Here is a 55,903-nt window from a genome sequence, read left to right as displayed (position 1 = left end):
GGCAAGGCCGTCGTCTCGGTCGCCGGCACGACCAACATCAACCAGCTCACCAAGGCCAACGTGGCCCGCTCGCTCGGCATCACCGTCATGAGCGCCAAGGATGTCCCCGAGGCGTTCCTGATGGTCGAGACCGACCGCGCCGCGGCTTTCGTCATGGACGATATCCAGCTTGCGGCCATGATCGCCTCTTCGAAGGACCCATCGCTCTACGCCATCAGCAACGGCGCATTCTCCGATCCGGAGCCCTATGGCATCATGCTGCGCAAGGACGACGTGGCCTTCAAGGCCGTGGTCGATCGGGCGACCGCAAAACTCTACAAGAGCCCAGAGATAGAAAAGATCTACAACAGATGGTTCATGGAGCCCGTGCCGCCTCGCGGCCTGAACTTCCACGTCCCGATGCCGGCTTCGCTGAAGAAGTCATTCGAAAATCCGTCCGACAATCCGGATCCCGCGTCTTACGGAGGCTGAGGATAATTTACGCGGCCCGGATGGCGCGTAACGACATCCGGACCACGGTGGTCACTCCAGATACGTGGTCAGCTCGGCGCCCTCATCCGCCACGAACACGGCGATCAGTTCGGCAGGCTCCGTGATGCTGGCATTTGCGGAGACCAGATGCGTCGCGCCCGGCGGCTCGAAGAAGGACTGCCCGACGCCGAACGTCTCGACCGGACCGCCACCGAGCTGGGAGCGGATCGCGCCCTTGGTGATGTAAGCGGTCACTGAACCCGCATGCCGGTGCGGCCGCGAAAACCCGCCGGGACCGTAGAACACGCGCACGATGGTGACGCGTTTGCCCGGCACATTGGGCAGCGCGTAAGAGCCGATCGGCTCGACCTTGTCGAGCGGCGAGCTTTCTGCGGCGGTCGCACAGAGCGGCGAAAGCGCGCCTGAGACCGTATCCATCGTCACCGGCACCGCCTTTCCAATCGCGAATGCACAAGCAAGCCCGCCGACGATGGCCAAAACCATCGAGCGCGATTGACGCGGCGCGGCCGCCAAACTCAAAGCCGTCATGGTCATTTTCCTCGCTTGACTCAGGATGCTGCGGCATTGGCCGCAACCTGCCGCTTCGGCGGCGTCCAGCGAAAGGCCGCGCCAAAACGGTTCCAGACATTGATCGAGGCAATGGCCGACGTCAGGTACATCAGTTCGGCCTCGGAGAATTCGCGCTGCACCTCGTCGTAGACCTGGTCGTCGAAGCGATCGGGCAGCAGGGTCAGAGCCTCGGCCCAAGCCAGCGCGGCACGCTCGCGCGCGGAATAGATCGGTGCCTCGCGCCAGACGGCGACCAGGTGGAGCTTGTCCGCAGGTATCCCGAGCCGCTCCGAGAGAAGAACGTGATGCTGCACACAAAAAGCGCAACCATTGATTTGCGAGGCGCGCAACTTGACCAGCTCGAGCAGTTGCTTGTCGAGCCCGGCCTTCGCCGCGACCTGACCGAGTGCCAGCACCAGATCATACGCATCGGGCGCGACCCGCTTGAAATCCTCGTATTCGCTGCGCGCGTGTGACATTGCAGTTCGCCTCGTGATATTGTAAGACTACTTATATCTTATAAGAGCTCGTATATTATGCGCAAGCCGGCCAGCATCACGAAATCGAAACCGGAGCGGCGGGCATCCGGCGAGGAGGTCGCGGTGCGCGTTCCCGCGCCCGGCGAGGGCAAGCGCGGCGAGCAGGGCTATCTTGGCTACCTGCTGCGCCAGGCCCACGCTGCCGTCCGGCTGAAGATGGAGCGGACACTGGCTGATCTCGGTGTGACCTCGCCACAATTCGCCGTGCTGACCATGCTGAACGCCTATCCGGGCCTGTCTGGCGCGGATGTCGCCCGCCTCACCTTCCTGACACCGCAGACCGTCGGCGTGATCATCCGAAACCTCGAGCGCGACGGCGCGATTGTGATGACACCGCATCCCGTCCATGGCCGTATCCAGCAATGGACGCTGACATCGCGCGGATCGACACTCCTGAAGGCTTGCAGAGAGCGCGTGATTGGGTTGGAGAAGCGTCTGGCCAGTAGCCTCGATGCCAAGGCGGAGGCAAGCATTCGCCGCTGGCTCGCCAACGTCGCGACGGAGTTGCAGGAGGACTAAGGTAGGCTGGGATATCCGGCCACGCGCAGCTGTGGCCTATCCGCCCTTCAACACTTTCTTAACTTCACCGTCGGGCCAGTCTTCGCCGGCGGCGATCACGCGGACTCGGCTTTGATCCGTGCCATTGACCAGCACATGCGAGCTCACCCGGTCCCCGCTGGGCGCCAGGTGCAGCTCGGTTTCCGGTTTCCAGCTCAGCGTTGTCGCGAGATCACCAGGAAAAATCTGCCAGCAGGATCCATCGTCGAGCTCGACGACATGGCTTTCCGCATGCGCGCGTATCTTCATTCCACCCCAAAATCTCGTTGAGAAAGGCGGGCCCCGGCGGTCGGCCGGGGCCCTGCTGTGTCAATCGTTGTCGTGATGAATCACGGTCTTGCTGCGGTTGCCGAATTCATCTTCCTTCTTGATGACGGTGGTGCGGTCCGCGGGCTCACGCTCCTTGACGATGGTGGTCCGATCGCGATCGCGGTCGCGGTCGCGATACTCGTGGGACTCGCCGACCGTCACGCCGGCACCGACGGGGCCAACGTGAACGCCGACCTCATCCGCGAAAGCCGGGGCCGCAATAGCCGTGACCATGGCAGCTGCAAACAGATATTTCCTCATCTCGTTCTCCTCGGTGTTGTGCGAAGAGAATGCGAGCCTGCGACAGTTTGTTCCGGACGGAACATGGGCGCTGAGGAGGAGCCGTTCATGTTCCTGGAACCGCCCACAGCAGCGTGATTCCGGCTACAATGCACCTATGAAACAAGCTGATTCCTCAGACAATCGCGTCACCCGCCGCGCCCTGCTCCAATCCACGCTTAGCGCATCGACGCTGCTCTTCGTGCCGACCCAGCTGCTAGCGTCGCCGCCCGGCTTCGATGAATGGCGCGAAGGTTTTCGCGTACGCGCCATGGCAAAAGGCATCTCGGCCGCGACGTGGCAACGCGCGATGGCGCGGATCGAACCCGACATGAGCGTGTTCAGGCAAATGCGCAACCAGCCGGAGTTTCACGAGCAGGTCTGGCAATATATCAATCGTCGCGTCTCCGACTGGCGCATCATCAACGGCAAGATCGCGCTGAAGAACAACGAGGCGCTGTTCGCGCGCATCGAACGTGATTTCGGCGTCGAGCGCGGCACGCTGCTGGCGCTGTGGGGCGTCGAGTCCGCTTACGGCGATCCGCTGGTGCAGCAGAACCACATGACGCCGGTGTTTCCCTCGCTTGCTGCGCTTGCCTGGAATGAGCCGCGGCGCAAGGCCTATTGGGAGGCCGAGCTCATCAATGCGCTGCGCATCGTCGACAAGGGCTGGAGCACGCCCGAAGAGATGCGCGGCTCCTGGGCCGGCGCGATGGGGAATTCGCAATGGATGCCGGAGGTCTGGCTCAATGTCGGCATCGATTATGACGGCGACGGCAAGGTCTCGCCGTTCGGCAAGCCCGACGACGCGCTGGGATCGACGGCAAAATATCTCGTCAATCGCGGCAAATGGCGCCGTGGCGAGCATTGGGGTTATGAGGTCCGTCCGTCCGGCGAGATGAGCGGCAGCCGCACCTATGCGGCGTGGCAGGCGGCTGGCGTCACCCGCGCCGATGGCCAGCCGTTCCCGCAGCCAAATGCAACCGCCCAGATATGGACGCCGGTCGCGGGCGGGCCGACCTTCCTGCTGGGGCCGAACTTCTATGCGGTGAAGAGCTACAATCCCTCGATGAATTATGCGCTCGCGATCTGCCATCTCGGCGACCGCTGCCTCGGCGCGCCACCCTTCATCCAGCCTTTCCCCGGCTCCGAGCGCGTGCTGACGCTTGCCGAGGTGCAGGAGATGCAGACGCGGCTGACCAAGGCCGGTTTCGACACCGGCGGCACCGATGGTCGCGTCGGCAACGACACGATGAAGGCGATCAAGGATTTCCAGCTGCACGCCGGGATCACGCCCGCCGACGGCTACGGCGGGCTGAAGGTGCTGGCGAAGCTGCGGCAGGGATCGTAGTGGCGCTCGATCCGGGCTACGCGACTATCGCTAGTGCCTGTACTGCGGCTCTTCCGCGTCGAGCTGACGGCGGATCGCGGCGAGATGCGACCGGGCGGATTCGGAATCGCCCTCTCGCATTTGTTGGTAGGTCGCGGCCGCAATCGCGGGATCGACGGGCAACACCTTGCGTCCCGTCGACATCGCCAGCACCTGCACTTCGGCGGCGCGCTCGAGGTAGTAGAGATCGTCCCACGCTTCCGCGATGGTCGGCGCCAGCACCATCACGCCGTGATGCTTCATAAAGACGATGTCGGCATCGCCCACGGCCGACGCGATGCGCGCGCCCTCGCGGTTATCAAGCGCAAGGCCGTTGTAGTCGCGGTCGACGGCGGTGCGCCCGTAGAATTTCAGCGCGGTCTGACCCGCCCAGATCAAGGGATCGCCCTCGGTCATCGACAGCGCGGTCGCATAAGGCATGTGGGTGTGGAACGCGACCTTGGCGCGCGGCAGGCGCTTGTGCATCTCGGCATGAATGTAGAACGCGGTTGCCTCGGGCTCACCTTCGCCGTCGAGCACGTGGCCGTGGAAATCGCAGATCAGAAGCTTTGACGCCGTCAGCTCCCGAAAGGCGTAGCCGTAAGGATTGACGAGGAAGAGATCATCGTGCCCCGGCACCACGGCCGAGAAGTGATTGCAGATGCCTTCCTCAAAGCCGTTACGCGCAGCCATGCGGAAGCAAGCGGCGAGATCCTCGCGCGCGGTGCGGATCGCGTCGGTCGCAAGGTCTGGCCGGTTCGAGCGAACGGCTGCAGGTGAGGAGGCGTGAAGGCTGTGCGCCATGGCGAAGGAGACCTCTTTCGAGCGTGAGACGGCAGCGTTTTACAGCGCCGACGCCTGCGCGTCAGCCCCTGCGGCCGCCGCCCTGCCCTGCGCCTTTCACGCCCGCCGCGGCACTCCGCCGGCATTCATGCCGCCATCGATCACGAGCTCGCTGCCGGTGACGTAGCGCGAGGCATCTGACGCCAGATACAGCACACCGGAGGCGATCTCCGCGGCCTGGCCGGCGCGGCCGAGCGGTGTCGCCACCTTGGCGCGCTCCTCCGGATCGATAGGCGCATTCTGGCCGGCGCCGGTCGCTCCGGTCGGGATCTTGCCCCAGATCGGCGTGTCAATGATCCCGGGATGAACCGAATTGACGCGGATTCCGTCGCCGGCGGCCGCGCACTCCATCGCGATCGATTTGGCGAACAGCCGGACGCCGCCCTTGGTCGCCGAATAGGCCGACAATCCAGGCGCACCGCGCAGCCCCGCCAGCGAGGACATCATGACGATCGAACCGCCGCCATGCTTGCGCATCAGCGGCAGGCAATGCTTCACCGAGAGAAACACGCCGTCAAGATTGATCGCGTTCTGCTTGCGCCAGTCAGAGAGGGTCATGTCGACGATCGAGGATACGTGGATGCCGATGCCGGCATTGGGAACGAGCACATCGAGCCGGCCGTAGCGCCTGGCGATCTCGGCTGCGATTTCGATCCAGCGCTCTTCGCTGCTGACATCCTGCTCCAGGAAGATCGCTTGGCCGCCGGCCTTTGTCACACGCGTGGCGAGTTCGGGGCCGCGCAATTCGTCGATGTCGGTGATGACGACGGTCGCGCCTTCGCGCGCAAACAGCTCGACGATTGCCTCGCCAATGCCTGAGGCGCCGCCCGTCACCAGCGCTATCTTGCCCTCAACCTGCCCTGCCATGTTCACTCCCTTTTTTGTTGTTACGAGGTTTATTGTTTGAGGCGATTTATTTCTGCGCACGATCTTGCCGGAAAACGGCTTCGCACTTTCCGGACCATGCGCTACCTAATCACGGATGGCCCCTGGTCCGGAAGCGCGACGTCGATGACGCGGAATTGCACGCGCTCGGCGCCCTGGTAGCGATCGACTGACAATGATCCCGCGACATGCAATTGCTGGCCGCGATTGGCGAGAAGCGCATGGCCCAGCTTCTGCCCGACCGAACGGAACGCGATGCCATTGACGATCGCGCCGTCGCCGGACTTGAAGCGCAGCCTTAAGTGCGCCTGCCCGACCTCCTCGGCAAAGACGAGCTGATGCGCCGGCAGCGCCAGCACCGGCTCGGGATTGCCGCTCCCAAACGGTCCGGCACGATTAAGCGTGCTCGCAAGCTCCGTCGTCACCGCGCGCGCCGAGACCGCGCCATCGATATCGAGCTCGTTGACGTGGCGTGCTTCGGCGACGTCCTGCGCCAGTGCGTTTTCGAGATAGGCACGGAATTCGGCGAGCTTCTCCTTTCGAAGGGTCACGCCAGCGGCCATCGCGTGGCCGCCGCCCTTCAGCAGAAGGCCGTCAGCTACGGCCTGCCGCACCACCTTGCCAAGATCGACGCCGGCAATCGAGCGTCCCGAGCCGGTGCCGATGCCGCCGGGCTCGAGCGCGATCGCAAAGGCGGGCCGCGAGAACTTCTCCTTGAGCCGCGAGGCAACGAGGCCGACCACGCCGGGATGCCAACCCTCGGACGCAGTGACGATGACGGCGAGCTTGTCCTCCAGCCCGATCGAGGCGAGCGCCTCGGCTTCGGCCTGCGCTTCAGCGGCCTGTTCGATCAGCCGGCGTTCGCTGTTGAGGCGGTCGAGCTCGGCGGCGATCCGCGCGGCCTCAACGCTATCGCCCTCGAGCAGTAGCCGCACGCCGAGATCGGCGCGGCCGATACGGCCGCCGGCATTGACGCGCGGTCCCAGCATGAAGCCGAGATGCCAGGCTTCGGGCGGGCCGTTGAGCCGCGCCACATCCATCAGCGCCGTGTGGCCGACATGGTCCCGCCGCCGCATCGCGATCAGCCCCTTGGCGACGAAAGCGCGGTTCAGCCCGATCAACGGAGCCACATCCGCGACGGTGCCGAGCGCGACGTGGTGCAGCATGCCGAGCAAATCGGGCTCGGGCATCCCCGCGTTCCAGAAGCCGCGCTGGCGCAGCTCCCTGTTGACCGCGACCAGCGTGACCAGCACGAGGCCGACCGCAGCAAGATGCCCAAGCCCGGAGAGATCGTCGAGCCGGTTCGGATTGACCAGCGCATCGACCTCCGGCAGCTCCGTGCCGGCCTGATGATGATCGATCACCACCACGGACATGCCCAGCCGTTTTGCTTCAGCGAGCGGCTCGATGCTGGTGGTGCCGCAATCGACCGTGACGAGCAGCGTGGCGCCCTTGGCCGCGAGCCCGCGAACTGCTTCCACGTTAGGGCCATAGCCCTCAAAGATGCGGTCGGGAATGTGGATCAGCGGGTCGAGCCCGCAATGGCGCAGGTGCCAGGCCAGCAGCGCAGCAGAGGTCGCGCCGTCGACGTCGTAATCGCCGAAGATCGCGACGGTCTCGCCCTTCGCGGCGGCATCGGCGATGCGCTTTGCGGCCGCCTCCATCTCCGTCACCGTGAACGGGTCCGGCAGCAGCTTTCGGATGGTCGGATCGAGGAAATCAGGAACGGCATCGATGTCGACACCGCGGCCGGCCAGCACCCGCGCCAGCAGTTCCGGCAGCTGATGCTGCTGCACGATGGCAAGCGCCTTGGCCGCCCCTCTTGCGTCCAGCCGGTCGCGCCAGAGCTTGTCGGTGAGCGAACGCGCCACGCCCAGGAAGCCCTGAGGCATCTCGACGGGCAAGGCGGTGGTGGGCGGCGTCATGGCGAGTGCTGGCTGTTGGGAACTCGGGACCCCGGCTGATCGCGAAGGTCCGGTCACGTCTCGAGGGATTGGCCAGCAATCCCTGGGGATTTGCAACGGCCCGGCCGCACAAAGCGGTGGATGGCTGCCCAACCGGCCGGAGTGACTACCATTTAGGCATTCCACCGAACAGCAAATTAAGCAGGCGTTAGGCGGAATCCTCGAAAAAGAATTGTATTCGATCTGTAGTTGATTGTTCCGGGTTCATTGCAGATCAAGACCTCATTGCCAAGGGAAGTCCCCGATGTCTGCTGCGCTGGGTCTGAAAACCAAACCGGTTACCACCGAACCCGCCGACGACGATTCCGATATCTCTGCGTTGATCAACCGCCTGACCGCGGAGGTCAACCAGATCGCGGTCGACAAGACCAAGTCGATCCAGCAGATCACCAACCAGATGAAGATGCTGGCGCTGAACGCGCTGATCGAAAGCTCGCGGGCCGGCGCCCAAGGCGCGGGCTTTGCGGTGGTGGCGCAGGAGGTGCGCGGCGTCGGCCAGCAGGTCGAGACCATCGCGCGCGAGCTCGAGACCCAGCTGACCAAGCGCACCGGCGATCTCGTCGCCTCGATCGAGCGCATGAGCCAGCGCTCGCGCGGCGAGCGCATGATGGATCTGTCGCTGAACGCGATCGAGCTGATCGATCGCAACCTCTATGAGCGCACCTGCGACGTGCGCTGGTGGGCGACCGATTCCGCCGTGGTCGATTGTGCCGCCTCGCCCGCCCCTGCCGCGGTCACCCATGCCTCCCAGCGCCTCGGCGTCATCCTCGGCGCCTACACCGTTTACCTCGACCTCTGGCTCTGCGACCTCGACGGCAATGTCATCGCCAATGGCCGCGCGGATCGCTTTCGCGTCGTCGGCCAGAACGTCGCCCACACCAAATGGTTTCGCGAGGCGAAAGCCTTGCGCTCCGGTGACGATTATGTCGCCGGCGACATCGAGAACCAGCCGCTGCTCGGCAACGCCCAGGTCGCAACTTACTGCGCCAGCGTCCGCGCCGGCGGAGAGGCCCACGGCGCGCCGCTTGGCGTCCTCGCCATCCATTTCGACTGGGAGCCGCAGGCGCGCGCGATCGTGCAAGGCGTGCGCGTCGGCGACAGCGACAAGGCCCGCGTGCTGCTGGTCGACTCGCATTTCCGCGTCATCGCCGCCTCCGACGGTCAGGGCATCCTGAGCGAGCGTATCCCGCTCTCGCTCGACGGCCAGCGCTCCGGCTTCTACAATGACCGGACAGGCGCGATGATCGCCTTCCACGCGACGCCGGGCTACGAGACCTATCGGGGGCTCGGTTGGTACGGCGTCATCGTTTGCGGGGCGTGAGGGGCTGGGCCAGGTGTCCCGGCTGCTCCATCCAAATCGTGAAAACAACCCCATGCACAGTAGAGCGTGCCGGTTCCACGAAGGCTTGCGTTTGCCATTTGACACGTCGGGCAAAACACTGCCGCCCGGCGATCAACGCGAGGTCTGAGACCTCCTCTGCCTACGGATAAATACCTAGGTCGCCTCCAGTTTGCGCTCTATCAAGTCCGGCACGGCCGTCTCTGCCAATTATTCCCGAAAATAACGGGAGGTTGGCTCATGCTGGTCAGAATCAATACCGCGCAGCGCCGTCCGATCGATGGGCATTTGGCTGCCGTTGCCGGCGATCGCGCGTTCTGCAGCGAGTTCAGCTATCGCAGAGGCAGCGAGATTTTCGGCGAGGGCGAGGAAGCGGAATACGTCTATCAGATCAACTCCGGAGCGGTGCGCACCTACAAGCTGCTTCCGGACGGTCGGCGCCAAATCAATGCGTTTCATTTGCCCGGCGACATGTTCGGTTTCGAGAACAACGAAACCCATCGCTTTACCGCTGAAGCCATCGTCGAGACTGACGTGCGCATCATGACGCAAGGCAATCTCCTGGGCGCGATGCCCGATCGAGCCACCGGACCAAAGCACCTGATCGGATTCGTCACACAAAATCTTCAGCACGCCGAGAACCACATGCTGCTCCTGGGGCGGAAGACATCCCTGGAGAGGATCGCTGCATTCCTGCTCGAAATGGACGACCGGCTGGCACATCCGAGAGTCATGGACCTGCCGATGACGCGTCGCGACATTGCAGACTACCTCGGACTGACGCTCGAAACCGTCTCGCGCGCCCTGTCGATCTTGCGAGACGACGGGATCTTGCGATTTGACGGAACAACCCAACGACGCGTCGAGGTGCTTGATCGAAACCGGCTTTCGAGGCTTGACGCCTGATGTTGCAGCGGACGTCGCCTCGGCTCGACCGAGGCGAGAGCCGCTGAGATCTCTGCAAGGCCAATGGGAGGAATGGTCATGCTCATCAAGACGCTCACATTGCACTCCCTTACCTACCTGGTGGGGATTAGCAGCTCGGTTGCGGTCTATCAGAATGCCCTTTGGAACCCGGAATCAGACCAGGCGGACACGCGCCAGATTGTTCTTCGCGCAACCAAGAGCGACAGAATGCCCGTCAAGCCGAGCAGATCTCACGCGCACGACAGCGTGCCCGCGCAGGCGCCGACTGTCGTCAATCCCAGGATCGGGGACGCTTGCAAGCCGCCGATCGACGTCCGTGGGCGCTGCTTTGCTTCGGTCGGCTTGAGCAGCCAGGCTGCGTAATTCTGCCGGCGGAGCTACCCGTCCAGCTGGGCTGTGGCGACGTCGTCCCCGTCAGCCAGCAAGGTCACCCCGCCGAGCGTCTGCGACGGGCGCTCCCCGAACATCGCCTGGTAATATTGCGCGAACCGGCCGAGCTCATAAAAGCCCTGCTCCATCGCGACGGCTGATACGGTGACCGAGCCGGGCGCGCTATCGCGCAAGATCGAATGGACCGCGCAGAGCCGCTTGTGGCGGAGGAAGCTGACCGGGCCGAGGCCGAACACCTCCTGAAAGGCGCGGTGCAGAGTACGCCGCGAGACGCCGAGCGCTGCGCAGATTTCCGACACATGCACCGGGCGATTGCCGGCGGTGTCGAGATGCTCCTCGACCCGACGGATCAGCCGCCTTGCCGACCGCAGCCAACCCTCATCGTCGGGCGGCAGCGACGACATGACATTCGCCGCCATGCAATCGACGATCGATCGTTTCCAGAAATTGGCGGTGGCTGGCGTCAGCGCCCCGCTATGCGTTCGCAAATGCGACATGATGCGAACCAGGCGGCGCGATGCGATCGCGCCGATCTCGGTATCCGCACGGAAATGGCCGCGGCTGCGCCAGGTGTCGGGATCGCTCAACCGCGCTTCCCCGCCGAACAGCCGGGAGACCTCATTGAGATCGAACCGCATGGCGGCATAAGCGGATGCGCCGTGAAAAACCCCGTCATGCTCCACTAATGGCGGGATCACAAGCACGTCGTTGAGCTGCATGTCGAACGACCAGTGCGCGACGCGTTCCTCGGCCGACAGCAGCATTCCGATGATCAACTTGTCATCACTCGCGACACGCTGGGTCCGCATGCCGACGTTGAACGCGCCGATGCTCAGCGAGAAATCGCCGATGCCGACATGGGACAAGCTTCCGCGCAATCGCCCGCGACCGAGTTGCATCACGTCGACATGCGAGCCATGGACGGCCTGGTGAAGACCTTCGAAACCGTCCAGCCGCTTCGAATCAACCAGAAGGAATGGCTCCATGCCGTACCCTGTTACTGAAGCGCGACTATTCTGCGGCAGGCGACCAGGGAATACTACCACAACGCGAAGTAGGTGCGACAATCTGACTTCGTGTTGAGGCCAACGCTTTCGACATTCGTCTCGTCAAATCCGCCTCACTTGGCTGCACTTTCGCGGATTCACGAGAGGGGCGTTACGTCTTACCCGGTGTGCGTGTCGCGTCGTGGCACAAACTGCACATCACAGCCGGGCGATCTTCGGATACCTTTTTCAACCTTAGCGATATCGATCAAAAGCGCTTTGCGGATGGCTTAGCGCAGGCCGAGAGTATTTTCCGCCCGCTCGCGAGCGTCCGCGCGATGGGAAAGAGATCTTGACGCAATGAGGCGTCGTGCTCTCCCGAACGCCAAAAATAGGAGGGGACCAGACAATGCGTCCAACTTGCCGTCGTCGAAGCCTGCCAGCGTCTGCGCCGTAGCGTCAGATGGACTAAGCGTATCGGAATTTCCACCATGCTGCGGGCGGATCCAGATCACTGCGAATGGTTGCCGGATGATGCAAATACCGGCGAGATGGTCTTCATTCCCGGCGCAACCTTTCGCATGGGATCCGATCATCATTATCCCGAGGAGGCGCCGAGCCACCGCGTCTGCGTTGACGGCTTCTGGATCGACCGCACGCCTGTTACCGTCAGGCAGTTCAAGCAATTCGTCGATGCAACAGGCCATGTCACCGAAGCGGAGATCGTGCCCGATGCGAAGGACTATCCCGTCGCACTGAGAAAGACGCTCTACGCGGGATCGCTGGTGTTCTCGCCGCTGCCGCACGTCACCGATCTCACCGACTGCAGCCAGTGGTGGTCGTTCGTACGCGGCGCTAATTGGCGCCACCCCTATGGCCCCGGCAGCAACATCAAAGACCTCGACGATCATCCGGTCGTACACGTCTCCTATAGCGATGCATCGGCCTTTGCCCGGTGGGCCGGCAAGGACCTGCCGACCGAAGCCGAGTGGGAATTTGCTGCGCGCGGCGGCCTCGAGGGGGAAGAGTTTGCCTGGGGCGATGCGCTGATGCCCGGCGGCAAGCACATGGCCAACATCTGGCAGGGCAACTTCCCTGTCCAGAATCTCGGCGAGGATGGGTTCGAGCGTACCTCGCCGGTGCTGGCCTTCCCGCCGAACGGCTACGGTCTTCACGACATGATCGGCAACGTCTGGGAATGGACGTCGGACTGGTGGTCGGCGGCGCACGCGGCCGACCCGGCAAAGCCCTGCTGCATTCCTCAAAACCCCAGCGGCGGCCGCGAGGATTCAAGCTACGACCCTCACCTCCCCGACATCAGGATTCCGCGCAAGGTCCTGAAGGGCGGCTCGCATCTCTGTGCACCCAATTATTGCCGCCGCTACCGTCCCGCTGCCCGCCACGCCGAGCCGGTCGACACCTCGACCAGCCATATCGGCTTCCGCTGCGTGGTGCGGATGCCCCTGGTCGTTCACCACGAACGGGAAGGATCTGGTGCAACACAGGGAGGCAAGCAACTGCGGCGCCCCTGGGTGCAGAACACACATTGAGGCGACGCTGGAAATCACCTCGCATTGCCACTGTGAAGGCAAACGGCTGCCTCTTGGTTTTGATACAAATCAATACCGATAGGTCATCCGGACGACGATGCTGCGTCCAATCTGTCTTTCGGAACCAGCATCGTCATGGACGATCTCTCGAAATTCGGCGTTGATGCCAGCCGGCTGCCAGCCTGGCTTCGTGTCGTTCTGGTCATGGCGCTCATTGTGCTCGCCGGCGCTGTGGGCCTGCTCGCCTATCGCTGGTACGTACGGCCGGTGACGCTGTCGATCGCGGTCGGATCTCTCGATGGCGATGCGCCAAAAATCGTGTCGGCTCTCGCAAGCCGGCTTGCTGTGAACGACGCGCCGGTGCGGCTGAGGGTCGTCGAGACCGGCGGGCCGCTCGATTCCGCAACCGCGCTTGCGACGGACAAGACCGATCTTGCCGTGGTGCGTGGCGACGTCGGCGACCTCTCGCAGGCTCAAGCCATTGTGGTGCTTGCCGAGGCGGTGGCGATGCTCGTGGCACCCCCCTCCTCCAACGTTGCCGAGATCGCGGATCTGAAACGTGCGACCGTTGGCGTCGTTGCCGGCGACACCAACCAGAAGATCGTCAGCGTCCTGACCAGATCATACAACCTCGACCGCGCCAACGTGGTGTTCAAGAGCCTGGCCTTGAACGAGGTCCGCGCCGCATTCGAGAGCAAGCAGGTGCGTGCAGTGCTCTTCGTCATGCCACTCAGCGAGAAATATCTTGCACTGGTGCGCGGGCTGTTCCCACAGAATGCCAAGACTGCCCCTGTACTGATCCCGATCGAGAATGCGGGAGCGATTGCCGAGAAAGAGCGCGCCTATGAGAGTTTTGACATCCCCAAGGGAACGTTGCGCGGGGCTCCTCCCGTGCCCGACGACGACGTGACCACTCTGCGTGTGGCCTATTACGTGGCCGGCAAGAAGGGCCTCGATAACGACTTGATCGCCAACCTCACGAAAGCGCTGATCGCCGCGCGCCGGGATATCTTGCCGGATTGGCCGATCGTTGCGCAGTTCAAGGCCCCCGATACCGATGCGGGCGCCTATCTCCCGGTCCATGCCGGCGCCACGGAGTACTACAACGGCACCCAACTGAGCTTCCTGGACAAATGGAGCAATGCCATCTTCCTGGCGCCGATGGCGCTTGGCGCGCTGGCGTCGATCGGCGCCGCGCTGTGGCAATTTCTCCGGTCGGGCGAACACAAGCCGAGGGAGCCGGCCCTTGATGCGCTCTACGCGCTGGGACGCAGGATCAGGCAGGCGAGCAGTGAGGCAGAGCTTTTGGAAATCGAAGATCAGATCGATGACCTGCTACGCGCGCAGCGCGCCGGGGCTGATGAGGACCAAAACACGCTCGATGCGGCAACACTCAACGTGGCAGCACACCGGCTGGAAAACCTCATCCATGACCGCAGGATCGCGCTGGGTGCGGCCCATTCCTAAAGCGCGACGAGAATTAGGATGAATTGTCATCGCGCGTTGCCGCATCAACCCGAGCCATCCACGAAGGCAACTGGCGTTCCCTTGGTGACGCTGGCCGCGACCCGCTCGGCATCCCAATTGGTCAGACGCACGCAGCCATGCGACTGTCCCTTTGAGATATTTTGCGGCGAGGGCGTGCCGTGGATGCCGTAGCCGTCGGCGGACAGATTGATCCACATCGTGCCGACCGGATTGTTCGGGCCGGGCATAATCTTGAAGGGTTTGCGGGAATGAACGCCCTTGAAGTGATAGGCGGGATTGTAGCGATAGGTCGGATTTGGATCGATCTCGGTGACCTTCAGCGTGCCTGACGGCGACGGCTTTTCCTCGCTGCCGACGCTCGCGGGATAGAAGCCGATCAGCGCATTGGACTTGTCGAACAGTTTCACGGTTTGCCTGACCTTGTCGATCTCGACCCTGTCGGCCCTGGCAGGCGCAGTGCCCTCGCTGGTGTCGACCACGGCGATGGTCTCGCCGGCGCGGTCGAAGTGATGCCCTGGATTGAGCGCCGCAAGCAGCTGCTCGCTCATGTGAAACCTCTCGGCCAGCTCCTCGCGCGGGCTGGTGTAGCCGAGCTTCGGAATATCTTTCATGTCTTCCATCCTGGATGGAAGCTTGGGCAGGAACGGGCCTGCGACGTCCTTGTCGGTGATGGTGTAGGTTGTCATCGGCGATCGCGCGTCCGCCTGGAGCGCCTTCCAGAGGTCTTCCGTCACTTGATCCGAAGCAGGCAATTGCCGCGCTTCCGCATAGGCGCGAAGCGCCTTCCTGGCGTTCTCGCCGAACTTGCCGTCGATCTCGCCGGGCGAGAAATGGGCTCTGTCCAGCAAGACCTGCAGACGAACGCCCGCCGGGGTCGGCTTGTCGTTCGACAGGGTCTTCTTCGAAGGCTCGGCGGAAGCGATGGCGGCCGCATCCATCCCCGCGGCGAGCGCCGGTGTCACCGCCAGGGCGAAGCATGCGGCGGCGAGCGCCATCTTCATTGCAGGCATGTTCGAGCTCCGACATGGACGGGTTCGTCGGATTGCCAACTCGGCTCGGCGGTGGAAGTTTCCAGTTTTTCCTGAACCGCGAAGGCCGGTCGGCCGACACCCCGCCCCGCATCGCAGGCGGTGCCGTGCGCGATCGGGCCGCGCGCCGGCCGTTGCTGGCCAGCATGCTCCCAAACATAGGGGAATAGTTCCTTACCGATTTTGGATTGCGTTGTCCCGACGCATTTTTCCGCGAGGCAGGCGCAATCCCGGCAAGAACCTTGATCTAGCGCAACGTCTGCGTTGATACGGAGAGCACCGCTTCCATGGGCAGGAAACCGTGGAGCCAATCCATGAGCAAGCTGCACATCAGAAACGTTGCAATCGGGGCCTCGACCTTTGTGTGCGCGGCATTCCTTTCGTTTAGCTGGTCCGGGTCCGGCGGCCCGGCGCTGTCGATCGATAGCGCTCAAGCGCGCGTCGGCCGTCCGCTGACTCCGGTGAGTGTCGCCGGCGTCGCACGCCGTCAGTATCGGCGAGGCAACTACGGCTATGGCGCCGGTGCCGTTGGGGCCGGGCTCGCAGGCGCAGCCGTGGTCGGAACGGCAGCCGCCGCCGCCGCAGCGACGGGCTGGCCTTACAACAACGGCTATTACGGGCGCGGCGGTACACTGGCGGCCAACGCCTATTATACCGGGCCGGTGGAGACCAGCCCCTTCTACCTCCAGCGCGCCTATTACGGGAACGGCCCCTGGTATGGCTACAACGGCTGGGCCGACTACAAGGCGCGCTATGGCATCGTCTGCGATCCCGGCACGACCTTCAAAGGTAGTGACGGCCTAATGCACGTCTGCCAGTAGCGTCTCAGTCCAGTGACCGGGGGCGGCTCAGGCGCTGCCCCTGTCAACTCGCCGCGCCGTCATCTCCGCCGCAAGAAGCACAGCGGCGCGGCTGGCGCCTATCGATGCAACGCCCTGCCCAGCAATGTCGTAAGCAGTGCCGTGCGCGGGCGTGCAGATCGGAAACGGGAAGCCGCCGAGCAAGGTGACGCCGCGATCGAAGCCCATCAGCTTCATCGCGATCTGGCCCTGGTCGTGATACATCGTCAGCACCGCATCGAAGGCGCCGGCCTTGGCACGCAGGAACACGGTGTCGGCGGGAAACGGGCCCTCCACGGCGATGCCGGCGCGCTGGCCGGCTTCCACCACGGGTGCAATGACATCGATCTCCTCGCGACCAAAATTGCCGCCGTCGCCGGCGTGCGGATTGAGGCCGGCGACCGCAATGCGCGGCCGCGCGAAGCCGGCATCGCGCATGCAGGTATCGGTCAGCCTCAAGGCGCGCTGGATGCGCTCGCTCGACAGTTTTGCAGCAACATCCCTCAGCGGAATGTGCGAGGTCACGCGCGCATTCCAGAGCTCACCCAGCACGTTGAATTCGCTGGCCGGCGTCCGCAGGCCGACCACCTCCGCGGAGAAGGCAATCTCGTCGTCATAGTCCGAGTGCGCCAGTCGCATCGCCGCCTTGTTGAAGGGGGTGAAGCAGACGGCATCGACACGGCCGTCCCTGCCAAATTCGAGCGCCTGCTTGTAGTTGGCGAGCGCAAATTGCCCGCCCTCAAGGCTCGCCACGCCCCGCTCGACCCTGATGGGATCGAGGTGACCGAGATCGAGGAAGAGCGCATCGTCTTTCAACTCATCGAAATCGGCGCCCTGATGCACCGCGGTCATTTCAGGCGCAACGCCTGCGATCTTCGCCCCCTGGTCGAACACCCTGACGTCGCCGATGACCACGAGCCGGCACCGCGCGCGGATATCATCCTGCGCCACGAGTTTTGCCGTCAGCTCCGGGCTGATGCCGGCAGGATCTCCCATTGCCAGCGCAATCAGCGGCTTTCCGGTCATATGATCACCTTTTCCTGGTTCGTCGTTTCCAAACTGGCGGGCTTGCGGAAGATGCGTGCGAACAGCAGCAATACCAGCGGCAACAGCAGCAGTGCGACGCCAGATATGACGAGACACGTCACCAGCTTGTTGGCGAAAAAGATGCCGAGGGATCCCTTCGACATCAGCATCGACTGCCGGAACGCATCCTCGGCCTTGTCGCCGATGACGATGGCGAGCACCAGCGGCGCCAGCGGATAGAACAGCTTCTTGAAGAGATAGCCGACGACGCCGAAGCCCAGCATCATGACCACGTCGAGATAGGAATTCGAGACCGAATAGGCGCCGACGACGCAGATGATCACGATCAGCGGCGCAATGACCACGAAGGGAATCCGCATCAAGGCGGCGAACACAGGCACGGTCAGCAGCACCAGGGCGACCGCGACGATGTTGCCGACATACATCGAGGCAATCAGGCCCCAGACGAAGTCTTTCTGGTCCACGAACAGCATCGGACCTGGATTGAGACCCCAGATCATCAGCCCGCCCATCATGACGGCGGCGGTCGCCGAGCCGGGTATACCGAGCGAGAGCATTGGCAGCAGGGCGCTGGTGCCGGCGGCATGATCGGCGGTCTCCGGCGAGATGATGCCTTCGACCTCGCCGGTGCCGAAGTAGCGGCCACGGCGGGAGAAGCGGCGGGCGATGCCGTAGCTCATGAATGATGCCGCGGTCGGGCCGCCCGGCGTGATCCCCATCCAGCAGCCGATCGCCGCGCTACGCAGCAACGCAACACTGTGGCGTGGCAGGCGCCCAACCGCCCGAAACACCTCGCGCCAGTCGATCTTCGAGGAGACGGCACGGGCATGAAATTCTTCTTCGACCGCGACCAGCAGCTCGCCAATGCCGAACAGGCCCATCACCGCGACCACGAAATTCACGCCCTTGACGAGTTCGTCGATCCCCATGGTGAGGCGGACGCTGCCGGAGACGGTGTCGATGCCGATGGCGGCGATGGCAAAGCCGATCGCAAGCGCCACGACCGTCTTGATCGGCGCCGCGCCCCCCATGCCGACGAAGCTCGCGAAGGCGAGGAAATAGACGGCAAAATATTCCGGAGGCCCAAAGGCGAGCGCGACCTGCGCCACCCAGGATGCCAGGAAGGTGATCAGGATGACGCCAACAAGCGCGCCAAACGCCGCCGAACCGAACGCGGTGGCGAGCGCCGTGGTCGGCCTTCCGTCGCGCGCCATCGGATAGCCGTCGAACGTGGTGGCGACCGAGGACGGCTCGCCGGGGATGTTGAACAGGATCGAGGTGACGGAGCCGCCGAACAGCGCACCCCAATACATGCTGGAGAGCAGGATGATCGCCGAGACCGGCTGCATGCCGAAGGTCAGCGGCAGCAGCAGCGACACCCCGTTCGGCGCGCCGAGCCCCGGCAGCACGCCGACGAGAATGCCGAGCAGCACGCCTGTCGCCATCAAGGCCAGGTGCGGCACGGTGACCGCGATGGTGAAACCGTGCAGGAGCTCCGAGAGATTATCCATCGCCTGCTCCCTCAGAGCCCGAACGCGGCGGCGAGCGCGCCGTGCGGAAGGCTGACCTGGAACATGCGTTCGAATACGACGTAAAGCGCGAGCGCCGTTGCCGCTGCCGTGATCGCCGACCACAGCGCCTGTTGATGCCGGGGGATCGCGAGCACGGCGAAGACGTAAGCCGCCGATGCGATGTACATCCCGAGCAGCGGAATCGCGCCGACGAAGATCGCGGCCGGCACGAACAGGCCCGCCAGCCGCCGCAGCTCAATCGACGTGATGGCGATGGGAACGCTCGCCAGCGAAGCCGTCGGCATCACGCCGCGCGCCAGATTGTAGAGACTGCCGACGACGATGATGATGCCGGTCAGGAACGGAAACGTTCCGGATTCGACACCCTCGCTCGACCAGCCGATGCCGTTGTCCAGGCTCTGGACCACCACCGCAACGCCAAAACTGCCGGTAAGGATGGCGGTCGCAAGTTCGAGGGCGCGGCGTGAGATCATTGAAGACTCCAGATCCTCACTTGACCAGCCAGCCCTGCTCGCTCGCGACCTGCTTGACGTGCTCGAGGTCCTCCTTGATGAACTTGTCGAACTCGGCGCCGGTCAGGAACGTGTCCACCTGGGAGGTCTTCTCGATGTAGTCCTTCCACTCGGGCGTCGCCTGCACCTTCTTCATGAGATCGACATAGTAGGCCGCCTGCTCCGGCGTGACCTTGCCGGGCAGCCAGACCGTGCGCGGCTGCTCATATTGCTTGATGTCGAGGCCCTGCTCGGTGCAGGTCGGAACGTCGCTCCAGCCTTCAGTGGCCGTGATCTTCGGCGCTTCAGGCAGGCGCTTCGGGCTGAAGACGCAGAGCGGGCGCTGCGTGCCGCCGCGCCATTGGCCGAGACTCTCGCTGGGATTGTTGACGTGGGAATCGATGTGCCCGCCGGCGAGCTGAACGGCGGCCTCGGCGCCGCTCTTGAAGGGGATGTAGGTGAGTTTGACGTGTCCCGTCTTCTCGATCATGCGGGTCAGGACCTCGTCGGTGTCCTTGGACTGCGCGCCGCCCATCTTGAATTCGCCTGACGCGGCCGCCTTCAGATAGTCACCGGCGGTTTTGTACGGCGCGTCCTGCTTGACCCAGAGCAGAAACTCGTCCTGCGCCATCGCCGCGATCGGCGTGAGGTCGGAGTAATTGAAAGCGACCTTGGAGACGAGCGGCTGCTGCCAGGCGTTCGAGGTGCCGAAGATCACCTTGTAGGGATCGCCGGCAGAAGCCTTGCCGTAGACATAGCCCTCCGCGCCGCTGCCGCCACCCTTGTTGACGACGACGATCGGCTGCTCCGTCAGCTTGTACTTGGTGATGATGTTCTGCACCGCGCGGGCGAGATTGTCGGTGCCGCCGCCGGGACCTGCGGTCGCCACGAACTCGATCGGCTTTTGCGGCTGCCAGGCCGCGAATGCCGGCATCGGGCCTGCGAGCGCGGCCGCACTGACGGAGAGCAAAAAGAGGGACGTCCCACGCATGATTTCCTCCAACTGATTTTTCTGTTTTTTAGATCAGCCGTCCCGACGTCCGTTCAGGCGACGCGTTCTTCGCGCTCCCTGGATGCCGAGACGATTGCGCCTTCTTGCTCCAGCGCTTCGATTTGCCTCTGGTCGAACCCGTGCTGGGCCAGCACCTCGCGGGTATGTTCGCCATAGATGGGCGCGCCTGAGGCGACCTTGCCCGGCGTCTCCGAGAATTTGACCGGCAGCCCGATCGTCTTGACCGGGCCGAGCGTGGAATGCTCGACCTCGACGACCATCTGACGCGCCAGCGTCTGCGGATCGCTGAGCGCCTCCAGCATGTCGTGCACGGGCCCGCAAGGCACGCCCTTCTCGTCCAGCGCGGCGAGCCAATGCGCGCGCGTATTCGTGCAGAAGCGCTCGCTCAGGACGGCTTCCAGCTCCTTCAGATTGGCCATCCGGTCGGCGCCGGTGACGAAGCGCGGATCGGCGGCGAGCTCGCCGGCGCCGAGCGCTTCCAGCATCAAGAGCCAGTGTTTCTTGTTGGCGCCGCCGACCACGAGCCAGCCATCCGAGGCCTCGAACGCCTGGTACGGCGCGTTGAGCGGATGGGCCGAGCCCATGGCCCGCGGCGCCGTACCGGCCGCGAGCGCGATGGTCGACTGCCAATAGGTCTGCACCAGCGCCGCCTCAAAGAGCGAGGTCTCGACCCACTGGCCCTCACCGGTCTTGAGGCGGTGCGTGTAGGCGGCGAGGATGCCCATGCTCGCGAGCAGGCCGGCAGTGATGTCCGATAGCGGCGGGCCGCATTTCACCGGCGGACCATCCGGGCGCTCGCCGGTGAAGCTCATGATGCCGCTCATGGCCTGCGCGACCAGATCGAAACCGCGGCGGTGCTTGTAGGGGCCGGTGCGGCCAAAACCCGACAACGAGCAATAGATCAGCGACGGATACTGCTTGTGCAGCTCCTCGTAACCGAACCCCAGGCGCTCCATCGCGCCCGGCGCAAAGTTTTCGACCAGCACGTCGGCGTCCGCGATCAATCGGCGCAGCACCTGTTTGCCGCCGTCGGTCTTCAGGTCCAGCACGATGCCGCGCTTGTTGCGGTTCATCATCAGGAACGAGGCGGCTTCGTCGCCGATCTTCGGCGGCACCGAATGGCGGGTGTCGTCACCACCAGGCCATTTCTCGATCTTGATGACGTCGGCGCCCATGTCGGCGAGCATCAGGGTGCAGGTCGGCCCGGCCATGACATGGGTGAGGTCGATGACCTTGAGGCCGGCGAGCGGTCCCGAACGGCGTGAAATGGATTGCGATCGATCGCTATGCATCGGGGCGTCCTATTCGCCGCGCCACTGCGGGGCGCGTTTGCTGAGGAAAGCATCGAGCCCTTCACGAAAATCCTGGCTCGTGTAGCACATCAGGATGAGGTCTTCGCCCTCCTCCGGCATCAGCCGCCGTTGCAGCCGGGCGACCGCCTGCTTGGTCGCACTCAGCGTCAGCGGCGCGTGGCTGGCAACGAGGCGCGCGACTTCGTCCGTGCGCTTGTCGAGCGCGGTGAGATCGTCGACGACCTCGCCGAGCAAACCGATGCCTGCGGCCTCGGCGGCATCGACAAGCCGTGCGGTGAAGATCAGATCCTTCACCCGTGCCGCCCCGATCAGCGCAGTGAGACGGCTGACATTGGACATCGACAGGCAATTGCCGAGCGTCCTGGCGATGGGAAATCCGATTTTTGTGCTTGATGTGCCGATGCGCAGGTCACAGGCCGCGGCAATGCCCGCCCCGCCGCCGGTGCAGAAGCCGTTGATCGCCGCGATGGTCGGTACCCGGCATTGCTCCAGCGTGGTCAGCACCCGGTCGATCCGGTTCTCGTAGTCGATGGAGTCCTGCGGCGTCCGGAATGCGCGGAACTGGTTGATGTCCGTGCCGGAGGCAAAGGCCTTGTCGCCGGCGCCGCGCAACACCAGCACCTTGATGGACCTGTCATCGTTGGCCTGCTCGCAGATGGCGGCGAGCCGCTCGTACATGGTGAAAGTGAAGGCGTTGCGCGCCTGCGGGCGGTTGAAGGTGATCCGCCCGATCCCGTCCCTGCATTCAAAAACGAGGTCGTCCGCCGCTACGGCCTGGTCCATTTCCTCGATCTCCAACTGTTTTTGCATTTTTGAATGCAAAATTTTGGTTTTTCAAGATATAATTACCTAACTTTCGTCTATTGGATCGTTTTTGCATTCAAAATAGAGAGTGCCCATGCTGCATGAGGAGGTCGTCGGCCGCATCCGCGACATTCTGCTCGACGGCGAGATCCCGCCGGGCGCGCGGATTCCCGAGCGCGAGCTGTGCGAGCGGCTGGAAATTTCGCGAACGCCGCTGCGCGAAGCGCTCAAGGTGCTGGCCGCCGAGGGCCTCGTGCAGCTGCTGCCGCATCGCGGCTCGCGTGCAGCGAAGCTCACCGACAAGGACATGCGCGACCTGTTCGAGGTCTGTCAGGGGCTCGAAGCGCTGGCGGGCGAGCTCGCTTGCGAGCGCATCACCGATCACGAGATCGCCGAGATCGCCGCGGCCCATGCAGCCATGGTGCAGCACTATCGCGAGGGCGATCTGATCCAGTATTATCGCGGCAACCGCGCCATCCATGAGGGGATCGTCAACGCCGCCGGCAACCCAGTCCTCACCGGGCTCTACGCATCCGTGACCGCGCGCATTCGCCGTGCCCGCTATGTCACGCCGATGACGCCGCAGCGCTGGGCGCTCGCGGTGACGGAGCACGAGGCGATCCTGAACGCGCTCCAGCGCCGCGACGGCGTCGGCCTCTCCCACATCCTGCGCGCGCATCTGCGCCACAAGCGCGAGGAGGTCTTGCAGGCGGGATTTGCGGAGACGGAGACGAGCGAGCCCGCGCTGAAGATTGCGTGAGGCGGCGGCTCGCCTAGCAGCCGAGCTTGTCGGCGATGCCGCCGAAATCCTTGGCGACGATGTCCCAGACGCCGGTCGCCTCGAAATCGACCTTCTGGTGCGGCCCGTACTCGGTCGGCCGGGCCACGAACGCGGTCTTCAGGCCGTTCTTCTGCGCGGCGGCGAGATCCCCATTGTGGGCGGCGACCATCATCACCTCTTCCGGCTTGAGACACAGCAGCTTTGCGGCACCGAGATAGGTTTCCGGATCGGGCTTGTAATGCTCGAACAGCTCGGCCGACATGATGAGGTCCCAGGGCAGGCCTGCGAACTTCGCCATGTTGGTGAGCAGCGCGACGTTGCCGTTCGACAGCGGCGAGATCACGAACTTCGTCTTCAATCGGGTTAGGCCGGCGACGCTGTCGGGCCAGGGGTTGAGGCGGTGCCAGCCCTTGGTGAGATGATCGAGGTCGGCGTCCGTGAGCCCCTTGATGGCGAATTTCTCGACCAGCTTTTCCAGGGAACGGCGATGCAGATCGTCGAGCATCACATAGCCGCGTTCGGGATGCTCGCGCACGTCCTGCATGGAGGCGACATAGGTGCCGCGCCAGCCGTCGACGAGCGCGGTCCAGTCGGCGCTGATGCCGCGGCCCTTGCCCCACCACATGAAGTCGGTGATCAGGCTGGTGCGCCAGTCCACGACGGTGCCGAACACGTCGAAGATGAGGGCTTTGACGGCGGAGAGATCGGACATGGGCGCTTCCCCGGTTGTTTCTTGTCGTCATTCCGGGGCGCGCGAAGCGCGAGCCCGGAATCCATTTCACACCGAATTCTGCCGCCCGATGGATTCCGGGCTCTGCGCGGTCGCGTCGCCCCGGAATGACGGAGGCACTTAATCCAGATGGAACTTCGCGAGCTCGCGATGCTCTGCCTTGATGTAGCGCACGGTACCGGTGACGGAGCGCATCACCACCGTCTCGGTCTCGATCACGCCGTCCTTGCGGAATTTGACGCCCGACAGCAGTGAACCGGTGGTAACGCCGGTCGCGGCGAACAGGCAGTCGCCGCGCGCCATGTCCTCGATGCCGTAGATCATCTTGGGATCGTTGACGCCCATCTTGGCCGCGCGCTCGATCTTCTCGCCGGAATCGAGGATCAGGCGGCACTGCATCTGGCCGCCGATACAGCGCAGCGCCACGGCCGCGAGCACGCCTTCCGGCGCGCCGCCGGTGCCGAGATACATGTCGACGCCGGTGTTGTCGGGGTCGGCGGTGTGGATCACGCCGGCGACGTCGCCGTCGGTGATGAGGCGGACGGCAGCGCCGGTCGAGCGCACGCTCTCGATGATGCTGGCATGGCGGGGACGGTCGAGCACCAGAACGGTGATGCCCTCGGGCTTGACGCCCTTGGCCTTGGCGAGGCGGCGGACATTGTCGGCCGGCGATGCATCGAGCTCGACGACGCCCTTGTCGTAGCCGGGGCCGATCGCAAGCTTCTGCATGTAGACGTCGGGGGCGTGCAGCAACGTGCCGCCATCGGCCATTGCCATGGTGGCGATCGAGCCCGGCATGTTCTTGGCGCACAGCGTGGTGCCTTCGAGCGGGTCGACCGCGATATCGACTTCCGGGCCGGCGTTGACGCCAACCTTCTCGCCGATGAAGAGCATCGGCGCCTCGTCGCGCTCACCCTCGCCGATCACGATGGTGCCCTGGATCGGCAGCTTGTTGAGCTCGCGGCGCATGGCGTCGACGGCGGCCTGGTCGGCGGCCTTCTCCTGCCCGTGCCCGCGCAGCCGCGCCGACGACACCGCAGCCCGCTCCGTCACACGCACGATCTCCAGCGTGAGAATGCGCTCGAGCAATGCTTGCGGCGGCACTGAAATATGGGTCGACATCGGCTAACTCCTTCGAAGCGTTTGGGACGGAAATCTCCGTCCGCATCAACTCGTAACACCCACAGTTCGTTCGAACTGTCTTATCGTTTGAGCATGATCTTTCCGGAAAACCGCTGCACACTTTTCCGGATCATGCTCTAGTTCTTCTCAATCCTGATGACCTGCGGCCGCCCGCTGATCACCTTGTCCTTTTGCACGGCCGCGAGCGCGCGGCGCACCGCGTCCTCATGCGTGGCATAGGTGATCAGGATGACGGGCACGGGCACCGCCTTGCCGTCGCTCGGTGCAGCGCCGCCATTGGGATGACGCTGCACGATCGACTCGATCGAAATCTTCTGCTCGGCGAGCCGGGTCGCGATTGCAGCCGCGGTGCCCGGGAAATCGCGCGCCAGCAGGCGGATGTAATAGCCGCCTTCGTGGCGCTCCATCGGCGCCTTCTTGGTGTCGTGCAGCTGCGCGATCGGCCTTCCGAACGGATTGGCGCGAATGCCGCGCGCGACGTCGGCGATATCGGCAACGACGGCGGATGCGGTCGCAGCTCCACCCGCCCCCGGGCCGACCAGCGTGATCGGCGGAATGCCCTCGCCATCGATCGTAACCGCATTGGTGACACCCATCACCTGCGCGATCGAGGATGTCTTGGGAACCATGGTCGGATGCACGCGCTGCTCGATGCCCTTGGCGGTGCGAACGGCAACGCCGAGCAGTTTGACGCGGTAACCGAGATCGGCGGCCGCGCGAAGATCTTCCGGCGCGATGGAGGAGATGCCTTCGACATACACCGCGCTTTGAGCAACTTTCGTGCCGAAAGCAAGGCTGGCGAGGATCGCGAGCTTTTGCGCGGTGTCGTGGCCGTCGACGTCGAAGGACGGATCGGCCTCGGCATAGCCGAGCCGCTGCGCATCCTTGAGGCACTCGGCGAACGAAAGGCCCTCCTGCTCCATCCGCGTCAGGATGTAATTGCAGGTGCCGTTGAGGATGCCGTAGACGCGATCGATGCCGGTTCCGGCAAGACCTTCACGTAGCGTCTTGATGACGGGGATCGCAGCGCCGACCGCTGCCTCGAAATTCAGCGCACCGCCGTGCTTTTCGGCGGCTTTTGCCAGCTTGATTCCGTGCTTGGCCAGCAGTGCCTTGTTGGCTGTGACAACCGACTTGCCAGTGCTCAGCGCGGCTTCGACCGCCGAGAGCGCGGGATCGCCGGCGCCGCCCATCAGCTCGACGAAGCAGTCGACCTCGGGATGCGTGGCGAGGGCAAGCGGATCCTTGGCCCATTCGACGCCGCGCAGGTCGATGCCGCGCTTCTTGGCCTTCGAACGTGCGGTGACGGCGACGACGCGAATGCCGCGGCCGCTGCGGCCCGCAAGCACGCGCGCCTGAGTTTCGATCAAACGGACAACTTCGGCGCCCACGGTGCCGAGCCCCGCTATGCCCACTTTCAGGGGTGCAACCATGATGCTTGAGTGAACCTGCAGAAAAGAATTAGCGCCGGTTGGCGAGTGGAACGACGTTGTGCAACGTTTCGATGCCGCTTTCAAGGAAGCGGCGCACGCCGCGTGCGGCCTGCCTGATCCGTTGCTCATTTTCCACCATGGCGATGCGGACATATCCTTCACCATGTTCGCCGAAGCCGACGCCGGGCGAGACCGCAACGCCTGATTTCTCCACCATCAACGTCGCGAACTGCATGCTGCCGACACTGCGGAACGCCTCCGGCAGCGGCACCCAGGCGAACATCGAAGCCTCAGGCGGCGGAATCTCCCACCCCGCGCGACCGAAAGATTCCACCAGTGCGTCACGGCGCTTGCGATAGGTGTCGCGCATCTCCTTGATGCAGTCGTCAGGGCCGTTCAGCGCCGCGGTCGCGGCGACCTGCACCGGCGTGAAGGCGCCGTAATCGAGGTAGGATTTGACGCGGGCGAGCGCTGCGATGACGCGGTCATTGCCGACCGCAAAGCCCATGCGCCAACCGGCCATCGAATAGGTCTTCGACATCGAGGTGAACTCGACGGTGACGTCGATGGCGCCGGGTACCTGAAGCACCGAGGGCGGCGGATTGCTCTCGTCGAAATAGACCTCGGCATAGGCAAGATCCGACAGGATCAGGATCTCGTGCTTCTTCGCGAAGGCGACGAGGTCCTTGTAAAAATCGAGGCTCGCGACATAGGCGGTCGGGTTCGAGGGATAGCAGACCACGAGCGCGAGCGGCTTCGGAATCGAATGCACGATCGCCCGCTCCACCGCCTCGAAAAACTGTGGCGTCGGCTCCGAGGGCACCGAACGGATCACGCCGCCCGCCATCAAAAAGCCGAAGGCATGAATCGGATAGCTCGGGTTCGGACAGAGGATCACGTCGCCCGGCGCGGTGATGGCCTGCGCCACGTTGGCAAAGCCTTCCTTGGAGCCCAGCGTCGCCACCACTTGGGTGTCGGGGTTGAGCTTCACGCCGAAGCGGCGGTCGTAATAGGCAGCCTGAGCCCGGCGCAGGCCGGGAATGCCGCGCGAGGCCGAGTAGCGGTCGGTGCGCGGCTTGCCCAGCGTCTCCTTGAGCTTCTCCAGCACATGCGGCGGGGCCGGCAGGTCCGGATTGCCCATGCCGAGATCGATGATATCGGCGCCGGCGTTCCGCGCGGCCGCCTTGGCCCGGTTGACCTGTTCGAACACGTAAGGCGGAAGGCGGCGGATGCGGTAAAATTCTTCCATGGGTCTCTGGGCTCCGGGCAACCGGTCAGGATAGAATCGAGGAGCAATGACACTCCTTCCAGGAGACATCGCCCGGCACGCGAAAATCACTCAAAATCAAATACTTGGAGTAATTTTCGGCGGCAAGGACTGAACTCCTTCGCCCTGACTCTCGGCTGAATTGAAGTCTTTTTAGCACGGAGTGGCGGTCGCGCCAGCGATTACGCGGCCTTATTTGGCATCCTTGGCCGCGACGGCCTGACGGTCGCGCGCGGCCGCAAGCTCGGCCTCGATCTTGGCGCGTTGGTCCGGCGGGATGACGGCCTGATCACGGTCAGGCGGCAAATCGTGCACCGGCAAATAGCCGGCAGGCTCCTTGGGGTGAGCAGGCGTGTCGGCGGCAGACATATCCGCGAGCTGGCTCGAACAGCCGCCCAGCATGAAAGCTGCGATCAGCAGCCCACAGCACACGAGCCGCGACTTTTGCAGGTCCCACAACGCCAACACTTGGGAATTCCCCTACTCGTCCCAACGCAAGGCTGCCGGCAACTTAACCAACAACCCGCCCAAGCTCAAACCATTGCTGCCCACAATTGGAACGAGCGAGAAATCTTCCAAGGCCCACGGCACAAGACGTGCACCGCGATTGTGACAAAAGCAAGAAGCATTGTCGCAGTGCAGCACATCTTCGCGCCGGTTTCGCGCGAAACCGGCGAGCTTCGCGGTGACGAATACGGAATGAATCGTTACTGTTGTCCTCATGAGTACCGTCACGACCGACACGCCCAAGCCTGGCTCGACGTCAGGGTCAAAGTCCGAAACGAAGTTCGATGCGGAAGCCTTCGCGATGAATGTCGCGCGGGCGATGGAGAGCGGCGGCAAGGCGCTCGCCGCCTATCTGAAGCCGCGCGAAAGCGGTGAGGTGCAGGACCGCCCGCCGGCCGAGCTCACGGAGGTCGTCAAGACCTTCACGTCGGTCGCCGAATATTGGCTATCGGACCAGTCGCGTTCGTCCGACCTGCAGACCAAGCTCGCCAAGGATTATCTCGATCTCTGGGGCTCGGCGGCACGGCGAATGGCCGGCCAGGAGGCGCAGCCCGCGATCGCGCCCTCGCCGCGCGACAAGCGCTTTGCCGATCCGGAATGGAAGTCGAACCAGTTTTTCGATTTCGTGATGCAGCTCTATCTGCTCTCCAGCAAATGGGCGCAGGAGCTGGTCCGCGACGCCGAGCTTGATCCGGCGACGCGCCGCAAGGCCGAGTTCTACGTCCAGCAGGTCACCAACGCGATCTCGCCGTCGAACTTCGTGCTGACCAATCCGGAGGTGCTGCGCGAGACCGTTGCCAGCAGCGGCGAGAACCTGGCGCGCGGCCTGACCATGCTGGCGGAGGACATCGCCGCCGGCAAGGGCATGTTGAAGATCCGCCAGTCCAACCCGGACAACCTCGTCGTCGGCGTCAACATGGCGACGACGCCGGGCAAGGTGATCTACCAGAACGAGATGATGCAGCTGATCCAGTATTCTCCGACTACGGAGAAGGTGCTGCGCACCCCGCTGCTGATCGTGCCGCCCTGGATCAACAAATTCTACATCCTCGATCTCAAGCCGGAGAAATCCTACATCAAGTGGTGCGTCGACCAGGGCATTACGGTGTTCGTGATCTCATGGGTCAATCCCGACAAGAAGCTCGGTTCCAAGAGCTGGGAAGACTACATGAAGCAAGGCCCGCTCACGGCGATGGACGTAATCGAGAAGATCACCGGCGAGATGAAGGTGCACACGGCCGGCTATTGCGTCGGCGGCACCATGCTCGCGACCACGCTGGCCTGGCTCGCCGAGAAGCGGCGTCAGCGCGTGACCTCGGCGACGTTCTTTGCCGCGCAGGTCGACTTCACCCATGCCGGCGATCTCCTCGTCTTCGTGGACGAAGACCAGATCGCGGCGCTCGAGCAGGACATGAAGCACTCAGGCGTGCTCGAAGGCTCGAAGATGGCGATGGCCTTCAACATGCTGCGCTCCAACGACCTGATCTGGTCCTACGTCGTCAGCAATTACCTCAAGGGCCAGCAGCCGAGCGCATTCGACCTGCTGCACTGGAATTCCGACGCGACGCGGATGACCCAGGCCAACCATTCCTACTATCTGCGCAACTGCTATCTGGAGAACCGCTTGTCGACAGGCACCATGGTGCTCGACAACACGCTGCTCGATCTCTCCAAGGTCAAGGTGCCGGTCTACAACCTCGCCACGCGCGAGGACCACATCGCGCCGGCGGAATCGGTGCTGTACGGCTCGCAATTCTTCGGCGGGCCGGTGAAGTATGTGCTGTCAGGCTCCGGCCACATCGCCGGCGTCGTCAATCCGCCGGCCTCGGGCAAGTACCAATACTGGACCAACGACAACATCAAGGCCGCCAACGTCGCGGAGTGGATGAAGGCCGCGGTGGAGCACAAGGGCTCGTGGTGGCCGGACTGGCGCGAATGGCTGGGCGGGCTCGATCCGGAGGAAGTGCCGGCGCGCAGCGTCGGGAGCGAGGCGTTCCCGCCCATCGAGGACGCGCCCGGCAGCTATGTCAGGGTGCGCGCATAGCGCAGGGCTGCGCGTTTTCGTATAAGCTCACGACATCGAGTTGAGAGGGGACCGGGTTATGACGCGTGAATTGTTCTGGCTGACCTGTACGGTGATCCTGACCGGGATCCTCTGGATTCCCTACACCATCAACCGCTGCCAGGTTCGCGGGCTCAGCGGCGCCATGGCCAACCCCACGCGCGGCGACAAGCCGCAGGCCGAATGGGCGAACCGTTTGATGTTCGCGCATGACAATGCGGTCGAGAACCTCGTGCTGTTCGCACCGCTGGTGCTGATCCTCAATGCGATCGACTATTCCACGAAATGGACGGTGCTCGCCTGCGTCGTCTATTTCTGGGCGCGCGTTGCGCATCTGATCGTCTATGCGCTGGGCATTCCGGTGTTTCGCACCCTCGCCTTCACCGTCGGCTTCCTGGCACAGGCCGTGCTGGCGCTGGCGATCTTCAAGGTGTTTTGAGCGCGTGTCCCGGACGCGCGACGCGCGAGCCGGGACCAAGAAAGCCGCAAACGACGCAAAAAGCATGGGCCCCGGCTCTGCAGCGCATCACTGAAGAAGTGCTTGCGCTGCGTCCGGGGCACGAGACTGCCCTACTCCTCCTCCAAGCCCAGCATCAACCGCATGTTCTGCACGGCTGCGCCCGAGGCGCCCTTGCCGAGATTGTCCAGCCGCGCGACTAGCAACGCCTGGTGGTACTTGTCGCTGGCGAAGACGTAGAGCTCGAGCAGGTTGGTCTCGTTGAGCGCCTCCGGCTCGAGCCGGCCGCCCTTGCTCGCCTCGTTCTGGAGCGGCATCGCCTTGACGTACTTTGAACCGGCATAGCGTTTCGCCAGCGCGGACTGAAGGTCCGCGCCGCTGGGCTTGCCCGGCAGCGTGTCGAGCTGCAGCGGGATCGAGACCAGCATGCCCTGCCGGTAATTGCCGACCGAGGGAATGAAGATCGGCCGCCGCGTCAGGTTCGAATAGAGCTGCAGCTCCGGCAAATGCTTGTGCTCGAAGCCGAGGCCGTAGAGCTCGAAGGACGGCGCGCTGCCGTCTTCAAAACTTGCGATCATCGACTTGCCGCCGCCGGAATAGCCGCTCACCGCGTTGACGCAGATGGGATAGTCGGGCGGCAACAGGCCGGCATCGACGATCGGCCGCAGCAGCGCGATGCCGCCGGTCGGATAGCAGCCGGGATTGGAGACTTTCTTCGCCGCCTTGATCTTGCCGGCCTGGTCCGGCGCGAGCTCCGGAAAACCGTAGGCCCAATCGGGCGCGACCCGGTAGGCGGTCGAGGCGTCCAGCACCTTCGGCCCGGAGGGACCCATGCTATCGATCAGCGCCACCGTCTCCCTGGCAGCATCGTCAGGCAGGCAGAGGATGACGAGATCCACCTCCTCCATCAGCGCTTTCTTGGCCGCAGGATCCTTGCGCTTGTCGTCGGGAAGCGTCTTCACCGCGACATCGTTCTGGAGCTTCAGCCGCTCGTTGATGCCGAGCCCGGTGGTGCCGGAGCCGCCATCGACGAAGACGGTGGCGGGCTTCCTCGCTGCGCCCGAGGTCGGGGCTTTCGTGGTCTCGGTGAGGCTCATGGTGCGGTCCTTTCGAGCATTTTGGTTTCGTTCGCGAAAGCCTCGGGCCTTGCGTCCTGCATCAGTTGCGCGATCTCTCTTGCGTCGGCGTGGGCTTGCGCGCCAAGCGCATAGGCGATCGCCACATAGTCGGCGTCCGACTTCTGCTGGTTGAGCTTGAAGCTGCCTTCGACATCCTCAACCGTCATGACCAGACCCACGATCCCTTTCTTCAGTGCCGCAAGCCGGCCCGCCGTCATCTTGCCCGACGTCCACGGCTTCTTGGGCAAGAGCCGGTTCTCGAACTTTTCGCTGAGAGTGTCGACCTGCACCGACAGTTCGTCGTCGGACAATACCCGTACCGGCCCGCTCAGATGCACGGACTGATAGAGCCAGGTCGGCACCTGATCCTGGGACACGTACCAGTCCGCCGAGACATAGGCATCAGGGCCGGTCACCGCGAGCAGCCAGGACGCAGTGCCGTCTGCCAGCTTGAGCAGCGGATTGTGACGGGCGACGTGAAAGGCCGCCTGCGGCGTGCCGTCGACGGCATAGGTCAGGTAGAACGGCAGCGGGGAGGCGACCGGCTTCCCGCCGTCGAAAGCACACATGATGCCGAAGCCGCGCTCGTCGGCGAATTTCAGGCTCGCGGCGCGATCCGGCTTGAAATGGGGTGGCGTGTACATCGTAGTCTCCTGCTGGGCCTCCTCGGGGGCCGCCGGATCAGATCGCGCTGACAGGAGAGAGAATGCCGCGGATCGGGTCCAGCGGCAAAGACGATGATCTCAAACGCGATCGACCGCCCAAACCGCAAGAGTGCGGCGGCGGCGACGGGCGAACAGGATGGTCGCGGCGTTGATCATGGCGCGCGGCTATAAGGCCAGATGCGGTTCCCGTCAAGGTGACGGTTGTCATTCCGGGGCGATGCGAAAGCATCGAACCCGGAATCTCGCGAGACAATTTCGGGATTCCGGGTTGGCTCGCTTTGCGAGCGCCCCGGAATGACTGGAGTCAGATCAGCCGCCAGATCCATTCCATGATCCTGGCGATGACATCGCCGAACAGCAGCAGCGCCGCGGCCCAGACCAGCGCCGAGACGAAATTGGCAGCCTGGAAGCTCCAGTACGGCATCTCGAAAATTCCGGCCGCGAGCGGCACGGAGGCGCGCAAGGGACCGAAGAAGCGGCCGATGAAGATGCTGGGCACGCCCCAGCTGCGCACGAACGCCTCGCCCCTCGGCAGGATTTCCGGATAGCGCGAGAGCGGCCACATCTGCGCAACGTGTTCCTTGTAGCGGTAGCCGAACCAGTAGGAGACCCAGTCGCCGAGCGCGGCGCCGATCGCACCGGCAATCCAGATCGGATAGAAGCTGATGCCGCTCACCCCGATCAACGCGCCGATGGCGACCAGCGCTCCCCAGGCCGGGATCAGCAGCGAGATGAAAGCGAGCGATTCCCCGAACGCCAGCAGGAACACGATCGGGGCAGCCCAGGCCTGATGAAGGCGCACGAAATCGGCCAGTGCATGCGCAAACTGCTCCATTCCAAAAATAGCCTTCCCGCCCCGAGGTCCTGCCAGATGGAAAAGACTGGTAAGCCAAGGACTTGTGTGACATCAAGTCACAAAGGGCAGGCTGGAACCGACGGAGGCCTCAAATTGCCGGGACTTGGCGAGCTTGCGGCGTAAAATTGCCGGCATTAACTCCCACCCACAGCGCCGGGCCTGCCCAACGGTGACCTTTGGGAGCCAGAAGTGGCATAGTCAGGCCAACCGATTCGCCGCCTCCGCGGCCCTCAAAACACATCAAGATATATGTCCAAACAGTTGAAAACGAAAGCCAAAGACGATTTGTTCGAGGGCAATGAGCCAAAGGGGCGCGCAAACGCCGCGAAGGCCCCGCCGCGCGCCAGTGGCGGCGAGGCCGATTACACGGCCGCCGACATCGAGGTGCTCGAGGGCCTGGAACCGGTGCGGCGCCGGCCTGGCATGTATATCGGCGGCACCGACGAAAAGGCGCTGCATCATTTATTCGCCGAAGTCATCGACAACTCGATGGACGAGGCGCTGGCGGGGCACGCAACCTTCATTGGCGTGGAACTCTCCGCTGACGGGTTCCTCACCGTCACCGACAACGGCCGCGGCATCCCTGTCGATCCGCATCCGAAGTTCCCGAAGAAGTCGGCACTGGAAGTCATCATGTGCACGCTGCATTCGGGCGGCAAGTTCGACAGCAAGGTCTACGAGACCTCCGGCGGCCTGCACGGCGTCGGCATCTCCGTGGTGAACGCCCTCTCCTCGCGTCTCGAGGTGGAGGTCGCGCGCAGCCAGAAGCTCTACCGCATGAGCTTCGAGCGCGGCCATCCCAAGGGCAAGCTCGAGGATCTCGGCAAGATCAACAACCGCCGCGGCACGCGCGTTCGCTTCAAGCCGGATACGGACATCTTCGGGCCTAAGGCCACGTTCAAGCCGCAGCGCCTGTTCAAGATGACGCGCTCTAAGGCCTATCTGTTCGGCGGCGTCGAGATCCGCTGGAATTGCGCGCCCGAGCTGCTCAAGGGCGTCGAGGACGTGCCGGCGGAAGCAACCTTCCATTTCCCCGGCGGCCTCAAGGATTATCTGGCCGCGGCGATCCACGCCGACACGCTGGTGCATCCCGATATCTTCTCCGGCAAGTCAGGCCGCAACGGCGCGCACGGCGCCTGCGAATGGGCCGTGGCCTGGACCGCTGATGCCGACGGCTTCCTGTCGTCCTACACCAACACCGTGCCGACGCCCGATGGCGGCACGCATGAATCGGGTCTGCGCAGCGCGCTGCTGCGCGGCCTGAAGGATCACGCCGAGCGCGTCGGCCAGGGCAAGCGCGCCTCGTCCATCACCTCGGAAGACGTGATGGTGGGCGCCGCTGTGATGCTCTCGGTGTTCGTGCGCGAGCCTGAATTCCAGGGCCAGACCAAGGATCGCCTCGCCACTGCCGAAGCGCAGCGGATCGTCGAACAGGCGATGAAGGATCCGTTCGACCATTGGCTGTCGGCCAATCCGAACATGGCCAACCGCCTGCTCGACTTCGTCATCGACCGCGCCGAGGAGCGGCTGCGTCGCCGTCAGGAAAAGGAGACGGCGCGCAAGACGGCGGGCAAGAAGCTGCGCCTGCCCGGCAAGCTCGCCGACTGCACCGATGCCGGCACCGAAGGCTCCGAGCTCTTCATCGTCGAGGGCGACTCGGCCGGTGGGAGCGCCAAGCAGGCGCGCGACCGCAAGACGCAAGCCGTACTGCCCTTGCGCGGAAAAATCCTCAACGTGGCATCCGCCGGCAAGGACAAGCTCACCGCGAACGCCCAGCTCTCCGATCTCGTGCAAGCGATCGGCTGCGGACAGCTTCTGCACTATCGGGAAGAGGATCTGCGCTATCAGCGCATCATCATCATGACCGACGCCGACGTCGACGGCGCGCATATCGCCTCGCTCCTGATCACTTTCTTCTACCGGCAGATGCCGAAGCTGATCGACGAAGGCCACCTCTTCCTCGCGGTGCCGCCGCTCTACAAGTTGACCCACGGCAACAAGTCGGTTTACGCGCGCGACGACAAGCACAAGGACGAGCTGATCAAGACCGCCTTCAACGCCAACGCCAAGGTCGAGGTGAACCGCTTCAAAGGTCTCGGAGAGATGATGCCGGCTCAGCTGAAGGAGACCACCATGGATCCGAACAAGCGGACACTCCTCAAAGTGGTCCTGCTGCCTGATGACCGCGACACCACGGCGGATTCGGTCGAGCGCCTGATGGGCACCAAGGCCGAAGCGCGCTTTGCCTTCATCTCCGACAAGGCCGAGTTCGCCAGCGACGAGCTGCTCGACGTCTGACCCTGCGATTCCCTTTCAAAAGCCCCGGCTTCAGGCCGGGGCTTTTTCATTTTGGGGGCGGTGCAGCGGCCTTTCCCGGTCGTTCAACCCTGGCGATCCGTCTCCCAAGAGTGCGACTCAGCCGCCGACTCATAGGGGCCAGGCAGCCCCACGGTTGAGGCAGGATTGCCTGCATCTCAGACAAAGGCGAACTCCTAACTAAAACTTACCCCGGGCCACGAACCCCATAACACATACAACTATTTGAATTTTTTTATGTTTTTTAGATATCGACGACGACGTCATGCAACCGGGACGACGGGCGTTTTCCGGCGACTGTGCCTGCCCTGCAACAGCATTTCGGCGAGAACCGTCTATAGTCCGGGCATCAGATCACACGGACTCCAGTGCGCTCGCGCCTGCCAAGGTTGGGGATTTAATCATGAAGAAGATTGCACTCGCTCTGACGGCGGTTGCGGCGATGACCGGTTCGGCTTCTGCTGCCGACCTGGCTGCACGTCCCTACGTGAAGGCCCCGGTCGTTGCTCCGGTTGCCAACTGGACCGGCTTCTACGTCTTCGGCGGCGCTGGCGGCGGTCTCTCGAACTCCGACCAGAGCGTCGTCTCGACGACGACCGGCACGCCCCTAACCATCACCCAGCGTCAGGGTGGCTCGGGCTGGTTCGGCACCGTCGGTCTCGGCTACGACTGGCAGTTCAACAGCACCTGGGTCGCCGGCGTGTTCGCTGACGGTCAGTTCGGCAGCATCCGCGGCACCGTGCAGGATCCGATCCTCGGCCTCACCGGCCGCCAGAAGCTGGAAGACTCCTGGGCCGCCGGCGTTCGCCTCGGCTGGCTGGTCGCTCCGAACGTTCTGTCCTACGTCAACGGCGGTTACTCGGGCGCCCACTTCGGCAGCACCAGCTTCACCAACCTGGCTGGCGGTCCGACCGGCCTCCACCTCAACGGCTACAACCGCAACGGCTGGTTCGTCGGCGGTGGTGTCGAGAACAGCCTGAACATCTTCGGCATCTCCTCGCCCGGCTGGTTCATGAAGACCGAATACCGCTCGGCCTTCTACGACGCGAAGACCCGGGATGAAATCGTCGACGCAACCAACCTGCCGACCGGCGTGAACAGCATCCGCGCCAACAGCTGGAACCAGACGATCTCGACCTCGCTGGTCTACCGCTTCAACTGGACCGGTCCGGTCGTCGCCAAGTACTGAGCTTGAAAGTACTGAGCTGATCTCAAATTCAAACGCCAAAGCCCCGGCTTCGCCGGGGCTTTTTCGTTATGAGACGTTGCTAGTGCGCAACGCTCGCCTTCAGCGATCGGTAGGCGTCCACGAGCTTGGCTTCGATCGCGACCCAATCGGCTTCGGTGATAGCTTCGCCCTTTGCATCGCGGAACGCCATGGCGTCTGCCCGCGTGACCCCAAAGTGCCTAATCCCCGCGTCGTCGACGCTCTTGCCATAGGTCAGCGCCGCCACGTGTGCGATGGTGAGGCCATAGTCCTGCGGACGGACCGCCTCGCGCCGCGCCTGCCACCAATCGAGCTCGAGACGGGCAGCCTGCTCCACGTCGAACGCCCCGGGCGCGGCCGCTACGTAATCGCGATAGTAGGTCACGAGAGCCGGTAGCGCCGCATTGGCTTCCTGTCGTGATTGCGTCGGCTGGAACGTCTTGGCCGCCTCGGCGGCACTGAACGCGATATGCAGGCTCCTGAACGGAGAAAAGCCGAACTGCGTCCGCGTCGAGGCGTAGAGATGGTAGAACAGCGCGGCATAGCGCTTGTCGTAATAGTCGCGCCACATCGCGGTCTCGAGCCGGGCCATTTCGCCGGGATCGAATGCCCGCAGATCCGCCTGGCGCGGAATACCGGCATAAGCCGCGACAAGGACGGCCGCAGCAGCCGTGCCCAAAATCACCCTGCGCCTCGAGATCAGCTTGCGCACGGACATCCTCCCCGCGGTCTCGCGTCTGCAGCCATTGTATCCGAACTGAAGCTACGGCTAGTCTGGCGGGAAGTTTTCGTGACCGACGGCGATCGTTCCTGCCGCGGGTCGCGACAGAATCAGACCGACAGGGAGGAATCCATGCGCAGAATTCTGCTAGTGGCAGGCCTGTTTGCCCTCGCCGTCGGGCTGCTCTGGATCGGACAGGGTACGGGCACCCTCGCCTGGCCGCGATCGAGCTTCATGATCAACCAGCTGCAATGGGCTGGCTACGGCGCGGCCATGGCCGGCCTCGGGCTGGTCCTGATCTGGCAGAGCAACCAATAAGAGAAACCAGGAAGCAAAGCATGACATCCAACCGGTTCGATCTCCGCGGCAAGGTCGCGATCGTCACAGGAGGTAATGGCGGCATCGGGCTCGGCCTTGCGCATGGGCTCGCCGACGCCGGCGCCGACATCGCCGTGGTCGGGCGCAACGAAGCCAAATCGGCCGCGGCGGTCGCCGATCTCAAGGCGCGCGGCGTGACGGCGATATCAGTCACCACCGACGTGACCGACCACGCCGCGGTCGCGGCGATGATCGACCGCGTCGTCAGAGATCTCGGCCGCATCGACATCCTGATCAACAATGCCGGCATGAGCATCCGCAAGCCGCCGCACGAGCTCGAGCTCGACGAGTGGCACAAGGTGATCGACACCAACCTCACCAGCGCTTTCGTCTGCTCGAAGCTGGCCTATCCGGCCCTGAAGGCATCGGGCAACGGCAAGGTCATCAATATCGGCTCGATGATGTCGATCTTCGGCGCGAGCTTCGCGACCGCCTATGCGGCAAGCAAGGGCGGCATCGTGCAGTACACGCGCGCGTGCGCCAACGCCTGGGCGCCCGACAACATCCAGGTCAACGCGATCCTGCCGGGCTGGATCGACACCGATCTCACGCGCGGCGCGCGGCAGCAGGTCTCAGGGCTGCACGAGCGCGTGCTCGCGCGCACCCCCGCCGGACGCTGGGGCGACATCGACGACTTCGCGGGCATCGCCGTGTTCCTCGCCTCAGCCGCATCCAACTTCGTCACCGGCACCGCGATCCCCGTCGACGGCGGTTTCTCGATCATGGCCTGAGGCGCGGTTGCGGCCACATCCCAAAAAGAAGCCCCGGCAAAGCCGGGGCTTCTAGTTTGATCGTGATCTTTTCTTTGCTTGGTCGTTTGTTGCTCAGTAGCGCGCGATCACAGGCGCGTCGAACTTGTAGCTGGCTCGGACGACCGCCCACTGGATGTCGCGGGGCTTGGCGTCGAAGGTGTAGTTTCCGGACAGGCCGCCGAGCTGATAGGTCTGGCTGCCGAAGGCCGCGTAATTGTACTCGAGGCCGACGATCCAGTTGCGGGTGATGCCGTATTCCCAGCCGGCGCCGACAGTCCAGCCGTTGGCCCAGTGAGTCTGGCCGCCCGAGCCCTGAGCCAGGCCGACGGTGTCGCTGACGTTGAGACGGTTGTTCACGCCGGCATAGCCGCCCTTGACGTAGAACAGGTTGTTCTGAACGGCGAAGCCGGCGCGGCCGACGACGGTCGCGAGAACGTTCGTACGCCAGGTGAAGACGTCATCGCCCGCACCGAACGCGGTGTTCACGACGGTGCCCTTGTTGTCGAGGCCGGAGATCGTACCCTCCATGCCGAACACGTAGTTATTGGCCTGCCAGTTGTAGCCGATCTGGGCGCCGCCCATGATGCCGGAGCCGCGCTGGCGATAGCCCTGCCCGGGAACGAGATCACCGAACGGCGCGCCGGTCCCGTTGTTGATGAACTGCTCGTTGGTCCAGGCGCCACCGATGTGGCCACCGACATAGAAGCCGGTCCAGTTGAACAACGGCTCGATGTAAGCAGGCGCCTTGGTGTAAGGACGCGCGGCGAGATCGGCGGCGGAAGCAGCGCCGGTCGAAACCAGAGCGGTCGTGCAGGCGAAGGCGGCAATCAATTTGTTACGCATGGTACACCCCGTGTCCTTTGATGGGCGCACGCTCACACGCAAGTTCTTACTCAAATTTGAATCAACAAAGTTAAGGCGCCGGATTGGCATTTGGCGGTCTTTGAATCCCGGACCGCTGTTGCGGGCGCGCAACGCGGACGCCGCAATTTAACGCGGCGTTATCCCTACCAGATCGCTGCGTCAGGATTCCGGCGAATGCACATGCTCGGGCCGCACGCCGATGGCGATGAAGCGCGCGGGAATGCCCTGGAGCCACGGCCAAGCGGAGATCAGGCGCAGGATCAGCGGCACCTTGAACGGTTGACCTGTGCCTTTCAGCGCGCTGCTGACGATGTTGTTCTGCACGACCACCTGCATGGCCTGGGTCATCTTCACCGGGAATTCGCGGCGGCGCCTGACGGCGTCGAGCTCAGTCTCGGATGGACAGCCCCGCATCAGCTTCTCTGCGAGCAGGTTCGCGGTCGCGACCGCATCCTGCACGGCCAGATTGACGCCGACGCCGCCGACCGGCGACATCGCATGCGCGGCGTCACCGATACAAAGCAGCCCGGGTCGCGTCCAGTGGCTCAGACGGTTGATCGCGACCGTCAGCAGCTTCACGTCATCGAAGCTCTTGACGTCGGCGATGCCGTGCCTGAGGACCGGCGCCATGCGCACGACATCGTCGAGCAGCGCCCGTAGTCCCCTCGCCTTCACCGCATCATACTGTCCCTTGGCGATGACATAGGCGCATTGCCAATAATCGCCGCGGTCGAAGGTGACCATCATCTTGCCGGGCTCGATGCGCGCAAACAGGTTCTCGGTCTCGTCGGGCCTGCGGCCCGCGCGGAACCAGAGCACGTCCATCGGTGCCCCGATCTCCTCGACGGCAAGGCCTGCGCGCTCGCGCACCGTCGAGTGCCGGCCGTCGCAGGCGATGGTGAGATCGGCCTCGATCTCGACGTCACCGTCGGGCGTCGTTGCGCGGACGCCGGCGATGGTCTCGCCCCGCCGGATCAGGCCGACAGCCTCCGTGCTCATCAGCACTTCGAGCGAGGAGAAACGCTTGCCGGCCTCGCGCAGGAAATTGAGAAAGTCCCATTGCGGCATGAAGGCGATGAAAGGGTATTTCGTGTTCAGCCGGCTGAGATCGGCGATCCGCACCTTGGTGCCACCAAACAGGCCGTCCATCTTCTGCAGGCGCTGATGCGGCAGCTTGAGGAAGCCGTCGATGAGGCCGAGTTCGTCCATCACCTGAAGTGTCGAGGGATGCACGGTGTCGCCGCGAAAGTCGCGGAAGAAATCAGCGTGTTTCTCCAGCACCACGACGCGGATGCCGGCGCGTCCCAACAGATAGCCGAGCATCATGCCCGCAGGTCCGCCGCCGACGATGCAGCAACGGACTTTTATGGAACGTGTTGCGGGTTGATCCGATGTCCCTGTCGTCATGATCCTGACCTCACTGGCAGGTGGATCCGTAAACAGGATAACAGCACCAATTTACATCGCTATCCGCATTCATTGGCTCACCGTGCCGGAACCAAGATGACGGGTCACCAGATCGAGGAACTCGCTGGCCATCGGTGAAATGCTCAAGGACCGGTGCCGAACGACGCCCACGGTCCGCTTGATCTCGGGCGCAGAGATCGGAATGGCCCGGATGTTGGAGCCGGAGTTTGTCGGCAGCGCCGTCGCCGGCAGGATCGCGCAGCCGACACCTGCTTCCAGCAATCCGAGGATGCAGGAGACGTGTTCGACTTCGTAAAACCATCGCAGCTTCAGGGCGGCATTTCCGAGCAACACCTCCAGCAGGAGCCGGTTGCCGCTGTCGCGCCCACCGATGACGAGCCGAACCTTTGCCGTTGCCTGCAGCTCGTGCAGCGTGATCTCCTGGCGAGCGGCGAGCGCGTCATCCTTGTGCATGGCCAGAACGAAGCGATCAGCCAGCAACGGCGTGAACGTGAGATCCGGATCTTCCCCCGGGTCGACGCCGATCCCGAATTCGGCCAAGCCCGACAATACGTGGCGAACGACAAAGTCCTGATTGCCGTCGAAGACCTGCACACCGACGTTTGGATGACGCCCGCTGAACGTCTTCAGCAAGGACGGAAAGGCTTGGCAGACCACAGTGGGAATGCTGGCCACCCGTATCTTGCCAAAACGCTTCTCAGCGACCTCGCGGATCGAATCCAGCATTCCGTTCAGGTTGTTGATCTGCTGGCGCGCCATTGGAAGGAAGTGGCGTCCGGCCCCGGTGAGGACCACCGACCTCGTGGTGCGGCTGAACAGTTCGACGCCCAGCGTCTGCTCCAGCTTCTGGATCCGGCGCGACAGACCGGGCTGGGTGAGATGAAGCTTCTCGGCGGCGCGCTGGAAATTCAGCAGCTCTGCCGCGATCACGAAGGCCTCGAGTTCAGCGTTCTCGACTTTCATGCGGCGCTCTCATCAGTCGCAAGCGAACCCGCATTGGACCTCAATGATGACGGTTCCTACGATCCCCGGGATAGCCGAACCAAAGGGAACAGGTAGCACCGATGCCCACCCAGCAGCAACTTGCCTCGTCAATGCCGATTGTGGCGGCCGCATCATCCGATGTGACCGAGGCCGATGCCACATATCGGAAAATCGTGCTTCGCATCGTTCCGTTCATTCTGGTCTGTTATTTCTTTGGCTATCTGGACCGGGTGAACGTCGGATTTGCCAAGCTCGGCATGGTCCACGACCTCAGTCTGAGCGAGGCCGCCTATGGCCTCGGTGCAGGCTTGTTCTTCATCGGATATCTCCTGCTCCAGGTGCCCGCGGGCTATCTGGTTCAGCTCCGCGGCCCCAGGAAGTGCATCGCGGGATCGATGATCGCATGGGGGCTCGTCTCCGTGGCGACGCTGCTGACCCGAGACGAGGCCAGCTTCTACGCGCTTCGATTCCTGCTCGGTGTCACGGAGGCCGCCTTCTTCCCGGCCGTGATCGCCTGCTTCAGCCTCTGGTTTCCCTCCTACAGGCTGAGCAAGGTGATGTCCCTGCTGTTCCTCGCCCTGCCGCTCGGGGTGATCGTCGGCGGCCCGATGTCGGGTTGGATCATGGATGCGACCCACGGCGGCTACGGCCTGAAGGGTTGGCAATGGATGTTCCTGCTCGAAGGGCTGCCGGCGATATTGCTCGGGCTGTTCGCGACCAAAGCGATTGTCGAACGACCGGACGGTGTCGATTGGTTGACACCCGGCGAGAAGGCTTTGGTGCTGCGGGAGCTCACCCAGGAATCCCGGGACAAACAAACGAGCTTGTTACCTGCATTGTGTGAGCCGACGCTCTGGATTCTGTTCGCGACAACGTTTCTCTACAACCTCGGCAATTACGGCCTCGTGTTCTGGATGCCGAGCATGATCAAGTCCATCGGCGGGCTGACGAACTTCCAGATCGGCGTCGTAACCGCCCTACCCTATTTCGTCGCCGCCTGCGCGATGCTGATCAATTCGTTCCACTCGGTCAAAACCGGCGAGAGGCTCTGGCATACCGCGCTGCCGCTGATCGCCGGCGGAGTCGCCCTGGTCGCAAGCGTGACAATGCGAGACGTGCCGGCGCTCTCCCTCTTGTGCCTGACCGTCGGCATCTCCGGCATCCAGTGCACGCTCGCCATGTTCTGGAGCCTGCCATCGCGCGTGCTTGCCGGGACCGCTGCGGCCAGCGGTGCCGGGCTGGTGAATATCGGGGCGGCCATTGCCGGATTTGCCGGTCCGACGATCCTGGGCCTTCTCGGTCAACTGACCGGCAGCAATACGGCCGGCGTGTCGCTGCTGGCGATCGGGCTATTCGCCGCGGCCGGACTGATCTTTGCGATTCCGCGGCGCCTGATGGCCCGGCCTGTCGTCTCGGCCTAGGAGGTGTCGTAGTGCTCTACAAGGCTCCAATTCCCCGTCTTCCCGACCCTCGCCCGCGCAAGCGGTTTCGGATCGCTGTCGCCGGATTTCATATCGAGTCCGTGAGTTTTCTGCCGGTCGCCTCGACCTGGGACGATTTCGAGCAGGTGGCCTTGCGCGGGGATCGCATCGTCGAAGAGCTCCGAGGCACGAACACGGTGATGGGCGGCTTCATCGACGTCTGCGAACAGGACAGCGTGGAGCTGGTCCCCCTCGTCCACACGGCTCTCGGCGCCGTCGGGCCGGCCACCGACGAGGCGGTCAGACGCTATACGGACGAGATGGCAGTCAGTGTCCGCGCGCTCCCGGACCTGGATGGCGTGCTGCTCTTCCTCCACGGCGCGTGCTGGACGGCATCCTATCCCGACCCTGAGCGCTTCATCATCGACACGGTGCGTGGCGTATTGGGGAAAGACAAGCCCTTGATCGTCGCCCTCGACTACCATGGCAACATCGACGCGGACACGTTGAAGAATGCGACCGCGGCGTTCGCCTATCGGAAATCGCCGCACACGGACACGGGTGACACGGGACGCCGGGCCGCCCTCTGCATGCTGCGCACGCTGCGGGGAGAGATTTCGCCGGCATGGGCAATCGCTAAGCCGGGCGTGCTCGTTCCGTCGATCTTCAGTGCGACCGCCCTGCGCCCCCTGGCGGATATTATCGAGGAAGGGCGGCAAATCGAACGCGACAGCCAGCACTACACCGACGTTTCGCTGATGGCGGGCTTTTCCTATGCGGACGCGCACAATGCAGGCTTCTCGGCGCTGTGCGTCACGGACGGCGACCCCGCGCGCGCTCAGCGGATCGCGGACCATCTGTCAGACCGGGTCTGGCGCGAACGGCACGCACTTTACAGGCCCTTCGACGTCTACACCGCGGAGTCAGCGGTCTCCCGGGCGTGCGCAGGCCTCACACGGCGCGAGGCAAAGGGACGTCCATACGTCCTGGTCGAGCACGCGGACCGAATGAACGATTCCACGTACTTGCTGGCGGAGCTGCTGAAGCGCCGCGTCGCAAGGGCTGCCGTGCCATTCCTCTGGGATGCGGCCGCGGCGCAGAAGGCGTTCGAAGCGGGCGTTGGCGCGACGGTGAATCTTCAGCTGGGCGGCCACAGCTCGGAGAAGGCGGGACCGACCCTGGACGTGATCGCACGCGTGCTGTGGGCAGGCCCCAAGTCATACCGCGTGTCGGGGTCCTACATGCACGGCATGCCCGTCGACCTGGGAATGACGGCCTTGCTCGACGTCGATGGCGTATCGGTGAGCGTCGTCAGCGCCTTTGCGTTCGCGGTCGACGGTGATGCATTCGGCGTGTTCGGACTGCGTCCTGAAGACTTCGACATCATCGTGCTTCGTTCCAAGACCCATTTCCGCGCCTTCTACGAGGATCTGGCGGAGGAAATCCTGATCGTGGATACGCCCGACCACGGCGTCGCCGACCTGCGGCTCCTGCCCTACGAGCGGTTGGATACGCATCGCGTATTTCCTCTCGCTCCCGAAACTTCAACGCACCGTGCGACAGAGGATCGGCAGAAGTCAAAGCCGCCTCACCGGGCAAACCGAACCGCTTAATTGTTGCTGCGGTTCGCGGTGCGGAAACTCTTGACCTCCGACACGCTGCCGTCACGGTAGGTCAATTCGACCGACATGAACTGGGTCGCGGGCGGCAGTTTCTCATAGAGCAGCATGCCGGCGCTGATGGCCGAGGGATCGCGGAGATCGCAAGGCGGCAGATTCAGCACCCTGTCCGGCACCGCCGTGTCGACGCCGATGCGCGCCTCGCGGATCGCGCAGCGGTACGACACCAGGTGGGAATAATAAACCAGGAGCCCATTGAACTGGCGGAACGACAGCCAGCTCGTCGCGGTCATGTCGAGGATCTTGCGCTGGTCGCGGATCAGCGCCGCCTCGGGATCGAACTTGATCGGGAATGGCCCCTGCATCTCGCCGGAAGCATCGACGTAGCGGACCTCGATGGTGCCGGCCTGCGCATCCGGCGGCAGCTCGATCGACGGGTTCGGCATCCGCTTGCGGGTCCGCGGGTCGAGCGTATCGATAAAACCGGTCTCGCGGAAATCGCCGTTGCCGGCCATGCGCCATGAAATTCCGATGGTGGGATCGGCGAAGGAGAAGGTCACGCTCCAGCCGCCATTGTGCCGGGAGAAGCTCGCGATCGGCGCATTGGTGCTCTCCTCCTTCGGCACGCGCGGCACCGACACCGGAGGCAGCGCGGCGAGTTTTTGCGGCGGCGGATCGGCGGGCCGCGCCGCGGCCGCCGCATCCTTCGCCGCGCCGCTGAGGAAGACGTCGTCGACCATCTGGTCGAAATAGACGGGCACCTGCTTGTGCCTGACGGTGTCGGCCATCTCGCTGACCAGACGGCGCGTGTGCTGCGCGACCTGCACGAGGTTCTCGCCGGGCTGGAGCAGCTCCTTGGCGAAGGTGCGCGTGAACACCGAGTTGGGATTGGCATCGTCGTTGGAGAGACGATCGAGCGCGGTCTGGCGCGGGCCGGCCGAGAACACCGAGAACACGCCTTCAGGCAGCTGCGTCATCGGCGCGAGGCCGCCGCCACCGGCGACCGCGCGCGTGCCTGCGCGCTCGAACGGATTGTTGCGGCAGGCGTCGAACACCAGGATCGAGGTGCGCGCCTTCTTGTTCTGGAGACGCTCGACGACGCGGTCGGCGAGAATGGAGGCGTCGCGCACCAGCTCTTCCTGGCCTTCGGTCGCCGCCGGCACGTCGGTCGGCAGCAGATAGTTCTGGCCCGCGATCTCGAATCCGTGGCCGGCATAGAAGAAGAACGCGGTGTCGCCCGGCTCGATCGCCCGGTCGAAGGCAAGCAGCGTCTCGGTGAATTGCTGACGGTTCTGGTTCTCGGCGACCATCACCTGGAAGCCGAGCTGCTTCAGCGTGTCGCCCATGGTGCGGGCGTCGTTGACGGCCTTCACGAGCTTCGGCACGTTCTTGTAGTCGTTGTTGCCGATCACGAGCGCGACGCGCTTTTCGGCATGGGCGGCGCTTGCCACCCCTGCGAGGCTCGCCGCCACACCAAGGGCCGCCAGAATTCTCAGAAGCCGACGCGTCATGGTAACATTCCCCTTGCAGCATGGCTCCGGGCGGGCCCCTTGCGCCTTTGCTCTGATAGTCGGTCCAGCCACGGCCGCGGTTCAACCCGGTCCATCGGCGCGGTTCCGTCATCTGGCCTATGGCAGATTCCGCTGGAATCTGCTTTTTCTTGGGCAATTGCGCGCGAGTGAGGGCTGCCGTGTATCGCTGGTGTACCGACGAGGTCGAACCTCAGGACCGCTTCGACTATTGGCGCGAGGTGCGCGCAAAAGGTCTGTTCGGAGTCACCGCTGAGCTCGAGCCCGAGCAGCGTACAGGGTTTTATGGCGAATTCTCGCTGAGTCAGGTCGGCCCTGGCGGCCTCGTCGAACTGAAGGCCTCGTCCTATGCGGTCGAACGCAGCCCGTCCGACATCAACAACGCGCCGGGCGACAGCATCTGCGTCTACCAGCAGCTTGGCGGCGGCGGCTGGTTCGGCGGCATGCGCTCGAGCGATTTCGCCATTGCCAATGGCAGCTTTGCCACCAGCCATACCGACCTGCCCTACCGCACCCGGCCGCTGGGCGAAGCCGGCTTTCATCTGCGCATCCTGAAGATCCCCGTCAGCGGCCTTGCGACACAGGACAGGCGCATGCGCGAGCTTGCGCCCAAGACCTTCAACGATGCCACGCTGGCGCCCCTGCTCGATGCTTGCTTCGCTGATCTCGGCGAGGCGGCCGCGATTGAGGGCTCGGCCGACGCCGCCCCGCTGGTGCAGGCGCTCGGACATCTGGCGCTGATCGAGCGCGGCATCGTCAGGCCGGGCAGCCGGCGTGGACAGGCGGCGCTCCGGACCGCCCGCCTGTCGCTGGCGCGGCGCCTGATCGCGCGCCATTTGCAGGACCCGGATCTGGCGCCTTCACGGGTGGCCGACCTGCTCGGCGTCTCGGTGCGCCATCTGCATATGCTGTTCGAGGTTGCCGAGCGCAGCTTCTGGCAGACCGTGACGGAGGAACGGCTGAAAAGAAGCCGCCAGCTGATGCGCGAAGCGCCGGACCGGCTGATCGCCGACATCGCCGCCGCCTGCGGTTTCGAGAGCCTGGCAACCTATTACCGCGTCTTCAACGCCGCCTATGGCATGGCGCCCGGTGATTTCCGCGCCCGCGCCGCAGGAGGCCGTTAACCACCCCCGTCGGCCGCCGCAGCGAAAAAGCCGAGCCGCGCCCGCTATTTGGGCAAAAACCTTAGGGTTTTTAGGACCTTCCCGCGCCTGCTCCATTGACTTTGGTCGATTCCGCCCTATGTTCCGAGGCGACGCGGCTCAGATCGAAGAGCGATTCCTGAGCCTGGCGCTTTGTTCGCGTGAGTCAGCACCCCCAGCTTCTTTGAGAGCGCGCCGTTTCGGGGTGGAACGCGACAGCCTTTTTACCCTCGATTCCGAACGGCGGTTTCGACCAGAGGCTCAATGTCCTTTTCCAATCTCGGACTGTCCGAAAAAGTCCTCGCCGCAGTGGCGGCCACCGGTTACACCACCCCTACCCCCATTCAGGAACAGGCGATCCCCCACGTCCTCGCACGCAAGGACGTGCTGGGCATCGCCCAGACCGGCACCGGCAAGACCGCAGCTTTCGTGCTGCCGATGCTCACCATCCTCGAAAAGGGCAGAGCCCGTGCCCGCATGCCGCGCACGCTGATCCTGGAGCCGACCCGCGAGCTCGCGGCGCAGGTGAAGGAAAACTTCGACCGCTACGGTGCCGGCCAGAAACTCAACGTCGCCCTGCTGATCGGCGGCGTCTCGTTCGGCGACCAGGATGCCAAGCTGACGCGCGGCGTCGACGTTCTGATCGCCACACCGGGCCGGCTGCTCGACCATACCGAGCGCGGCGGCCTGTTGCTCACCGGCGTCGAGCTGCTCGTGATCGACGAAGCCGACCGCATGCTGGACATGGGCTTCATTCCCGATATCGAGCGCATCTGCAAGCTGGTCCCCTTCACGCGGCAGACCCTGTTCTTCACCGCGACCATGCCGCCGGAAATCCGGCGCATCACCGAGGCCTTCCTGCACAATCCGCAGAAGGTCGAAGTCTCCAAGCCCGCGACCACCGCCGTCACCGTCACGCAATCCCAGGTCCCGGCCGGGCGCGAGGCGCATGAGAAGCGCGAGCTGCTCCGTCGCCTCTTGCGCGAGGCCAAGGATCTCAAGAACGCGATCATCTTCTGCAATCGCAAGCGCGAGGTCGCGATCGTCCACAAGTCGCTTCAGAAGCACGGCTTCAGCGTCGGCGCCCTACATGGCGACATGGACCAGCCGGCCCGCATGGCCGCGCTCGACCAGTTCCGCAAGGGCGAGCTTCCCCTCCTCGTCGCCTCCGACGTCGCCGCCCGTGGCCTCGACATTCCCGAGGTCAGCCACGTCTTCAATTTCGACGTTCCCCACCACGCCGACGACTACGTCCACCGCATCGGCCGCACCGGACGCGCCGGCCGCACCGGCACCGCGATCTCGATCGTCACGCCGCTCGACCAGAAGTCGATGGTCGCGATCGAGAAGCTGATCGGCCAGAGCATTCCGCGCGCCGAAGGCGACTACGAGGTGCACGCTACCAGCGGCGAAAGTGATCGCCCGCGCGAGGAGCGTGGACGCGAGCGTTCCCGCGGCGGACGCGGCAAGCCGCAGCGCGGCGGTCGCGATCGTGAGCGCAGCCACGAGCCGCGCGGGGAGGCCAGACATCAGGCAGAAGCACGGCCCGCCGGCGAGCGGCCGGCACGCGAGGCACGGCCGCAGCGCGAAGCAAGGCCATCGTCCGAGGGGCGCCATGGCTCGCGCCAACAGGCCAACAATTCCCACGTACCGTCGATCGGCCGCCCCGAGCCGCGGCGGCAGCGGGAAGTCGACACCGAGCCAGGCGATCACTCGCATCTCCCAGCGTTTCTGTTGCGTCCGGTCCGCTCCCCCGCCGGCGCCTGACGCCGCGATACACGCGTGAGTTGATCGGTCGAACGTTTACCGACCGTTCATCATCGTCCGTTAGCCTACGAACATAATTTAAGGATTGCTGCGGTCGATGGGCGCACCGACCGCTGTGGGGTATGTTCCGTGGTCAAGATGCTCGACGAACACGAACGCACGATGGCGTTCGCCGAGGTGGCGCTCGGCCAGATCCGATCGCTGAAGCAAACCGCAATTCCCCGCAATTACGAGATCTGGTACGTCTACGCGACCGGCTACAACGCGCCGCTCAACAAGATCATCAACGAGACGCTGGCCCGCAACGGCAAGCTGTCCGAAGCCGATCTCGAGCAGATCTACGACACCTACCTCTCCCACATCAAAACGACCGATCGTATCGACAAGGTTGGCGCGCGCGTCATCGGTGAGATCGACGACGTGGTGAAGGTGTTGGGCGATGCGCTCGGCATGACCGGCTCTTATGACGCCAGCCTGTCGGACGCCACGGCGCAGCTATCCTCGGCCAAGAGCCGCGAGGAGATCAAGACCATCGTCGAAAAGCTGCTGCACTCGACCACCGAGATGCGCGAGACCAACAAGGCGCTGGAAGACCGGTTGACGCTCTCGAAGAATGAGATCAGCAATCTCCAGCAGAGCCTGGAGGCAATCCGCGCCGAAAGCCTCACCGATCCGCTGACGGGCCTCGGCAACCGCAAATATTTCGACCGCATGATCGGCATGGCGGTGCAGAGCGCGCTTGCGAGCGGCGAGCCGCTGTCGCTGCTGCTGTTCGACATCGATCATTTCAAGTCGTTCAACGATTCCTACGGCCATCTCACCGGCGATCAGGTGCTCCGGCTGGTCGGCCTGTCGTTGAAGCAGACCATCAAGGGCCAGGACATCACCGCGCGCTATGGCGGCGAGGAATTCGCGGTGGTGCTGCCCAACACGGCGCTGCGCCAGGCTCTCACCGTCGCCGATCACATCCGCCGCGCCGTGATGGCGAAGGAATTGAAGAAGAAGTCCACGGGCGAAATTCTCGGTCGCGTGACCATTTCGGTCGGCGTCTCCCTGCTGAAGCAGGGCGACGACACCGACGCACTGATCGAGCGCGCGGACGCCTGTCTCTACGCGGCCAAACGCAACGGCCGCAATCGCGTGATCTGCGAAGTCGATCCGGAGTTTGCGACCGAGTCGCACAGCCGGGTGGCCTGATGTTCACCCTCGGATCTGTAGGGTGGGTTAGCTCCGCAGATGCGCGAAGCGCATCTGCTCGGCGTAACCCACCTCTTGTCTATCAACATGGATGAAGTGGTGGGTTACGCTGCGCTAACCCACCCTACGCACCGCCTTCTTGGCGACCTTGTTGGCCGATCTCTTCTTCGTCGTGGCCTTCTTCGCCGCCTTCTTCCCCTTCTTGACCTTGGCGCGCTGGGCGGCGGCGAGCGCGGCCCTCGCCCATTGCGCCAGCTCCTCGGAATCGTCGAACAGCCGTGCCGGCAGCTCCCAGTAGGAGGTCACCAGCACGGTCTTGGCGCGGGTCGAATACTGAAACGGCTTCGAGCCCTCGGCTTCAAAATCCGGGATGGTCACCTCGTCGGCGCGGAAGAACAGGCCGGCTCGCAAGGCGAGCGCGAAATTGATGCCGTCGGCGGAGATGCCGTAGCCGGAGAACATTTTTCGGATGGCGACGGGGCCGAAATCGGCAAACAGGTCGATCAGAAATTCGCGGTCCATGGCTCTCTCCGCCGTCGTCCTGGCGAACGCCAGGACCCATAGCTCCAGGGAGAAGTTTAGCGAAGACTGGCGGTCGCGCCACCACTGTACTGGCACCGCGCATGATCGAGAGATCACGCGGTATGGATCCCGGCCTTCGCCGGGACGACAGCGGAGTGCTTGGCGAAAGCGGGGTTACCCGTCGATCTTGGCCGGACGCAGCTCGACGGACTCGCCGCAGCCGCAGGCGGAGATCTGGTTGGGGTTGTTGAAGACGAACTGGGCCTGCATCTTGTCGGCCTTGTAGTCCATCTCGGTGCCGAGCAGGAACAGCACGGCCTTGGGATCGACCAGGATCTTGACGCCCTTGTCCTCGACGACCTCGTCGGTCGGGCGGATCTCGTGGGCGTATTCGACCGTGTAGGACTGGCCGGCGCAGCCCCCGTTCTTCACGCCAACGCGCAGACCCACGATCTCGGAATCGGCGCGCTGGGTCAGCTCGGTGATGCGCTGGGCAGCAGCGTCCGTCAGCCGCATCACCTGCGGGCGCGGGCGCCGGGGCTTGGGTGTCGAAGCTGGAGTTGCCTGGGTCATGTTGTTTATGTGGTCCGTTGCAGAACGAAATTCAATGCGCGTTGAGACCGTCACCACATGTTGAGCACGAGGCGGGCCTCGTCGCTCATGCGTTCCGGCGTCCAGGCCGGCTCCCAGACCACCTTGACGTTGACCACGCCGACGCCGGGCACGCTGGCGACCGCGTTCTCAACCATGGTCGGCAGCTCGCCTGCAGCCGGGCAGTTCGGCGTCGTCAGCGTCATCTGCACGTCGACGGAACGGTCGTCCTTGATCTCGACCTTGTAGATCAGGCCGAGCTCATAGATGTCGGCGGGAATTTCCGGGTCGAACACGGTCTTGAGCCCGGCAATGATCTCGCGGGTCAGACGCTCGGTCTCCTCCGGCGGCAACGCCGAATGCGTCTCCATCGGACTAGCTTTGATTTCGGCCGTGTCACTCATGCGAACAAATCCCGCGCCTTGAGCAGCGCCTGTGCCAGATGATCGACTTCTTCCCGCGTATTATACATGCCGAACGAGGCCCGGCAGGTGGCCGTGACGTTGAACCGCTCTAAAAGCGGCATGACGCAATGGGTGCCGGCGCGCACCGCGATGCCCTGGCGATCGATCACGGTGGCGACGTCATGGGCATGCGCGCCCTTGAGCTCGAAGGAGATCACCGGGCCCTTGCCCTTCGCCGTGCCGATCAGCCGCAGCGAGTTGATCTCGCGCAGGCGTTCCTGGGCGTAGGCGGTGAGGTCGGCCTCGTACGCAGCGATGCGCTCCTTGCCGATCGAATTGACGTAGTCGATCGCAGCGCCAAGGCCGACGGCCTCGATGATCGCCGGCGTTCCCGCCTCGAACTTGTGCGGGGGATCGCCATAGGTGACGATCTCGCGCGAGACCTCGCGGATCATCTCACCGCCGCCGTTGAAGGGACGCATCGCGACGAGATGGTCGTACTTGGCCCAGAGCACGCCGATGCCGGTGGGACCATAAACCTTGTGGCCGGTGAAGACGTAGAAGTCGCAGCCGATGTCCTGAACATCGACCGGCAAATGCACCGCGCCCTGGCTGCCGTCGACCAGCACGGGAATTCCGCGGCCGTGCGCGATCTTCACGACGTCCTTGACCGGCACGATGGTGCCGAGCGCGTTCGACATCTGCGTGATCGCGACCAGCTTGGTCTTCGGGCTCAGCAGCTTCTCGAACTCGTCGATGAGGAAATTGCCCTCGTCGTCAACAGGCGCCCACTTGATCACGGCACCCTGGCGTTCCCTCAGGAAGTGCCAGGGAACGATGTTGGAGTGGTGCTCCATGATCGAGATGACGATCTCGTCGCCTTCTCCGATGTTCGGGCCGCCCCAGGACGATGCGACGAGATTGATCGCCTCAGTGGCGTTGCGGGTGAAGATCACCTCTTCAGTGCGGGGCGCGTTGATGAACTGCGCAACCTTGGTGCGGCCGCCCTCATAGGCTTCCGTCGCCGCGTTGGCGAGGTAATGCAGCCCGCGATGCACGTTGGCATATTCGCTCGTATAGGCCTGCGTCATGCGGTCGAGCACGGCGCTCGGCTTCTGCGCAGAGGCCGCGTTGTCGAGATAGACCAGCTTCTTGCCGTAGACCTGCATGGCGAGCGCCGGAAAGTCCTGGCGCACGCGCGCAACATCATAGGCGCCGTTCTTGACTGCGGGATGCGTCGTCATGACCGTCGCTCCAGCCAGCGCTCGGCAATGCCGATCACGTGCTCGCGCAAGACATCGTCGGCGATCTGCTCGATCGCCTCGCCCACAAACGCCTGGATCAGCAGCGCCTGGGCCTGCTTCTCCGGCAGGCCACGGGCCTTCAGGTAGAACAAGAGGCTGTCGTCCAGCGCGCCGGCGGTGGCGCCGTGGCCGCAGGAGACGTCGTCGGCAAAGATTTCCAGCTCGGGCTTGTTGTCGGCCTCGGCTTCGTCCGAGAGCAAGAGCGCCCGGGTCATCATCTTGCCGTCGGTCTTCTGCGCGTCGGGACGGACGATGATGCGGCCCTGGAACACCGAATGAGCGCGGTCGTCGATCACGGCGCGGAAGGTTTCCCGGCTGACGCAGTTCGGCACGGCATGGTCGACCACCAGCGTGGTGTCGCCGTGCTCGGTTTTCTGCAGCAGGTTGACGCCATTGGCCGAGAGCTCGCTGCCCTCGCCTGAGAGTGTGATGAAGCCCTGCAAGCGGCTGACTGCAGCGCCGGTCGTCATGTTGAAGAAGTTGAACTTCACGGCGGCGCCGACGGTGACGAAGTGCGAGGAGACGTTCACCGCATCAGGCGCGTCGTCCATCAGGCGGATATGCGCGACGTCGGCATCGTCACCGATCCAGAGGATCACCGCGTCGTTGACCTGGTAGCCGCTCGCCTTCCCGGCCGCGACGAAAGTCTCTACGAGAGTAGCACGCACGCCTTTGCCAATTCGCAGATGCGAGCGGGTGAACGCGGACGCGCCGGCCGCCGTCGCGATATGGATAAGCTGGACCGGCGCCGACAAATGGGTGCCGTCGGCCACCGAAACCACGACGCCGTCCGTCGCCAGGGCCGCATTGAGCGAGATGACCGCATCGGTCGAGGCGGTCCGGAGGAGATCGCCGGCGGCAGGGTTGGCCTCATTCGCGAGAACCTCGCGCAGCGACTTGACGCTGACCTCGGACGCAAGCGCCTTGACGTCGGACAACTCCGCCGCGAATACGCCGTCGACCAGCACGAGCTTGCGGGCGCCTTCGATCGCATGGGCCTTCACGGCCTCCGCGGCGCGCTTCAGCGCAGCCGCATCAGGCGCGGCGGCCAGCGGCGGCACTTCGCCGACCAGGGCGCGGAGGTCGGTGTATTTCCATTCCTCGATCCGGCGATGCGGCAGGCCGAGACGCTCATAGGTCTCGAACGCCTCGCGGCGCACTGCTGCCACTCCGGGCGAGCCCGGCAGGCGGCCTTCAGCGCTGGCGAAGAGATCGCTCACCGCGCGGCCATTCCCGGTCTTTGCCACAGCAACGTTCATCGCAAAAATCCTTACGCGTCCTCGAACTGGGCGTAGCCGGACGCCTCCAGCTCCAGCGCCAGATCCTTAGCGCCGCTCTTCACGACCCGACCGCGCGACATCACGTGCACGAAATCAGGCACGATGTAGTTCAGCAGCCGCTGATAGTGGGTGATGACGACCATCGCACGCCCCGGCGAGCGCAGCGCGTTGACGCCGTCGGCAGCGATGCGCAGCGCGTCGATGTCGAGGCCCGAATCCATCTCGTCGAGGATGCACAGGCTCGGCTCGAACAGCGCCATCTGCAGCACCTCGTTACGCTTCTTCTCGCCGCCGGAGAAGCCGACATTGACGCCGCGCTTGAGCATGTCCTGCGGGATGTTCAGCGACTTCGAGACTTCACGGACTTTCTTCAGGAAGTCCGGCGTCGAATATTCGCTCTCGCCGCGTGCCTTGCGCTGCGCGTTCAGCGCGGTGCGCAGGAAGGTCATGGTGGCAACGCCAGGAATCTCGACCGGATACTGGAACGCCAGGAACACGCCCTTGGCGGCGCGCTCGTCGGGTGACATCTCCAGGAGGTCCTCGCCCTTGAACAGGATCTGGCCGTCGGTGACCTCGTAGCCGGGCTTGCCGGCGATGACGTGCGAGAGCGTCGACTTGCCGGAGCCATTCGGCCCCATGATCGCGTGCACCTCGCCCTCGTTCACGGTCAGCGTCAGCCCGTGGAGGATCTCACGCTCCTCGACACGAACCTTGAGGTCTTTCACTTCAAGCAAAGCCATCTTGGTACCCAGTCTATTCAATTGATGTTGGAGCGCCGGAGCGCGCCGCCGGGGTCGGAGTTAGCCGACCGACCCTTCGAGCGAGATCGAGATCAGCTTCTGCGCTTCCACCGCGAACTCCATCGGCAGCTGCTGCAGCACGTCCTTGACGAAGCCGTTGACGACGAGGCCGACCGCTTCTTCCT

The 55,903-nt window shown here is 64.0% G+C and carries 56 protein-coding genes (1 of these 56 cut by a window edge); 21 read left to right on the top strand and 35 right to left on the bottom strand.

The window, feature by feature from the left end; translation table 11 throughout:
* A protein-coding gene (locus HYH07_RS30810; protein WP_220005993.1) for an amino acid ABC transporter substrate-binding protein crosses the window boundary here: on the top strand, positions 1–471 show its 3' portion. Its footprint begins 438 nt before the window's first position; 471 of the gene's 909 nt are visible here — the last part of the coding sequence; the start codon falls outside the window, past its left edge; its stop codon occupies positions 469–471.
* A gap of 51 nt (positions 472–522) precedes the next feature.
* Here HYH07_RS30810 and HYH07_RS30805 read toward each other — a convergent pair whose 3' ends face one another.
* A complete protein-coding gene (locus HYH07_RS30805) occupies positions 523–1,020 on the bottom strand; it encodes a cupin domain-containing protein (RefSeq protein WP_220005992.1) in 498 nt (165 codons plus the stop codon).
* A 20-nt stretch (positions 1,021–1,040) separates the two neighbouring features.
* Positions 1,041–1,520 carry a carboxymuconolactone decarboxylase family protein gene (locus tag HYH07_RS30800; protein ID WP_220005991.1) on the bottom strand — a complete coding sequence of 160 codons (480 nt, stop codon included), beginning with the start codon at positions 1,518–1,520 and terminating at the stop codon, positions 1,041–1,043.
* Between the two features lie 54 nt (positions 1,521–1,574).
* Between HYH07_RS30800 and HYH07_RS30795 the strand changes: the two genes are divergently transcribed.
* Positions 1,575–2,099: a MarR family transcriptional regulator gene (locus HYH07_RS30795; RefSeq protein ID WP_220006029.1), complete on the top strand. Its 525-nt coding sequence runs from the start codon at positions 1,575–1,577 to the stop codon at positions 2,097–2,099.
* Positions 2,100–2,135: 36 nt separating this feature from the next.
* Here the strand turns inward: HYH07_RS30795 and HYH07_RS30790 are convergent, their stop codons facing one another.
* Together HYH07_RS30790 and HYH07_RS30785 are read right to left on the bottom strand one after the other, a co-directional pair.
* Positions 2,136–2,387, bottom strand: a complete 252-nt coding sequence (locus tag HYH07_RS30790) for a hypothetical protein (RefSeq protein ID WP_057754641.1) — start codon at positions 2,385–2,387, stop codon at positions 2,136–2,138.
* Between the two features lie 60 nt (positions 2,388–2,447).
* Positions 2,448–2,708, bottom strand: a complete 261-nt coding sequence (locus HYH07_RS30785; protein ID WP_057754638.1) for a hypothetical protein — start codon at positions 2,706–2,708, stop codon at positions 2,448–2,450.
* 136 nt (positions 2,709–2,844) lie between these two features.
* Between HYH07_RS30785 and HYH07_RS30780 the strand changes: the two genes are divergently transcribed.
* Positions 2,845–4,077 (top strand): lytic murein transglycosylase, encoded by a 1,233-nt coding sequence (locus HYH07_RS30780; RefSeq protein WP_220005990.1) that lies wholly within the window; start codon positions 2,845–2,847, stop codon positions 4,075–4,077.
* A gap of 30 nt (positions 4,078–4,107) precedes the next feature.
* On the opposite strand, the gene HYH07_RS30775 is transcribed toward HYH07_RS30780, so the two are convergent.
* From HYH07_RS30775 to recJ, 3 genes are all read right to left on the bottom strand, one after another.
* Positions 4,108–4,899, bottom strand: coding sequence for an aldolase (locus HYH07_RS30775; RefSeq protein ID WP_220005989.1), 792 nt, complete (start codon positions 4,897–4,899; stop codon positions 4,108–4,110).
* A 96-nt stretch (positions 4,900–4,995) separates the two neighbouring features.
* Positions 4,996–5,805 (bottom strand): SDR family NAD(P)-dependent oxidoreductase, encoded by an 810-nt coding sequence (locus tag HYH07_RS30770; protein WP_220005988.1) that lies wholly within the window; start codon positions 5,803–5,805, stop codon positions 4,996–4,998.
* A 101-nt stretch (positions 5,806–5,906) separates the two neighbouring features.
* Positions 5,907–7,748 (bottom strand): single-stranded-DNA-specific exonuclease RecJ, encoded by a 1,842-nt coding sequence (recJ, locus tag HYH07_RS30765; RefSeq protein ID WP_220005987.1) that lies wholly within the window; start codon positions 7,746–7,748, stop codon positions 5,907–5,909.
* Positions 7,749–8,031: 283 nt separating this feature from the next.
* Between recJ and HYH07_RS30760 the strand changes: the two genes are divergently transcribed.
* The 3 genes from HYH07_RS30760 to HYH07_RS30750 all read left to right on the top strand — a co-directional run bounded on the left by HYH07_RS30760 (position 8,032) and on the right by HYH07_RS30750 (position 10,416).
* Positions 8,032–9,108: a methyl-accepting chemotaxis protein gene (locus HYH07_RS30760; RefSeq protein WP_220005986.1), complete on the top strand. Its 1,077-nt coding sequence runs from the start codon at positions 8,032–8,034 to the stop codon at positions 9,106–9,108.
* Between the two features lie 258 nt (positions 9,109–9,366).
* On the top strand, positions 9,367–10,032 hold the full coding sequence (locus HYH07_RS30755) for a helix-turn-helix domain-containing protein (RefSeq protein WP_220005985.1): 666 nt from the start codon (positions 9,367–9,369) through the stop codon (positions 10,030–10,032).
* Positions 10,033–10,110: 78 nt separating this feature from the next.
* On the top strand, positions 10,111–10,416 hold the full coding sequence (locus tag HYH07_RS30750; RefSeq protein ID WP_220005984.1) for a hypothetical protein: 306 nt from the start codon (positions 10,111–10,113) through the stop codon (positions 10,414–10,416).
* Positions 10,417–10,430: 14 nt separating this feature from the next.
* Here the strand turns inward: HYH07_RS30750 and HYH07_RS30745 are convergent, their stop codons facing one another.
* A complete protein-coding gene (locus HYH07_RS30745) occupies positions 10,431–11,429 on the bottom strand; it encodes a helix-turn-helix domain-containing protein (protein ID WP_220005983.1) in 999 nt (332 codons plus the stop codon).
* Positions 11,430–11,920: 491 nt separating this feature from the next.
* Here HYH07_RS30745 and HYH07_RS30740 point away from each other — a divergent pair, with 491 nt between their 5' ends.
* Positions 11,921–12,979 carry a formylglycine-generating enzyme family protein gene (locus HYH07_RS30740; RefSeq protein WP_220005982.1) on the top strand — a complete coding sequence of 353 codons (1,059 nt, stop codon included), beginning with the start codon at positions 11,921–11,923 and terminating at the stop codon, positions 12,977–12,979.
* Positions 12,980–13,114: 135 nt separating this feature from the next.
* Positions 13,115–14,446, top strand: a complete 1,332-nt coding sequence (locus HYH07_RS30735) for a TAXI family TRAP transporter solute-binding subunit (protein ID WP_220005981.1) — start codon at positions 13,115–13,117, stop codon at positions 14,444–14,446.
* Between the two features lie 44 nt (positions 14,447–14,490).
* Here HYH07_RS30735 and HYH07_RS30730 read toward each other — a convergent pair whose 3' ends face one another.
* Entirely contained in the window at positions 14,491–15,477 is a 987-nt protein-coding gene (locus tag HYH07_RS30730) for a L,D-transpeptidase family protein (protein ID WP_228749861.1), read from the bottom strand.
* A gap of 332 nt (positions 15,478–15,809) precedes the next feature.
* Between HYH07_RS30730 and HYH07_RS30725 the strand changes: the two genes are divergently transcribed.
* On the top strand, positions 15,810–16,316 hold the full coding sequence (locus HYH07_RS30725) for a hypothetical protein (protein ID WP_220006030.1): 507 nt from the start codon (positions 15,810–15,812) through the stop codon (positions 16,314–16,316).
* A 27-nt stretch (positions 16,317–16,343) separates the two neighbouring features.
* Here the strand turns inward: HYH07_RS30725 and HYH07_RS30720 are convergent, their stop codons facing one another.
* The 6 genes from HYH07_RS30720 to HYH07_RS30695 are packed head-to-tail and all read right to left on the bottom strand — an operon-like array spanning position 16,344 to position 22,512.
* Positions 16,344–17,360, bottom strand: a complete 1,017-nt coding sequence (locus HYH07_RS30720; RefSeq protein WP_220005980.1) for a 4-hydroxythreonine-4-phosphate dehydrogenase PdxA — start codon at positions 17,358–17,360, stop codon at positions 16,344–16,346.
* Positions 17,357–18,892, bottom strand: a complete 1,536-nt coding sequence (locus tag HYH07_RS30715; RefSeq protein WP_220005979.1) for a tripartite tricarboxylate transporter permease — start codon at positions 18,890–18,892, stop codon at positions 17,357–17,359. The genes HYH07_RS30720 and HYH07_RS30715 overlap by 4 nt, the downstream gene beginning before the upstream one ends.
* A gap of 11 nt (positions 18,893–18,903) precedes the next feature.
* Positions 18,904–19,386, bottom strand: a complete 483-nt coding sequence (locus HYH07_RS30710; RefSeq protein ID WP_220005978.1) for a tripartite tricarboxylate transporter TctB family protein — start codon at positions 19,384–19,386, stop codon at positions 18,904–18,906.
* Between the two features lie 16 nt (positions 19,387–19,402).
* Positions 19,403–20,395, bottom strand: coding sequence for a tripartite tricarboxylate transporter substrate binding protein (locus HYH07_RS30705; RefSeq protein WP_220005977.1), 993 nt, complete (start codon positions 20,393–20,395; stop codon positions 19,403–19,405).
* A gap of 53 nt (positions 20,396–20,448) precedes the next feature.
* Complete coding sequence (locus tag HYH07_RS30700) at positions 20,449–21,708, bottom strand: CaiB/BaiF CoA-transferase family protein (RefSeq protein ID WP_220005976.1); 1,260 nt, start codon at positions 21,706–21,708, stop codon at positions 20,449–20,451.
* 9 nt (positions 21,709–21,717) lie between these two features.
* Complete coding sequence (locus HYH07_RS30695; protein ID WP_220005975.1) at positions 21,718–22,512, bottom strand: enoyl-CoA hydratase/isomerase family protein; 795 nt, start codon at positions 22,510–22,512, stop codon at positions 21,718–21,720.
* A gap of 115 nt (positions 22,513–22,627) precedes the next feature.
* On the opposite strand from HYH07_RS30695, the gene HYH07_RS30690 reads away from it, so the two are divergent.
* A complete protein-coding gene (locus HYH07_RS30690; protein ID WP_057754579.1) occupies positions 22,628–23,293 on the top strand; it encodes a GntR family transcriptional regulator in 666 nt (221 codons plus the stop codon).
* A 13-nt stretch (positions 23,294–23,306) separates the two neighbouring features.
* Here the strand turns inward: HYH07_RS30690 and HYH07_RS30685 are convergent, their stop codons facing one another.
* From HYH07_RS30685 to HYH07_RS30660, 6 genes are all read right to left on the bottom strand, one after another.
* Positions 23,307–24,026 (bottom strand): haloacid dehalogenase type II, encoded by a 720-nt coding sequence (locus HYH07_RS30685; RefSeq protein ID WP_220005974.1) that lies wholly within the window; start codon positions 24,024–24,026, stop codon positions 23,307–23,309.
* A gap of 138 nt (positions 24,027–24,164) precedes the next feature.
* Positions 24,165–25,166: a class II fructose-bisphosphatase gene (glpX, locus tag HYH07_RS30680; RefSeq protein WP_057754573.1), complete on the bottom strand. Its 1,002-nt coding sequence runs from the start codon at positions 25,164–25,166 to the stop codon at positions 24,165–24,167.
* Between the two features lie 137 nt (positions 25,167–25,303).
* Entirely contained in the window at positions 25,304–26,620 is a 1,317-nt protein-coding gene (locus tag HYH07_RS30675; RefSeq protein ID WP_220005973.1) for a homoserine dehydrogenase, read from the bottom strand.
* A gap of 28 nt (positions 26,621–26,648) precedes the next feature.
* Entirely contained in the window at positions 26,649–27,869 is a 1,221-nt protein-coding gene (locus tag HYH07_RS30670) for an LL-diaminopimelate aminotransferase (RefSeq protein WP_057754565.1), read from the bottom strand.
* 210 nt (positions 27,870–28,079) lie between these two features.
* Positions 28,080–28,355, bottom strand: coding sequence for a hypothetical protein (locus tag HYH07_RS30665; protein ID WP_220005972.1), 276 nt, complete (start codon positions 28,353–28,355; stop codon positions 28,080–28,082).
* A gap of 12 nt (positions 28,356–28,367) precedes the next feature.
* Positions 28,368–28,622: a hypothetical protein gene (locus tag HYH07_RS30660; RefSeq protein ID WP_220005971.1), complete on the bottom strand. Its 255-nt coding sequence runs from the start codon at positions 28,620–28,622 to the stop codon at positions 28,368–28,370.
* Between HYH07_RS30660 and HYH07_RS30655 the strand changes: the two genes are divergently transcribed.
* The gene (locus tag HYH07_RS30655) at positions 28,609–30,438 is read left to right on the top strand and encodes an alpha/beta hydrolase (RefSeq protein ID WP_220005970.1); all 1,830 of its coding nucleotides are present in this window, start codon (positions 28,609–28,611) and stop codon (positions 30,436–30,438) included. The genes HYH07_RS30660 and HYH07_RS30655 overlap by 14 nt on opposite strands.
* A 58-nt stretch (positions 30,439–30,496) precedes the next feature.
* The gene (locus tag HYH07_RS30650) at positions 30,497–30,895 is read left to right on the top strand and encodes an MAPEG family protein (RefSeq protein WP_057754556.1); all 399 of its coding nucleotides are present in this window, start codon (positions 30,497–30,499) and stop codon (positions 30,893–30,895) included.
* A 131-nt stretch (positions 30,896–31,026) separates the two neighbouring features.
* Here the strand turns inward: HYH07_RS30650 and argC are convergent, their stop codons facing one another.
* The 3 genes from argC to HYH07_RS30635 form a co-directional block, all read right to left on the bottom strand.
* Positions 31,027–32,010, bottom strand: a complete 984-nt coding sequence (gene argC / locus HYH07_RS30645; protein ID WP_220005969.1) for an N-acetyl-gamma-glutamyl-phosphate reductase — start codon at positions 32,008–32,010, stop codon at positions 31,027–31,029.
* Entirely contained in the window at positions 32,007–32,675 is a 669-nt protein-coding gene (locus HYH07_RS30640) for an FMN-binding negative transcriptional regulator (RefSeq protein ID WP_220005968.1), read from the bottom strand. Before HYH07_RS30640 ends, argC begins: the two co-directional genes overlap by 4 nt.
* Positions 32,676–33,000: 325 nt before the next feature.
* A complete protein-coding gene (locus HYH07_RS30635) occupies positions 33,001–33,531 on the bottom strand; it encodes a DedA family protein (RefSeq protein ID WP_220005967.1) in 531 nt (176 codons plus the stop codon).
* 270 nt (positions 33,532–33,801) lie between these two features.
* Between HYH07_RS30635 and parE the strand changes: the two genes are divergently transcribed.
* Together parE and HYH07_RS30625 are read left to right on the top strand one after the other, a co-directional pair.
* On the top strand, positions 33,802–35,850 hold the full coding sequence (parE, locus tag HYH07_RS30630) for a DNA topoisomerase IV subunit B (RefSeq protein ID WP_220005966.1): 2,049 nt from the start codon (positions 33,802–33,804) through the stop codon (positions 35,848–35,850).
* Positions 35,851–36,271: 421 nt separating this feature from the next.
* The gene (locus HYH07_RS30625) at positions 36,272–37,057 is read left to right on the top strand and encodes an outer membrane protein (RefSeq protein ID WP_220005965.1); all 786 of its coding nucleotides are present in this window, start codon (positions 36,272–36,274) and stop codon (positions 37,055–37,057) included.
* A 79-nt stretch (positions 37,058–37,136) separates the two neighbouring features.
* On the opposite strand, the gene HYH07_RS30620 is transcribed toward HYH07_RS30625, so the two are convergent.
* A complete protein-coding gene (locus tag HYH07_RS30620; RefSeq protein WP_220005964.1) occupies positions 37,137–37,787 on the bottom strand; it encodes a hypothetical protein in 651 nt (216 codons plus the stop codon).
* Positions 37,788–37,928: 141 nt separating this feature from the next.
* On the opposite strand from HYH07_RS30620, the gene HYH07_RS30615 reads away from it, so the two are divergent.
* Positions 37,929–38,114 carry a hypothetical protein gene (locus tag HYH07_RS30615; RefSeq protein ID WP_220005963.1) on the top strand — a complete coding sequence of 62 codons (186 nt, stop codon included), beginning with the start codon at positions 37,929–37,931 and terminating at the stop codon, positions 38,112–38,114.
* A gap of 20 nt (positions 38,115–38,134) precedes the next feature.
* The gene (locus HYH07_RS30610) at positions 38,135–38,905 is read left to right on the top strand and encodes an SDR family NAD(P)-dependent oxidoreductase (RefSeq protein WP_220005962.1); all 771 of its coding nucleotides are present in this window, start codon (positions 38,135–38,137) and stop codon (positions 38,903–38,905) included.
* Positions 38,906–38,998: 93 nt separating this feature from the next.
* On the opposite strand, the gene HYH07_RS30605 is transcribed toward HYH07_RS30610, so the two are convergent.
* The 3 genes from HYH07_RS30605 to HYH07_RS30595 all read right to left on the bottom strand — a co-directional run bounded on the left by HYH07_RS30605 (position 38,999) and on the right by HYH07_RS30595 (position 42,181).
* Positions 38,999–39,769 (bottom strand): outer membrane protein, encoded by a 771-nt coding sequence (locus tag HYH07_RS30605; RefSeq protein WP_220005961.1) that lies wholly within the window; start codon positions 39,767–39,769, stop codon positions 38,999–39,001.
* A gap of 180 nt (positions 39,770–39,949) precedes the next feature.
* On the bottom strand, positions 39,950–41,197 hold the full coding sequence (locus tag HYH07_RS30600) for an FAD-dependent oxidoreductase (RefSeq protein WP_220005960.1): 1,248 nt from the start codon (positions 41,195–41,197) through the stop codon (positions 39,950–39,952).
* Positions 41,198–41,266: 69 nt separating this feature from the next.
* Positions 41,267–42,181: a LysR family transcriptional regulator gene (locus HYH07_RS30595; RefSeq protein ID WP_220005959.1), complete on the bottom strand. Its 915-nt coding sequence runs from the start codon at positions 42,179–42,181 to the stop codon at positions 41,267–41,269.
* 194 nt (positions 42,182–42,375) lie between these two features.
* Between HYH07_RS30595 and HYH07_RS30590 the strand changes: the two genes are divergently transcribed.
* Together HYH07_RS30590 and HYH07_RS36755 are read left to right on the top strand one after the other, a co-directional pair.
* Positions 42,376–43,623, top strand: coding sequence for an MFS transporter (locus tag HYH07_RS30590; RefSeq protein WP_220005958.1), 1,248 nt, complete (start codon positions 42,376–42,378; stop codon positions 43,621–43,623).
* Between the two features lie 11 nt (positions 43,624–43,634).
* On the top strand, positions 43,635–45,236 hold the full coding sequence (locus tag HYH07_RS36755; RefSeq protein WP_312016709.1) for a M81 family metallopeptidase: 1,602 nt from the start codon (positions 43,635–43,637) through the stop codon (positions 45,234–45,236).
* Here the strand turns inward: HYH07_RS36755 and HYH07_RS30580 are convergent.
* Complete coding sequence (locus tag HYH07_RS30580) at positions 45,233–46,753, bottom strand: caspase family protein (RefSeq protein ID WP_220005957.1); 1,521 nt, start codon at positions 46,751–46,753, stop codon at positions 45,233–45,235. The genes HYH07_RS36755 and HYH07_RS30580 overlap by 4 nt on opposite strands.
* A 179-nt stretch (positions 46,754–46,932) precedes the next feature.
* Between HYH07_RS30580 and HYH07_RS30575 the strand changes: the two genes are divergently transcribed.
* From HYH07_RS30575 to HYH07_RS30565, 3 genes are all read left to right on the top strand, one after another.
* Positions 46,933–47,895, top strand: coding sequence for a helix-turn-helix domain-containing protein (locus HYH07_RS30575; protein ID WP_220005956.1), 963 nt, complete (start codon positions 46,933–46,935; stop codon positions 47,893–47,895).
* 282 nt (positions 47,896–48,177) lie between these two features.
* Entirely contained in the window at positions 48,178–49,680 is a 1,503-nt protein-coding gene (locus HYH07_RS30570) for a DEAD/DEAH box helicase (RefSeq protein ID WP_220005955.1), read from the top strand.
* A gap of 129 nt (positions 49,681–49,809) precedes the next feature.
* On the top strand, positions 49,810–50,877 hold the full coding sequence (locus tag HYH07_RS30565) for a GGDEF domain-containing protein (protein WP_220005954.1): 1,068 nt from the start codon (positions 49,810–49,812) through the stop codon (positions 50,875–50,877).
* 114 nt (positions 50,878–50,991) lie between these two features.
* Here HYH07_RS30565 and HYH07_RS30560 read toward each other — a convergent pair whose 3' ends face one another.
* From HYH07_RS30560 to sufC, 6 genes are all read right to left on the bottom strand, one after another.
* Positions 50,992–51,399, bottom strand: a complete 408-nt coding sequence (locus HYH07_RS30560; RefSeq protein ID WP_220005953.1) for a TfoX/Sxy family protein — start codon at positions 51,397–51,399, stop codon at positions 50,992–50,994.
* A gap of 174 nt (positions 51,400–51,573) precedes the next feature.
* Positions 51,574–51,972 (bottom strand): iron-sulfur cluster assembly accessory protein, encoded by a 399-nt coding sequence (locus tag HYH07_RS30555; protein ID WP_074123211.1) that lies wholly within the window; start codon positions 51,970–51,972, stop codon positions 51,574–51,576.
* Positions 51,973–52,022: 50 nt separating this feature from the next.
* Positions 52,023–52,394, bottom strand: a complete 372-nt coding sequence (locus HYH07_RS30550) for an SUF system Fe-S cluster assembly protein (protein ID WP_220005952.1) — start codon at positions 52,392–52,394, stop codon at positions 52,023–52,025.
* A complete protein-coding gene (locus HYH07_RS30545) occupies positions 52,391–53,638 on the bottom strand; it encodes a cysteine desulfurase (protein ID WP_220005951.1) in 1,248 nt (415 codons plus the stop codon). Before HYH07_RS30545 ends, HYH07_RS30550 begins: the two co-directional genes overlap by 4 nt.
* Complete coding sequence (sufD, locus tag HYH07_RS30540; RefSeq protein WP_220005950.1) at positions 53,635–54,957, bottom strand: Fe-S cluster assembly protein SufD; 1,323 nt, start codon at positions 54,955–54,957, stop codon at positions 53,635–53,637. The genes HYH07_RS30545 and sufD overlap by 4 nt, the downstream gene beginning before the upstream one ends.
* Before the next feature lie 11 nt (positions 54,958–54,968).
* Positions 54,969–55,718, bottom strand: coding sequence for a Fe-S cluster assembly ATPase SufC (sufC, locus tag HYH07_RS30535; RefSeq protein ID WP_220005949.1), 750 nt, complete (start codon positions 55,716–55,718; stop codon positions 54,969–54,971).
* Between the last annotated feature and the right edge of the window lie 185 nt (positions 55,719–55,903).

The sequence above is a fragment of the Bradyrhizobium sp. BR 10261 genome (assembly GCF_019455395.1).
Lineage (GTDB): Bacteria > Pseudomonadota > Alphaproteobacteria > Rhizobiales > Xanthobacteraceae > Bradyrhizobium > Bradyrhizobium manausense.
This window is presented reverse-complemented; position numbering and strand designations above follow the sequence as displayed.

Coding starts and splice junctions, on each gene's coding strand:
- HYH07_RS30805 (WP_220005992.1), bottom strand. CDS start 1,020: ATGACGGCTTTGAGTTTGGCGGCCGCGCCGCGTCAATCGCGCTCGATG.
- HYH07_RS30800 (WP_220005991.1), bottom strand. CDS start 1,520: ATGTCACACGCGCGCAGCGAATACGAGGATTTCAAGCGGGTCGCGCCC.
- HYH07_RS30790 (WP_057754641.1), bottom strand. CDS start 2,387: ATGAAGATACGCGCGCATGCGGAAAGCCATGTCGTCGAGCTCGACGAT.
- HYH07_RS30785 (WP_057754638.1), bottom strand. CDS start 2,708: ATGAGGAAATATCTGTTTGCAGCTGCCATGGTCACGGCTATTGCGGCC.
- HYH07_RS30780 (WP_220005990.1), top strand. CDS start 2,845: ATGAAACAAGCTGATTCCTCAGACAATCGCGTCACCCGCCGCGCCCTG.
- HYH07_RS30775 (WP_220005989.1), bottom strand. CDS start 4,899: ATGGCGCACAGCCTTCACGCCTCCTCACCTGCAGCCGTTCGCTCGAAC.
- HYH07_RS30770 (WP_220005988.1), bottom strand. CDS start 5,805: ATGGCAGGGCAGGTTGAGGGCAAGATAGCGCTGGTGACGGGCGGCGCC.
- recJ (WP_220005987.1), bottom strand. CDS start 7,748: ATGACGCCGCCCACCACCGCCTTGCCCGTCGAGATGCCTCAGGGCTTC.
- HYH07_RS30760 (WP_220005986.1), top strand. CDS start 8,032: ATGTCTGCTGCGCTGGGTCTGAAAACCAAACCGGTTACCACCGAACCC.
- HYH07_RS30755 (WP_220005985.1), top strand. CDS start 9,367: ATGCTGGTCAGAATCAATACCGCGCAGCGCCGTCCGATCGATGGGCAT.
- HYH07_RS30750 (WP_220005984.1), top strand. CDS start 10,111: ATGCTCATCAAGACGCTCACATTGCACTCCCTTACCTACCTGGTGGGG.
- HYH07_RS30745 (WP_220005983.1), bottom strand. CDS start 11,429: ATGGAGCCATTCCTTCTGGTTGATTCGAAGCGGCTGGACGGTTTCGAA.
- HYH07_RS30740 (WP_220005982.1), top strand. CDS start 11,921: ATGCTGCGGGCGGATCCAGATCACTGCGAATGGTTGCCGGATGATGCA.
- HYH07_RS30735 (WP_220005981.1), top strand. CDS start 13,115: ATGGACGATCTCTCGAAATTCGGCGTTGATGCCAGCCGGCTGCCAGCC.
- HYH07_RS30730 (WP_228749861.1), bottom strand. CDS start 15,477: ATGCCTGCAATGAAGATGGCGCTCGCCGCCGCATGCTTCGCCCTGGCG.
- HYH07_RS30725 (WP_220006030.1), top strand. CDS start 15,810: ATGAGCAAGCTGCACATCAGAAACGTTGCAATCGGGGCCTCGACCTTT.
- HYH07_RS30720 (WP_220005980.1), bottom strand. CDS start 17,360: ATGACCGGAAAGCCGCTGATTGCGCTGGCAATGGGAGATCCTGCCGGC.
- HYH07_RS30715 (WP_220005979.1), bottom strand. CDS start 18,892: ATGGATAATCTCTCGGAGCTCCTGCACGGTTTCACCATCGCGGTCACC.
- HYH07_RS30710 (WP_220005978.1), bottom strand. CDS start 19,386: ATGATCTCACGCCGCGCCCTCGAACTTGCGACCGCCATCCTTACCGGC.
- HYH07_RS30705 (WP_220005977.1), bottom strand. CDS start 20,395: ATGCGTGGGACGTCCCTCTTTTTGCTCTCCGTCAGTGCGGCCGCGCTC.
- HYH07_RS30700 (WP_220005976.1), bottom strand. CDS start 21,708: ATGCATAGCGATCGATCGCAATCCATTTCACGCCGTTCGGGACCGCTC.
- HYH07_RS30695 (WP_220005975.1), bottom strand. CDS start 22,512: ATGGACCAGGCCGTAGCGGCGGACGACCTCGTTTTTGAATGCAGGGAC.
- HYH07_RS30690 (WP_057754579.1), top strand. CDS start 22,628: ATGCTGCATGAGGAGGTCGTCGGCCGCATCCGCGACATTCTGCTCGAC.
- HYH07_RS30685 (WP_220005974.1), bottom strand. CDS start 24,026: ATGTCCGATCTCTCCGCCGTCAAAGCCCTCATCTTCGACGTGTTCGGC.
- glpX (WP_057754573.1), bottom strand. CDS start 25,166: ATGTCGACCCATATTTCAGTGCCGCCGCAAGCATTGCTCGAGCGCATT.
- HYH07_RS30675 (WP_220005973.1), bottom strand. CDS start 26,620: ATGGTTGCACCCCTGAAAGTGGGCATAGCGGGGCTCGGCACCGTGGGC.
- HYH07_RS30670 (WP_057754565.1), bottom strand. CDS start 27,869: ATGGAAGAATTTTACCGCATCCGCCGCCTTCCGCCTTACGTGTTCGAA.
- HYH07_RS30655 (WP_220005970.1), top strand. CDS start 28,609: ATGAGTACCGTCACGACCGACACGCCCAAGCCTGGCTCGACGTCAGGG.
- HYH07_RS30650 (WP_057754556.1), top strand. CDS start 30,497: ATGACGCGTGAATTGTTCTGGCTGACCTGTACGGTGATCCTGACCGGG.
- argC (WP_220005969.1), bottom strand. CDS start 32,010: ATGAGCCTCACCGAGACCACGAAAGCCCCGACCTCGGGCGCAGCGAGG.
- HYH07_RS30640 (WP_220005968.1), bottom strand. CDS start 32,675: ATGTACACGCCACCCCATTTCAAGCCGGATCGCGCCGCGAGCCTGAAA.
- HYH07_RS30635 (WP_220005967.1), bottom strand. CDS start 33,531: ATGGAGCAGTTTGCGCATGCACTGGCCGATTTCGTGCGCCTTCATCAG.
- parE (WP_220005966.1), top strand. CDS start 33,802: ATGTCCAAACAGTTGAAAACGAAAGCCAAAGACGATTTGTTCGAGGGC.
- HYH07_RS30625 (WP_220005965.1), top strand. CDS start 36,272: ATGAAGAAGATTGCACTCGCTCTGACGGCGGTTGCGGCGATGACCGGT.
- HYH07_RS30615 (WP_220005963.1), top strand. CDS start 37,929: ATGCGCAGAATTCTGCTAGTGGCAGGCCTGTTTGCCCTCGCCGTCGGG.
- HYH07_RS30610 (WP_220005962.1), top strand. CDS start 38,135: ATGACATCCAACCGGTTCGATCTCCGCGGCAAGGTCGCGATCGTCACA.
- HYH07_RS30605 (WP_220005961.1), bottom strand. CDS start 39,769: ATGCGTAACAAATTGATTGCCGCCTTCGCCTGCACGACCGCTCTGGTT.
- HYH07_RS30600 (WP_220005960.1), bottom strand. CDS start 41,197: ATGACGACAGGGACATCGGATCAACCCGCAACACGTTCCATAAAAGTC.
- HYH07_RS30595 (WP_220005959.1), bottom strand. CDS start 42,181: ATGAAAGTCGAGAACGCTGAACTCGAGGCCTTCGTGATCGCGGCAGAG.
- HYH07_RS30580 (WP_220005957.1), bottom strand. CDS start 46,753: ATGACGCGTCGGCTTCTGAGAATTCTGGCGGCCCTTGGTGTGGCGGCG.
- HYH07_RS30570 (WP_220005955.1), top strand. CDS start 48,178: ATGTCCTTTTCCAATCTCGGACTGTCCGAAAAAGTCCTCGCCGCAGTG.
- HYH07_RS30560 (WP_220005953.1), bottom strand. CDS start 51,399: ATGGACCGCGAATTTCTGATCGACCTGTTTGCCGATTTCGGCCCCGTC.
- HYH07_RS30555 (WP_074123211.1), bottom strand. CDS start 51,972: ATGACCCAGGCAACTCCAGCTTCGACACCCAAGCCCCGGCGCCCGCGC.
- HYH07_RS30550 (WP_220005952.1), bottom strand. CDS start 52,394: ATGAGTGACACGGCCGAAATCAAAGCTAGTCCGATGGAGACGCATTCG.
- HYH07_RS30545 (WP_220005951.1), bottom strand. CDS start 53,638: ATGACGACGCATCCCGCAGTCAAGAACGGCGCCTATGATGTTGCGCGC.
- sufD (WP_220005950.1), bottom strand. CDS start 54,957: ATGAACGTTGCTGTGGCAAAGACCGGGAATGGCCGCGCGGTGAGCGAT.
- sufC (WP_220005949.1), bottom strand. CDS start 55,718: ATGGCTTTGCTTGAAGTGAAAGACCTCAAGGTTCGTGTCGAGGAGCGT.